This is a genomic window from Tenacibaculum sp. (genome assembly GCF_048269885.1).
Classification (GTDB): domain Bacteria; phylum Bacteroidota; class Bacteroidia; order Flavobacteriales; family Flavobacteriaceae; genus Polaribacter.
This window is the reverse complement of record NZ_JBLWTZ010000010.1, coordinates 57672-115342: the sequence shown is the minus strand read 5'-3', so window position 1 is coordinate 115342 and position 57671 is coordinate 57672. Positions and strand designations below refer to the sequence as shown.

The following is a 57671-nucleotide window of genomic DNA, read 5'->3' as shown; positions in this document are numbered from 1 at the left end:
AAAGCGCCTAACAATTGCGCTATGATATAGTTAGGTACTTCTTTCCATGAAAACTTTTTAGCATAGGCAAAAGCGATGGTTACGGCCGGATTAAAATGTGCTCCAGAAATTTCTCCAAAAGCATAAATCATAGCCATTACTATCAATCCCCAAGTAATTGCCACTCCAATATGTGTTAGATCTGCACCGTTGGTAACTTCATTTACTGTCATTGCTCCTGTTCCGCAGAAAATTAAAGCAAAGGTTCCTATACTTTCAGCTATGTATTTTTTCATTTTAGGAATTTCTATCTACTAATTTTTCTTTAAATAATTCTATTTGTCTTCTATGCCTTAGTATGTGTACGATAGCATGTTCAAAAAGTTGTTCTACATCATATTTCTGCCCCCACCTAACCTGTACTTTCTTGTGAGGTTCTAATTCTTCTAGTTGTATATTGGGATAATCATTAAAGAGTTGTTCATTATATGCAAACATTGTATCCAATGCCTCATTATACTCTAAAACAGAACTTAATATCTCTTTTTCTTTATACTTTACCTCTTCTCCTAACCATTTTCTTATTTCAATAACATAGGTATATCCAGCCCTAACTACATGCGTTATTATAGTTTGAATGGACCTACAATCTTCATCATTAGTTTCACTATCCACTATTTGAATTAGTGCATTTGAATTTACATCCTTAATAACTGCTTTAAACTCGGTTATTGATTTTTCATACTCATCTAACAAAGCCCCAATAGCTCCGTTATTTCTATGTGTTCCTTTTTTTGTCATTCGTAACTTTGGTTGCAAATATCTATTAAAAACAACTCTCAGGTATTTTAAGTTTTTGTTAACATTAATCCCAAGAATTCCTCGTAATTTTAACAAAACTAATTAAAAAACAAATCTATCAACATGAAAAAAATACTTTTAAGCTTGTTTGTTGTTGCTTTATCAACAAATATCAATGCACAATTAAAGACTCCAGCCCCTAGTCCTACTGCTAAGTTAGAGCAAACTGTAGGTTTAACAGATGTATCAATTGAATATTCTCGTCCGAGTATGAAAGGAAGAGCTATTTTTGGTGATTTAGTTCCTTATGGAAAAGTATGGAGAACTGGTGCAAACGCAAACACAAAAGTTACTTTTAGTGACGATGTTACTATTGACGGTAAAACCTTAAAAAAAGGAACCTACGCTTTATATACTAAACCAGGAAAAGATTCTTGGGAAGTACTATTTTATTCTGACGCTAACAACTGGGGAACTCCAAGAAAATGGGATGATGCTAAAGTTGCTGTATCTACTACTGCCAAAGTTGAAGCTATGCCTATGAAAATTGAAACGTTTACAATGAGTATTGACGACTTAACAAACGATTCTGCTGTGTTAGGAATTTTATGGGAGAATGCTTATGTAGGTGTAAAGTTTAATACTCCTACTGATAAAGCAGTAGAAAAAAGTATTGCGCAAGTGATGGGGGGACCTTCTGCTAATGATTATTTTTCTTCAGCGGTGTATTATTTACAAGAAGGAAAAGACATTAACAAAGCAAAAAACTGGATTAACAAAGCGGTTGACATGACTAAAGACCAACCTCGTTTTTGGTACTTACGTCAACAGTCGTTAATCTTAGCTAAAGCTGGTGACAAAAAAGGTGCTGTTAAAGCAGCTAAAGCTTCATTAGCTGGTGCTGAAAAAGCTGAAAATGCTGATTATGTAAAAATGAACAAAGAGTTTCTTGCTGAAATGAAGTAATTCTATATACTAAATTACAAGATAAAAAAACTCGCTATTTGCGAGTTTTTTTATTTTATACTTCCTCAAAGCTTTCTTTTTATGTAACAAATGATACTCTTTTTCTACCAATACCTTACCAAAGAATTATACTATGAAAAATTTATATCATAAAAAATCATTGATATTATTATCAATAGGAATTTTAACCATTGCCTCTTCACAAATACTTACTCGCTATGTAAAAGTATCAGACCTAACACATGGCTTGAGTATTGGTATTGGGATTGGTTTGCTGATTATGGCGATTGCCAATAGTAACCTACAAGCTAAAAAAGCAGGCGAATAAATAGTTTTGAATTAAAAACTAGTTATTTTATAATTCCTAAGTGAATAATACGTCCTCCTGATTGATTTACGGGGTTTACACTCTTCCCTACTACAATCCCTCTTTCTGGTGCATGGTATTTCTTAATTCTATTACCAAACACATCCCGTAATGTAGCGATATGATCTCCTTCTTCCACTATATCTCTTAAATCTACATGTACTGTAAGCAATCCTCCTTCTTGAGTATATAACCAATACGATTTTTTACAAACTACGGTATTTCTTTTCGAGGTTTCGTACTCATCATCGGTAATTCCTAAATATGCCAATACATTGTGCACGCCTGCTACTCCACTTTTAATAATTTTCTTTTGAAAGCTATGTGGATTACCAACTTCGATAGTTATAGATGGAATTCCTAGTTCTTCAGCAGCTCCACGTAAAGTACCATCAGATGGAGGGGTATGCACTATAATTTCAGCATCTTGTAATAAGGCTAATTTTTCGGTGACTTTATTGTTCATATCACTTCTGATGTAAAATGAATTCACTCTACCAAAACTAGCTGTATGTAGGTCTAACAAATAATCAAACTTCTTTACTACCAAATTCAAAAAACGATTGGCATATACTTCACTGGTATTTCCATTATCTTTTCCTGGCATTATTCTGTTAATGTCTACCCCATCGCTAAAAACTCTTGTTCCTCGAACAAACGAAGGTACATTCACCACAGGAATTCCTACAATTGTTCCTTTTAAATTTTCTGTATCCAAATCTTTAAACAATCGTTGAATAACTGATATTCCGTTTAATTCATTTCCATGAACTGCAGCTGTAAGCCCTAATACAATACCATCTTCTTTTCCTCTGGCTACCATAACAGGAATACACGTGGGAATTCCCATTGCGTTAGATGTTACTTTTAACCAGTAATTTTTAATAGAATTTTTTGGTGTTTGATTCACATCAAACTCGGTAATATATTCAATTTGGTGTCCCATACTCATTTTAATATAATTCGTTTAACAGCGTGCTATCGTTATTTAATGAGGTAAATAGTTTCTTTTTAAACTTTTTATTTGAATTTATTAAACTAATACACATTTTGTCGATAGCAATAGTAGAGAGTACGGTTTGAATAAACGTTTCTATTAAATCGTCTATTCCTAAACCTAGCTTGTTATAATCTCTTCTGTCCATAATTAACAAACGATTAGTATCTGAGGTCCATTCATTTTCACCTAACTTAACCGATAAGTTTGTTCCTAACATTTGCCAAGAATCTTTACTACTTTTTAAGTCGTTTTCCAATGGCAACAATGCTCTTCTCGAGTACATACACAATGGTTTTATTCCATCTTTTGTACTACTAATCATCATACGAATGTCTGACACAAATGTTTCTCCTTTAGCATTTGGCATTGTACCAACGTGATAATATTTGCCTTTTGTGCTTACTGAACTCCAATTATAGTTACCTATTAAACTCTGTACAATAAAACGTTCATATTCGATTTCTAACTTCATAAACTCTTCTAGTTCTTGTTCGTTAACAATCGTAAAAACTCCTTGTCCTGCATTACTATAAGGTATTTTTATAACTGCTTGCCCTCCCATTTTTTTTACCCACAATGGAATTTCATTCTTGCTAACATCCCAAATAGTATCTGGGATATTTATTTTCATTCCATATTCTTCTAATTCCGTGTTGTAAATATCATATGCTTTGGCAGCTACCATTTTATTTCTTCCTCCAGCCAAACAAGTAATAATCGGATTTAAAATCTTTGTTTTACTATTAATTGGGAATCTATTCCATGGCTTTTGAGTTACATATCTAAAAATACCTCGTAACGGAATCCATTCTTCTTCTTGTTTTAGATAAAAGATTTCATTTTCTATTTTTATATGATCGTTATCTTTGTTTGAATAATAAGGTACAAGAAAAACATCTTCTTTAAAAACATCAGCTATAACGGCTGCATAACCTGATGTTTCCATATAGTTTTTATCATAAAGTACCGCTAATCTACCATCTTTAACAAGTTTTCGCTTTTTCTCTAAAATAGGCTTAAACGTTCTTTCAATTAACAAGCGATATACTCCGTCTTCTTTATTATCATCTAACAAAGGCATTGATTTTTGGCCTGATGGACATGAATTATTTTCTATAATAACCATGTTTTTATCTCCATCTGCTGATGTTGAATTGATTAAATCTGCTCCTCCCCATAAAAAGTACTTACATTCATACGATAAAATTTCTCTAAGTTTATCCGCATTTACTTTTGGATGTAAGTGACAATACCTAGCAATAATTCGTTCCTTATCTAAATTTAAAAAAAAGTTTACCATTGGATGAATTGTGGCATTCAGCACCTTAGGATACCAATGATTCTCGTTGTTAAATGTATTAGGTTTTATAAGCTCTATTGTTTTCATTAGTCTTTTAAAAATTTATTATCTCTTGTAAATAGTTATTTATATACAATTAAAAATAACAAAAAAACAGACGATCTTGCTTTTACCCTCGTTAATTTATAAACATATTTTTTTTGGGGGTATTTAAGAGTAAAAAACGCTTACCAATGGTAAGCGTTTTTCTTCAAATGATATATGCCTTAATTTACTTTTTTTGTAAAAAATATAATTGCGCTAGTTCTCCTGTTATTTCTTTGCCTTCAATATCTAGTTTCTGTATAGCTCCTTCAATAACTTTTAACTTATATGATTCTTTTTCTTCATTTAGCAACGTAATAACAGTTCCTGCAATATCCCATTTAAAACGTCCTTCTACTGTCTCTTCTTCCCCTTCTCCTATATACTTTGTAGTCATGGTATAAGTTCCATTATCTTTTAACTGAATGGTGGTTTTAATTCCTTCGCAATCTGCACACGGTAATACTCCTTCATATTTTCCACTCCAGTCTAAAGAGTTTTTTGCATTATGCTCGTCAACAACCACCGTCTTTATTGGATTTGTATTTACATTACCCTCAGTTTTATTTGATACTATTATGATCAACACAGGTTGTGAAGTATACCTAGTTTCTCCACCTTCAGTAACAGAATAGTCAAAATTAATTTCTTCTCCTGCTTTGGTAAGAGATATTGGTTGAAGCTCAATTGATTTATTACTAGCTTTAACAGTAACAGCAATTACGTATTCTTTTTCAAAATCAATTGCTGTTGGCTTACCGTCTTTTCCCATAAGTGCTGCCGCTCCAAAATACTTTTCAAATTCCTCTCTACTATTTATTTTGTTAGGTAGTTCATCTACATCGTTTTTAATAAAATATTTTGACGCAACTTTATAAGTCACTGTTACAGGTTCTTTCATTTCATTAACTTCTTCTTTACTCTCCTTTAGTTTCTGATTCTTAAAATTGCATCCTACGAATAGATAAAGAACTAATAATAAGGTTCCTAAAAATTTTAATGCTCGCATTTTTTATCTTACTTTAACTTAACAATTAAAACACTTTGTTCTGTGCTGTTTTTAGTATACATACTGGATTTATTTATAAACAGACAAATATTGTACCAATAAATTGAGCTTCTTTCCTTTTTAAAATTTGTCTTAAGTTATTTCTAAATCAATTCAATTTTACTTGTGTTTTCTTAGAAATCAAACCTGTAATTTGCTTTTAAAGCTAGCCCCCAGTTTTTACGTGATATATCTTGATTATAATTATCTGAAACTACTAAGTATATATAAGATAATGGCTTATATTCCCATTGCAAACGGCTATTGATATTAAAATTATCAAACTGAGTATTGTACTGTACATAAGTAGTCCAATTTAATCGGTTAGAAAAGAATATTTCTCCAGTAAAACGGGCTAAGTGAAAGGTTTCTTTTCCTAACTCCTTTAAATTTATTCTGTTTCTTTCATATCGAACCTGCAAACGTGCTAAGGGCATTAATCTATATTCTGCATTCATACTAATACCGTTTTTATAACCATTATAATAACTCCCATAACTTATATTTCCTCCATATTGGAACTTTTTATTATAAGCTGAGGCATATCCAAAACCAGCATCGAAATACTTATACTTTCCTGCTGTAATGGCTTTTCCGTTATTTAAAGGATCAAATGCATATTTTAGATTTACATATTCATGACGAAATCCACCGTACAAAAACGATTGATCTTTAAACACCAAATCATTATTTAACACCGTAGTTGATTGACTAACATTTCCTTGATCATCCCAATAGGTATCATTAGACAAATTTAAATAACGATGGTGATCAAAGAATTTAGCATTTTTATAAAATTTGGTCAAACGAATGCGTCCACTGACTTGTGTATACCCTTCACGTATAACTTCATCTAAAACGGCGTCATAGTTATATAAACGAGGTACGAAACCAACATCAGTAATATAGTTTTTCTCAACTTTTCTGATTCCAGCATACGCAGAAACATTAATATTATTGTACCAAACTTCTGTATTGTAAAATTTATTTTTTCCAGAAACATTACTTGTTGAACTACTCGAAAAATTTGCTAATCCTGTCCATTTATTATTTTTCGATTGATAATTTACATTAATTCCAGTAATTCTATTATAATCATCCATAAAAGAAAAACCATCTGTCTCTTGTCTATTAACGTAATACCCTGTTGCTGTGAAAAATTTGGATAGTTGTTGTTGTACTACCAACGCTCCATAATTCTGAGCAGGATTATCGTCTTTGGCTTTGGTGGCAACATTCAGTATACCTAATCGTGTTTTTTTAGTCATATTTCCAGACAATTTTATTCCAAATGATAGTTCGCTATCCGCACCAATACGTCTTGAATAAAAAGGATTTACACCACTAACTCCTAAGCTTGTGAATAAATCACTATTTTCTAAAAAGAAGTTTCGTCGTTCAGGAAAAAATATAGAGAACCTACTTAAGTTTGTAACTTGCCTATCTACATCTATTTGTGAAAAATCAGGGTTTATAGTAGCATCTAACTTTAAAGAAGAACTTACATTAAATTGTACATCTACACTTGGTTTAACCATGGTATCTTCTACATTACCAATTACATCCTTTGAATAATTTGTAGTTACTGATGGTGTAACAACAAATCTGGATGATTTATTTTTCGACAACTTTTCTACTTCGAACACTTTGGTAAATCGTAAATCAAATTGCGTATAATTACGATCTATTAATGTGCTCGTTGTCCATTCATTTAATTTAATATTTCTCGTGTGAAACATGACTCCCCATTCGGCAGAATCAACCTTATAGCCTAGTGCCTTTAAAGGAATTTCTATTTCAACTATTTTTAACTTTCCTTTTACAGATGTTCTTGCATTCCAAACAGTATTCCAACTAGTACTTACTTTAAAACCATCACCATTTCTGGATACCAATGCATCTACTAAAGCACCTCCCATATTGACGATAAAAAAATAACCTGATTGTTGTTGATTGTAGGTATCTAAAAGTATCGCAAAAGAATCGCTATCAGCTCCTGATGTTCCAATATCATCCCGTTTTAAAGACCCAATTTGAACAACATCAGTTGTATCTTGATATACAGCACTTATATATAACTTTTTACCGTTATGAAACATTTTTACCTCAGTTTTGTTAGACGCTAAATCTCCATTATTAGGTATATAATTAAGAAATTCTCCCTCAGGAATTAATTTGTTCCATATAGGTTCATTTAATTTTCCGTCTAATTGAATACTACTATCACTAAAAATTATTTTGCTTGTTTTTACATCAGACTGGGCTTGAACATAAAACATTTTAAAAACTAACATTAAAAAAAACACAATTCTCTTCATTTACTTAAATTAAAAATTAACAGCGTGCTCCTTATTTTTAAGCACATTTAGCAAACAAAACTATTTTAGAGATCTACTTGTATTTTAAAAAGTAGACTAACAAGCTGCTTTTATTGTCGGAAAGTTATATTTAAAAGAAACCCAGTTTGGTCTATGATTTTTTTACTACTAACTACAAAAAACAAGCTTTGAGCTACTTTTTATCTGCCTTTTTTTTAAAATTGTATTTTAGCGCACACATGAGTATTTTAAAAAACATTCTACATTTTTTTAAGCTTCCGACAGTAAAACAGTTTTTGTTTTGGTTGGGAGTGTACCTCTATTTTATTGGTACTGTAAACATGAATTATTACAGTGGTTATCCTGAAGTTTTAGAACATTATGCTATTTATGTTTTATGTCAGTTTATTGTCGCTTACACTTGCCTTAACTTTTTAATTCCTAATTTTTTAGTCCCCAAAAAAAATATTCAATTTACAATATCTCTTTTGCTTTTATTAGTTGGTGTGTTTATCTTTTTTGTTGGGTTTCATGAATATTATCACATTCCTAAATATTTTAAGTCTAGTAATAACAACGTATATGATTCTAGTAAGATGTTTTGGGAAAAATTATTGGATCTCCGAGTATTTCTGGGAAAGTCTACAATCATTTTAACTCCTACTATACTACTGGTTATCGCTAAGTTTTACAAAGATCAACAAGCTTACTTACAACTTAATGAGCAAAAAATGTATACAGAACTATCTGTTTTAAAGCACCAATTGAATCCGCATTTTTTATTCAATACGTTAAATAATTTATATGCTTTATCAATAGAAAAATCAGATGAAGCTCCTGAGGTAATTGCTAAGCTTTCAGAAATGTTAGATTATATGTTGTATGGATGTAACGACAAATACGTTTCATTAAATAAAGAAATTGAACTAATAGAAAACTATCTCGCTTTGGAAAAAGTTAGGTATGATGAGCGTGTAGATATTAGTTTTAATAAAGAAGTAACATCCGATGTTACAATTGCTCCTTTGATTCTTTTAACATTTATAGAAAATGCTTTTAAACATGGGGTTTCTCAAGAATTAAAGAAAGCTTTTATACATATAAATATTTCTGTAAAAGAAGAGTTTATAAGGTTTCATATAGTAAATTCAAAAGCAAAAAATAATATCGCTGGAAATAAAAAGAGTATTGGACTAACCAACGTAAAAAAGCAATTGGAATTATTATACCTTACTAACTATTCTTTAGACATTAAGGAAGATGCTTATACCTTTAACTTGTTTTTAAAATTACCTGTAAAATGATGTACAAATGTTTGATTGTTGATGATGAAAAATTAGCGAGAGGTCTCATAAAGACACACTTATCTCAATTAGATGATTTTGTACTAGTTGCTTCTTGCAGTAGTGCTATTGAAGCCAGTAATATACTTCAAAAAGAAACTATCGATTTATTGTTTTTAGATATTGAAATGCCTGTTTTAAAAGGCACTGATTTTTTTAAAAACCTTGTGCACAAACCTAAAGTTATTTTTACCACAGCTTATAGAGATTATGCTGTTGAAGGGTTTGAATTAAATGCAATCGACTATATTTTAAAACCCATAACTTTTCAACGCTTCTTTAATGCCATACAAAAGTTTAAGGCTTCACAAAAAGAGCCAATTATTAGTCCTTCAACAGTTTCTATTCCCAAAAGTAAAAGCTCTTTTATTTATATAAGAAAAGACCGAAAGCAGGTAAAAGTTCATTTCGATTCTATTTTGTATATAGAAAGTCTAAAAGACTACATTCAAATACATTCAGAAAAAGAAAAGCATATTACCAAATTTAGTCTATCCGCTTTTGAAGAAAAGTTAGATCAGCGATTTATCAGGATACATCGCTCATACATTGTTAATATAGATAAAATTACTGCATATACTAAAAACGACATTGAAATAGAGAAAATTGAAATCCCTATTGGTGAAAACTTTCGAAACAATCTAACTTTTATGGATTCATAATTAATTACAGTTGTTAAAATTTCCTCAAAAAACAACCTCTAACATTCACAAATAATTTAGTAATTTCGGCTTTCTAATTTATGTAAATGAAAGTTTGTATCGCCGAAAAACCAAGTGTAGCCCGTGAGATTGCTAATATCTTAGGAGCCAATACCAAACGAGATGGATATTTCGAAGGGAATGGCTATGCTGTTACGTATACATTCGGTCATTTATGTACCCTTTTAGAGCCTAAAGATTACAAACCACACTGGAAAAGCTGGGACTTGAACAACCTTCCCATGCTTCCTGAACGTTTCGATACGAAAGTAACTAATGATAGTGGTATTCAGAAACAGTTCAAAATTGTTAAGTCTTTATTTGAAAAAGCCGATGTGGTTATCAACTGTGGGGATGCTGGACAAGAAGGAGAACTCATTCAACGATGGGTTATCAATCAAGCAAATTACAAAGGTAAAATCCAACGATTATGGATTTCCTCCCTAACGGAAGAAGCTATTAAAGAAGGGTTTGAAAACCTAAAAGACAACGACGATTATAACAATTTATATTATGCGGGGTTTTCTCGTGCTATAGGTGATTGGCTATTAGGCTTAAATGCTACTCGTTTGTACACTGTAAAATTTGGTGGTTACAAACAAGTGTTGTCTATTGGTAGAGTACAAACTCCTACTCTGGCTATGTTGGTGGATCGTTATAAAGAAATTCAAAACTTTAAACCTGAACCTTATTGGGAGTTACAAACTCAATATCGTGAAACCTTATTTAGTTGTGAAGAAGGTCGTTTTCTTAAAAAAGAAGAAGGGCAAGCTTTTGCTGATAAAGTAAAAGAAAGTGATTTTGAGATAACCTCGGTTACGAAGAAAAAAGGAAAAGAATACGCGCCAAAACTTTTCGACTTAACGGGCTTACAGGTGTACTGTAACAACAAATTTGGATTTTCAGCAGATGAAACCTTAAAAATTGTTCAGAAACTATATGAAATGAAAGTGGTTACCTACCCAAGAGTAGATACTACTTTTTTACCGAATGATATTTATCCTAAAGTCCCGAATATTTTAAAAGGGCTAAAACAATATGCTTCGTTAACACAACCTTTATTAGGAAAGAAAATACGTAAATCGAGTAAAGTTTTTAACGATAAAAAAGTGACCGATCACCATGCTATTATCCCTACAGGAATAGAAATTAACCTGCAATACAATCAGCAACAAGTATATGATATTATTGTAAAACGATTTATTGCCGTGTTTTATCCTGATAGTGATATTTCTAAAACAGAAGTTAAAGGAGAAGCTGATAAAGTGCCTTTTAGAACTTCAGGAAAGGAAATACTCACCAAAGGTTGGCGAGCTGTTTTTGACTATGGAAACGATTCTAAAAAAACAGAAGAAAAAGATGTACTTCCTACCTTTGAAAAGGGAGAAAAAGGTCCGCACGAACCTTCTTTTTTAGAAAAGGAAACTAAACCTCCTCGAAACTATACCGAAGCGAGTTTGCTACGTGCTATGGAAACTGCTGGAAAGCAAGTAGATGACGATGAGATGCGCGAATTGATGAAGGAAAATGGTATTGGACGACCATCTACACGTGCAAGTATTATTGAAACCTTATTTAGAAGAAAATATATTGAACGTCAAAAAAAATTAATTCTTCCTACCCAAACAGGTATCGATTTGATTGATTTAATTGACAATGAATTGTTAAAGTCTGCTGAATTAACAGGGCTTTGGGAAAAGCGTTTGAAAGAAATTGAACGTGGAGAATATCATGCAGCTACGTTTATCAATCAGATGAAAAGAATGGTGGACGATTTAGTCTACGAAGTTCGTTCGAGCTCTAAAACGAAACGAATTTCTCATGAGGTTCAAAAAACGAAACAACCACCTAAAAAAACAACTTCTAAAAAGAAAACTGTCGTTGGTAAAGAATGTCCAAAATGCAAAAAAGGGCATTTATTAAAAGGCAGTACTGCTTATGGGTGTTCTGCCTATAAAAACGGTTGTGATTTTACACTTCCTTTTGAGTTTATGGATAAAAAAATATCTGAAAACCAACTAATTCGTTTACTTGATAAAGGATGCACAACGAATTTAAAAGGCTTCAAACAAGAAAATAAAAAAGTAGAAGGCTTGGTTCGTTTTGACAATCATTTCAATTTAAAGTTTGAACCTAAAAAAACGAGTTCTAATACTATTTCAAGCGATAGCGAGAAACGTAAGTTCAACGAAGCTAAATCTCAACCAGACACTCTCGCTTGTCCTAAATGCAACAAAGGAATTGTTTTAAAAGGAAAGTCTGCCTATGGATGTTCTAATTACAAAAATGGTTGTGATTTTGTGTTTACTTTTGAAAACATCAAAAAAATGGCTAACGGACAACCGTTAACCAAAGAGTTAGTATCTAAAATATTGACTTCTAAGTAAAATTATCTTCTTTGTTTGTAGCAATAACCTGCTAATTGATTCTATTACTCTTTTTAACAAACAATACTCCAATAGCAATTAAAATAAAACTAATAATTATATTTTCCCAAGATTTATCAACATATCCTCCCCAACCATAAAATTCATCCTCTTTGTAAAAAAGAATTAAAATACCTGTTAAAATAATTAAAAGTCCAATTATTTTACTTCTTTTCATTTTGTTTTAAATGAGTTTACCCTATTTTATTCACAACAATATCTTTACTTAAAAATAGTTACCTAACAATTTCATTATAGTAATACTCTATTAATTTCTCTGGATTTTTAATCGTATTTTTTATCCATTTAACGTACAATACTTTCTTTTCTTCTTCTGAAAGTTGCCAATGTATATCTGTTCTTTTCAAGCGTGTAGTTACATCTTGTAGAGTTATAGCTGCTGCTACTGAGATATTTAAGCTTTCGGTAAAACCAACCATCGGAATTTTTAAAAATCCATCTGCTTCTTGTTTGATATAATCTGAAATCCCATCTTTTTCAGCTCCAAAAACAAATGCTGATTGTTTTGTCACATCAAAATCGGGCAAAATACAAGAATCAGTATGTGGAGTGGTTCCTATAATTTGATACCCATTTGCCCGTAAATCTTCTAAACAGGCTTTGGTATTGTCTCCATCTTCTTTATACCGATGAATGTCTAACCATTTCTGGCTTCCTTTTGCTACATGCCTTGATACTTTATTGGTAAATTTATTCTCAATTGCATATACATCTTGTATGCCAAAGATATCACAGCTTCTTACCACCGCACTGGCATTGTGTGGTTGGTAAATATCTTCTAACACTACCGTAAAATGACGCGTGCGTTCATTTAAAACCTTATAAAAGGTTTCTTTTCTTTTCTCAGTAATATAACCTTCTAAATAGGCTAATAATCCATCATCTATCATGCAACAAACATAGTGAATTTTCCTATTTTTAGTCGCAGGGCGACAGCCTAGTATTTATTTTCTTAAACTTGCAACAAAATTTATATTTATGAAAAAACGTTTGGTAGTATTAACAGGTGCTGGAATTAGTGCCGAAAGCGGTATTAAAACTTTTAGAGATGCTGATGGTTTGTGGGAAGGTCATGATATTTATGAAGTGGCTTCTCCACAAGGATTTCATGCAAACCCTGAATTGGTGTTAGATTTTTATAATCAACGAAGAAGACAACTTTTAGAAGTTTCTCCTAATAAAGCACATCATAACCTAGTTTCTTTAGAAAATAATTTTGAAGTTGATATTATTACGCAAAACGTAGATGATTTACACGAAAGAGCAGGAAACAAAAATGTAATACACCTACATGGCGAACTATTAAAAGCTCGCAGTACTAAAAACAAACATCTTGTTTATAATTGGAATAAAGATATTGTTATGGGTGATGTATGTGAAGAAAATGCTCAATTACGCCCGCATATTGTTTGGTTTGGTGAAGATGTTCCGTTATTGGAAAAAGCGGCTGAAATAACCTTACAAGCAGATATTTTAGTAATTATAGGAACCTCGATGCAGGTATATCCCGCAGCTAGTTTGATTAACTATGTACCACACAATACACCTATTTATTTTATAGATCCTAAGCCTGCTGTAAACAAAAACGCCTTCCATAACTTAACTATTATTGAAGACGTTGCTAGTTCTGGTACAGATACGTTAATTACGCTGCTAAAATAAGCTTGGTATCGAGCATTATACATTTGATGTTAATTGATTAAAATACTCGTACAGTTCTCCTTTAGAAATAGTACTTCCTTTTTCAATTAAATCAAAAATTTCAACATTTCTTTCTTCTTGATAGTTTTTTGAACCTCGTAAAAATTCAAGTGCTTCATCATTTGGGTTTTTTAGTAACCATTCAAACCCATCTTGCTCTAAAACATTGACCTCTTTATTAATTTTTATCACAATACGATGTATTATTTTTTCTTCGCATTTAAATAGGTTTACTAAATTTGGAGAAAAATGTTCTAAGTACTCTGTTTTCGTTAATACATCATCCCAAACAACATCGCTAAACACATTCATTTCATCTTCTGCTACATGTGGTTTCTCTTTTTTTAGTTCATCCCATTCTTTTTTATCAATGTTTTGTGATGCTAAAAAACGTGCAAATTCTTCGTGTAATCCTTCAAACTGCTCTTTTGTAAGTTGTCTATATTTCAAAAATCTAAATTTTAATAATTAATTAACCCTAGTTTTTTTCAGTCTCTTTACTTAGGGCGATTATCTTGTTTTACTTCATTCCTCTATAAGGTTTTCTTGAGGCAATTTTAATAATAAATTAGGATTAGGGCAATTTTGCTTGTAAAAATCTAAGGTCTTTTTTGAAGACACGCCTGGGTAATCTCCTTTATAATCTTCAATATCTATTATTAACTGAAAATGCAAATGCGGAGCGTAGTCTCCGTTTACAGTACTATCCCCTAGAGTTCCTATCTTTTCTCCTTGTTTGACTTTTTTACCAACAGATATGCCTGCTAAAGATGCTAATGATAAATGACCGTACAATGAATAAAACTCATTTCCTTCAATTGAATGTTTTATAATAATTGTAGGTCCGTAATCACCGTAGTTTACATTGTTTTTAAAACTATGAATTTCACCTTCTAATACTGCTAAAATACCTGTGCCTGCATCACACCATAAATCGATTCCCAAATGAATATTTCGTTGATTTTCTTCTGATAATTTATTGAAATGTTCACTTCTACTATAAATATCTCTTATTTCTAAGTAGCCTCCAAAAGCAACTGTTTTTTTATGTTTTAATAAATAACTTTCTAAATATGCTTCCCATTCTTTTGATGAAGCAACATCAAAGGTTAGCTCTTTATTAGAGGCTGCTATTGAAATTGGTTTGTATTCATTAAAAGATATACTTATGTCAACTACAGGTAATGGTTGCTGAGATATACTTCTTAAAAAATCTGTCATAAAATAGTTTATATAAAAATAAGAGTAATCAAAAATAGTTGATTACTCTTAAAATAAGGGGAATTAGAGGTATTAATTAAATTTTACCTCTGATGTAGTTTATTATCTTGAAACGGTTCCTGTGATGGTTATCAAAGGACCAGCTCCTAAATCAATAGCTACATGTTCTTGAGCATCATCAGCTACTGTTTTAGCTAATGGTTTTAATGTAAAGGGTGCTGGGCTATTGTCTGGATTCGGCTCAACTGTAATTACAATAGTTGCACCTCTTAAATCTGTTGGAAAGGTTAGCCCGTCTGGAGCATTCATAAGGAAATCTTCTCCTGGAAAGAATCCATCAGCTCCATTAGGTGCTGGCAAATCTATAGGTCCACTAAAACCATCAAACTCATCTGTTGCTGCAAGTTTTGTAAACTTACCTGTAGTTACTGGTACTCCATTGATTACAGCCCATCCTTCATATTTCCATCCTTCATCTAACTCTGGCAATCCTAAACCTACTTGTGGTGGCATTCCTGGATCTAAAAACCAAACACCACTTCTTTCATTTGTATTTTCTCCATCTGTTGGAGTTGCTAAAATAAATTTACCCCAAGAGCTACTAAAATCTCCAACAATATTAGAGTTTATTGAAGCTGTATTTCCTGAAAAATTTCCTGCTAAAATTTTAGTATCTGAAGGTGCTGGATCTGAATCGTTTGTCGGTTCAATAGTTAAAACAAAAGTAGATGCTACTGATAACATATCTGAATCAATCACAAAAGAATTTTGCGATAATGTCCCTGAATCATTTACATTAAACGTTCCTGTTGACACTGGCCTATCTCCTACGATTATCCAACCTTCATACACATAGTCTGCTCCTAAATTTTCTAACCCACTTACATTTAAACTTAAGTTTGATGTTTTTGGTGTATTGTCATCGTCATCGCTACAAGCCGTAAAAGTTAATGCGCTCACTGCCGCCAGTGTTAAAAATATTTTTTTCATTGTTTTTGTAATTTTGAATTTATACAAAAACAAAGTTACCTGCACATTTTCTATTAAAATGTTAGCTAGCTTACATTTATGCTACTTTTTTAAGTAATCGTATTTCTTTTCTGTTAAAATCAATCACTTTTTCTTGTTTTAGCTCGTTCATTAAGGTATTTAATGTAGGTCTTGAAGTTCCTATTAGAGTGGCAATATCTTTTTGTGTATAGGGATGTTCAATTACTTGATCTCCTGTTTTTTCACACTCATGTCCATATTCTTCACACAGTTCTTTAAAAAACTCTAACAAACGAGTACGTGTATCTTTAAATAATAATAATTGAAGTCTTCTTTCTAACTTTTTCATTCGCAACCCAATAAATTTGTATATCTTAAAACTTACAGATACATTATCTCGCATTAATGAATACATAGTATCTCTAGATACTGGGCAAATTTCTGTTGTATTATCTATCGATTGGGCAAATTCATTTCGTTTTTCGACTCCCAAAATGGCTTTTTCTCCAAATATTTCGCCTTTGGTTAATATGGCCTTAATTACCTCTTCTCCATCTTCTGTATAATAGCCAATTTTAACTTTCCCCCTATCTATTAGGTAAATTTTGTTTGCGGTGTCTTCCTCAAAATAGATATAGTCTTTCTTTTTATATCTATTTAAGGTGTGATTTTCCTTGAAAGCAGGATATTTATGCGGGCATAATATTTTAAACAAGTTAACATCCTCTAAATACCAAAGTGCACTCATCGTTTTGACTTTTAAGTTTTAGGTCGAAAAAACTAAAAAACATTACAAAAAAAGCTCTGGAAAATTCCAGAGCTTTCGAGTTTTATTATTAAAAATACCTCTTAGGCATTTTGTTTCTTTATTAAGTTTAAGGCTGAGCCTTCTTTAAACCATTTTATCTGCCCTTCGTTATAAGTATGATTTGCAATAATCGTATCTTTTGATCCATTTGCATGAACCACTTCAATAGTTAATGGTTTGTTTGGAGCAAACTCATGTAGGTCTAAAAAGTTGAATGTATCGTCTTCTTGAATTAAATCGTAATCTGCTTCGTTAGCAAATGTTAGCCCTAACATTCCTTGTTTTTTCAAGTTTGTTTCATGAATACGTGCAAATGATTTTACTAATACAGCAGCCACACCTAAATGACGAGGCTCCATAGCTGCATGCTCACGTGAAGAACCTTCTCCATAGTTATGATCACCTACTACAATTGTTTTAATTCCTTTCGCTTTATATTCGCGTTGTACTTTAGGCACTGCATCATACTCACCTGTTAATTGATTTTTAACAAAATTTGTTTGCATATTAAACGCATTTACTGCCCCAATTAACATGTTGTTAGAGATATTATCTAAGTGTCCACGGTAGCGTAACCAAGGACCTGCCATAGATATATGGTCTGTCGTACATTTTCCGTATGCTTTGATTAATAATTTAGCATCTTTAATAGTATCTCCTAGCGGTTCAAACGGTGTTAATAGTTCCAAACGTTCAGAATTAGGGCTTACTACTACTTCTATACCACTTCCGTCTTCTTCAGGTGCAATATATCCATTATCATCAACTTCAAATCCTTTTGGAGGCAATTCCCAACCTGTTGGTTCATCTAACATGACCTCTTCTCCATTCTCATTAATTAATTTATCTGTCAACGGATTAAAATCTAAACGTCCAGCAATTGCAATAGCAGCAGTCAATTCTGGTGAAGCTACGAAGGCATGTGTATTTGGATTTCCATCTGCACGCTTGGCAAAATTTCTATTAAATGAATGCACAATAGAATTTTTAGGAGCATTTTTAGGGTCTTCATAACGTCCCCACTGACCAATACATGGTCCGCATGCATTGGTAAATATCTTAGCGTCTAAATTTTCAAAAACTTGTAAAATTCCATCTCTTTCCGCGGTGTATCGTACTTGTTCTGACCCTGGGTTGATTCCAAACTCTGCTTTTGTTTTTAGCCCTTTATCTATAGCTTGTTGTGCTATAGAAGCTGCCCTAGATAAATCTTCATATGAAGAGTTTGTACAAGAACCGATTAATCCCCATTCAACTTGTAATGGCCAATCGTTTGCTTGTGCTTTCTCTGTCATTTCTTTTCCTACTGAAGTAGATAAATCTGGTGTAAAAGGTCCGTTTAATAATGGGCCTAATTCTGATAAATTAATCTCAATTACCTGATCAAAATATTGCTCAGGATTTGCATATACTTCAGCATCTGCCGTTAAATATTCTTTAATTTCGTTTGCAGCATCTGCCACATCGTTTCTATCTGTAGCACGTAAATAACGTTCCATAGAGGCATCGTAGCCAAAAGTAGAAGTTGTAGCTCCAATTTCTGCCCCCATATTACAAATAGTTCCTTTACCTGTACATGACATCGCCGTGGCTCCTGGTCCGAAATATTCAACAATCGCACCTGTTCCCCCTTTTACGGTTAAAATTTCTGCCACTTTTAAAATTACGTCTTTTGGTGCTGTCCAACCAGATAACTTCCCTGTTAACTTTACCCCTATTAATTTAGGAAATTTTAATTCCCAAGGCATCCCTGCCATAACATCTACTGCATCAGCACCACCAACACCGATGGCTACCATTCCTAATCCTCCTGCATTTACGGTATGAGAATCGGTACCAATCATCATTCCTCCAGGAAAGGCGTAATTTTCCAGAACTACTTGGTGAATAATACCAGCTCCTGGTTTCCAAAAACCAATTCCATATTTATTAGAAACTGATTCTAAGAAATTGAATACTTCATTTGAGTTATTTAACGCGGTTTGTAAATCTGTCGAGGCACCAACTTTTGCCTGAATTAAGTGATCACAATGTACTGTTGTAGGTACAGCCACTTTGTTTTTACCTGCTTGCATAAATTGTAACAACGCCATTTGAGCTGTTGCATCTTGACATGCTATACGGTCTGGAGCAAAATCTACATAATCCTTTCCTCTTTCAAATGCTTCCGTAGGTTTTCCATCCCAAAGGTGTGTGTATAAAATTTTCTCTGCTAATGTTAAAGGTTTACCTGTAATCTCGCGAGCAGCATCTACTCGTTCAACTACTTTACTGTATACCTCTTTTATCATATTAATATCAAAAGCCATATATGTAATTTTTTTGTTGCTCTACGAATTTACCAAAAAAAAACAGGATAGAAATGGAGTAACTATATAATTATGCTACGTTAAAATAAGTTTTTTCTATGATGGAGACTTGCTCTTGAATAAATGAAAAATAGTAAAGCCCGTGTTTTTATACACGGGCTTGTATTATAAGAGTAAAAAAATTACCATTTATGAAGTTACTAATTGCTTTTGAGACGGTTTAAACTTCGTTAAAACAATACCATCAACTGCTTTTTCATATTCTTCCATAGTAGGAGTTCTTCCTAAAATAGTAGATAGTACTACTACTGGGGTAGATGATAATAACGATTCTCCTTTTTTCTCTCCAGAATCTTTTACAACTCTTCCTTGGAATAAACGTGTTGATGTAGCCATTACTGTATCTCCTGGCTCAGCTTTTTCTTGGTTCCCCATACATAAGTTACATCCAGGGCGCTCTAAGTATAACATATTTTCATACTTTGTACGTGCCAATCCTTTAGGTGCATTATCGTCAAATTCAAATCCTGAATATTTCTGTAATACTTCCCAATCTCCTTCAGCCTTTAACTCATCTACAATATTGTATGTTGGTGGAGCTACTACTAATGGAGCGTTGAACGCTACTTTACCCTCTTGTGCTTCAATATTTTTTAACATTTGAGCTAAGATTTTCATATCTCCTTTATGCACCATACAAGAACCTACGAAACCTAAATCTACTTTTTTAGTTCCTCCATAGAATGATAAAGGACGAATGGTATCGTGAGTATAACGCTTAGAAACGTCTTCATTATTTACATCAGGGTCTGCAATCATTGGCTCAGCAATTTCATCTAAATCAATCACAACCTCTGCATGGTATTTTGCATCTGCATCTGGTTTTAATGCTGGTTTAATTCCTGTTTTAACCTCTTGAATTCTAGTATTCGCTTTATCAACTAATCCTTTTAATACTTGCTTTTCGTTATCCATTCCCTTATCAATCATGATTTGGATACGATCTCTAGCAATCTCTAATGATTCAATTAATGTTTCATCTTCAGAAATACAAATAGAAGCTTTTGCTTTCATTTCTGCTGTCCAGTCAGTAAATGTAAAGGCTTGATCGGCAGTTAAAGTACCAATATGTACTTCAATCACTCTTCCTTGGAACACATTCTCTCCATCAAACTGCTTTAACATTTGTTGTTGCGTTGCGTGAACAACATCACGGAAATCCATGAAGCTTCTCATGTTCCCTTTAAAGGTTACTTTAACTGACTGTGGAATAGGCATTGTTGCTTCACCTGTTGCTAACGCTAATGCTACGGTACCAGAATCGGCACCAAAGGCAACACCTTTTGACATACGGGTATGTGAATCTCCTCCAATAATAATATCCCAATCACTTACTGTAATGTCATTTAATACTTTATGAATTACATCGGTCATAGCTGGATATTGTCCTTTAGGATCACGACCTGTAATTAAGCCAAAGTCGTTCATAAACTTCATCAATCTAGGAATGTTTGCTTTTGACTTATCATCCCACACAGAAGCTGTATGACAACCAGATTGGTAAGCTCCATCAACTATTGGAGAAATAACGGTAGCAGCCATCATTTCTAATTCTTGAGAAGTCATTAATCCTGTCGTATCTTGTGATCCAACAATATTAACTTCTACACGGACATCAGAACCTGCATGTAATGTTTTACCTGGAGTAGTTCCTACTGCATTTTTATTGAATATTTTTTCAACCGCAGTTAAGCCTTGTCCTTCAACAGAAATTTCTTTAGAAGTCGCATATACTTGAGGTACTTCGATTCCTAATACTTTGGCTGCAAATGTTTGTAATTTCTTACCAAAAACAACTGCATAAGAACCTCCAGCTTTGATAAACTCCATTTTTTGCGGAGTTAATGCTGTAGAGATATCTTTTAATTCAGTAGCTCCGTTGTATAATTTTTTAGTCTTTGTATTAATTGTAAGAACTGTTCCTGTTTCTACGGAATATTCTTGCTTTAAAACTGGCTCTCCATCTTCATCGACTATTGTATTTCCTGCAGCATCTTTTTGTTTTACCCAGTTTTTAAGATCTATACCAATACCTCCAGTTACCCCAACTGTAGTTAAGAAAATTGGTGATATTCCGTTAGTTCCGGCTATTACTGGTGCAATATTGATAAAGGGAACGTATGGACTTGATTCAATACCTGTCCATAAAGCCACGTTATTAACACCTGACATTCTTGAAGAACCTACTCCCATAGTCCCTTTTTCAGCAACTAACATCACACGTTTATCTGGATGTTCTTCTTTCAATGCTAACAATTCTTGTTGCATGTCTTTATTATGCTCAAAAATTGACTGTCCGTGTAATTCACGATCAGATCTTGAGTGCGCATCGGCTCCTGGAGATAACAAATCTGTAGAAATATCTCCTACTCCAGCAATGTAAGTAACTACCTTAATTTCTTCTTCTACTTCTGGAAGTTTTGTAAAAAACTCTGCTTGCGCATAACTTTCAATTAGTTCTTTTGCAATTTCATTACCTTCTTTATATGCTTTTTCTAGACGTTCAGTGTCTGCTTCATATAAGAACACTTGTGTTTTTAACACTTTTGCTGCTGCTTCAGCAATTGCAGCATCGCTACCTAATGCTAAATCGAGTAAAACTTCTACAGAAGCTCCCCCTTTCATGTGTCCTAACTGCTCCAAAGCAAACGATGGACTTATTTCTTCTACTACAAATTCACCAAGAATAATTTCTTTTAAAAAGGTTGCTTTTACTCCTGCAGCACTTGTTGTACCTGGTAAAACATTATAAATAAAGAAATTAAGAGAATCTTTTCTGTGAGGGTTGTTTTCATCTTTAATTTGTGAGATGATTTCAGTTAACAATTCACTTCCATCGATTGGTTTTGGGTGAAGCCCTTGACCTTTTCTTACTTCAATTTCCTTTAGGTAATCTGAGTATGTGTTCATAAAAAGTTTTGTTTAAAATATTTTGAAGGAAATAGTAAAAATTTACTATCTATTAAAACTGGTTGTTACAGCTTTATCCCGTTAATTTTTGCCTAGCAAAAGTAATATTTTAACCTTAATTTTAAAAATAAACAACAAAACAGCCAAAAAACCAAATTAATTTAATTTGAAAGTCTACTTTTTAAAAATATCTCAAAAAAACAAGCGTAAAAACCCCTAAAAATTATCAAATTGATAATTTACCATTTTCGAAAGAATTTAAAAAAATGCTATAATGATTCTAAATAGGAAAAAAAGCAGACCCATAAGCTGGATTCTGTTCCTTAAAATAAGGTTCTTATCATTTATCTAGTTCTGAAATTACTCTCAGAATCAATCTGCCTACCCCTTAGAATCGCGCGAGTAGCGCTCGAGCTCTAATGTACATGGCATTGCACCGCATAGAGTTTACCTGGTTTCACTACAGCATTACCTGTACATTCTTTCTGTTGCACTTGTCCTCGGTTTACACCGGACGGATGTTATCCGCTATGCTACTCTATGGTGTCCAGACTTTCCTACTTATATTTTCTATAAGTCGATAAGATAGGTCTGCTATTATAGGTTATAACTAAAAGTTCACACCTCTATTCATAAAAAAACCCACTCAAAAGAATTGAGTGGGAAAATTGCTATGAAAAAGAAAAAGTGTCTAGAACGTCTCCTAGACACTGCAAATATATAACTGTTTTTCGTTTTAAAAAAATTTTATCTGAAAAAAATTATCATTTTTATGATTTTTTTAAGAAAACATATCTTTCACTTTCTCAAAGAAAGATTTGTCTGATTTCTGCGGATTTGGGCTAAAGTTCTCATCTTCTTGCATTTCCTCAAAAAACTTACGTTGATCTTTCGTTAACTCTTGTGGTGTCCATACATTTATATGAATTAAGAAATCTCCGTGACCATAACGTTCAATACTTGGTAATCCTTTCCCTTTTAATCGTAAAATCTTACCAGATTGGGTTCCTGGTTCTATTTTAATCTTTACTTTTCCAGTAACCGTTTCTATTTCTTTTGATACTCCTAAAACTGCTTCTGAAAAGTTGATATATAAATCATAGTGAATGTTGCTTCCTTCTCGCTTTAACCTTTCGTGTGGTACTTCTTCAATCAACACTAATAAATCGCCAGGAATTGAGTTTTTACCTGGAGCTTCATTTCCTTTACCTCCTACTTTTAATTGTACCCCTTCGGTTACTCCTTCTGGAATATTGATAGAAACCGTTTCTTCTTTTACTACCATTCCTTGTGCATCGGCACCATTAGGCTTTTTGTCTAGCATCTCTCCTGCTCCATGGCAAGTACTACAAGTAGTAGCCGTTTGCATTCTTCCTAAAATAGTATTGGTAACACGCATTTGTTGCCCACTACCGTTACATGTTGAACATGTTTTATAGCTTACTCCTTCGGCTTGAACTTTTCGACGAACTTTTACCTTCTTTTCAACACCTTTAGCAATTTCTTCTAAGGTTAATTTTACACGAATACGTAAGTTACTTCCTTTTACACGTGCTTGACGGTGACCGCCACCTCCGAAACCTCCAAAACCACCTCCGAAAGCTCCTCCGAAAATATCTCCGAACTGGCTAAATATGTCATCCATATTCATACCACCTCCTCCGAAGCCTCCATGACCTCCTTCAAAAGCAGCATGACCGTACTGATCGTAACGAGCTTTTTTATTGTCATCACTTAATACTTCATACGCTTCAGCGGCTAATTTAAATTTTTCTTCAGCTTCTTTATCATCAGGATTTTTATCTGGATGGTGTTTAATTGCCATCTTACGATATGCCTTTTTGATTTCAGCTTTTGAGGCCGATTTTGATATTCCTAATATTTCGTAATAATCTTGTTTTGCCATAACTTTCAATGTTCAATTATTAGTAAGTATTTGGTTTAAGAAACTAATAATTGTATTAATGATGATTGTTTTACGCTTGCCCCATTACTACTTTAGGGTGACGAATAATTTTATCTCCTAGCTTATATCCTTTCTCCACACAATCTATAATTTTTCCTTTTAAATCATCTGAAGGTGCTGGTATTTGTGTTATTGCATCGTGAACTTCTGCATCAAAATCATCTCCTGGTTTTACCTCTATTTCGGTTAATCCTTTTTGAGTTAAGGTATTTTTAAACTTATTATTAATAAGCTCCATTCCTTTTAATAACTCAGCGTCTTCTGTTTTTTTAATTTCTGCCAAACCTCTATCAAAATCATCCATAATTGGCAGTAAAGCTGTCATTAATTCTTGACTTGCAGTTTTAAAAAGTTCAATACGTTCTTTTGAAGTACGTTTTTTGTAGTTTTCAAACTCTGCAAATAATCGCAAGTACTTGTCCTTCTCTACTTGAATTAATTCTTCTGCTGTTGGCGCTTCCTTAGCCTCAAGCTCTTTATTTTCTTGAGTTTCTTCTTGATTCTCTCCTAAATCGCCATTTTTAATAGCGTCGTTAATTTCGTCTTCTTTTGTATATTGATCTTTACTCATTGTAAATCGTTTCATGTATTTAACACTTTTTGATTAGCAAGAATACTGCCAATAAAAAAAATGTGTCATAATGACACCGTAATGTAACTTTACCAAAAAACTTATAGTATGAGGGTAAAAAAACACATTTATCTTTTGTTCAAAGATTTCAAAATTATATATTTAAGAAATTTTTTATTAATTAATTTATAACACAAAAAAGTCCCTCATTATGAAACAGAATTTTTTAAACATTTCAGGAGTTAGTATTCTTTCAAAAAACCAACAAAAAAACTTAACTGGTGGTGCAGCAATTGACCTAAGTAAGTGTGGATGCGACTGCTCTGGAAGCGTTACTGGTCCTATTTATTGTGAGCAATATTTTGCTTGTACACAAGAGTATACTTGTAATGAAGAAATGTAGAAATTAAAACATAAGAAAAAGCTGTTATCGGACATTTCCGGTAACAGCTTTTTTATTTTTCTTCTACTTAACTAGTTTGGTAACGCCTTAACTATTTTAGCCTTGGTAGGTACAATAAATTCTGCTTCTTTAAGGAACTTTATATTAGCTAGTTTTGCCTCCCCAATTTGTTCTTCATAACCATTTTTTAACGACCACATATGAAATGTCCAATTTGTAGCAATTGGTATTGAATTTACTTGCTTAATTTGATTGTACTTAATAGCATGAGGTTCTTTTTCTGCTTTTTCTTTTCCTTTTCCAAAGGTTACAATATAGGCTGCTCCTTCCAGTACATTGGTTTCTGTATTTTTATATATTACATACCAATCGTCTGGAGCATCACCAGTTCCTGATGCAAAAGTTAATTTTCCTGTTGTTAATTTCTCTTTCCCCCATTTGTTCTTTTCAAAATCAGACCAAATAGTCCCTTGGTCATTTAATTTATATGGCAAACCTAAAAAATAGGCCCAAGTAAAAATATCGAAACGAGCTGTTCCCATATCTTTTTCCTCTACACCTAATGAATATACTTCTTCACCGTCAAAAATAATAAGTGAGCCATCTTCTTTTTCTATTTTTATTTTTCCTCCTCCTGGTTCTTGTGTGATAACTCCTTTTAAATGTTTTTTCCCTCCAAAAGTAATATCGATAGTATATTTAAGGTATTTCTGACTCATAAACGCGTCTTTTTTATGAGTCTTTTCTATTGAAGATGTAAACGTTTGAGAGTTTTCTTGTGCTGAGAAAATTGTTATTTGAAGTAATAACATTACAAGTATGATTCTTGTTTTCATAATATTGATTAAAATTAAACACCTTAGTCGAAACAAGTTTCTTTTAATTACACCATATTTTAAAACTTTTCACCATAAAAAAATCCCGAATCTAATGATTCGAGATTTCTATTTGTATTTTATTTTAACTAACTAACTATCAACTCTTTCAATCTTTGCTCCGATAGATTTTAAACGTGCTTCGATATCTTCATACCCACGATCTATCTGTTCTATATTATTAATAATACTTGTACCTTTAGCAGACAATGCTGCTATTAATAATGAGATCCCTGCTCGAATGTCTGGTGAAGTCATTTTGGTTGCCTTTAGCTGTGATTTAAAATCATGACCTATAACCGTGGCTCTATGTGGATCACATAATATTACTTTTGCTCCCATATCAATTAGCTTGTCGACGAAGAACAAACGACTTTCAAACATTTTTTGATGAATCAATACTGTTCCTTTAGCTTGTGTAGCCACTACTAAAACAATACTTAACAAATCGGGGGTAAACCCAGGCCATGGCGCATCTGCTACAGTTAGTACTGATCCATCAATATAACTTTGAATTTCGTAGCTTTCTTGCTCTGGTATGTATATGTCATCTCCTTTTCTTTCTAACTGAATCCCAAGTTTTCTAAACACATTAGGAATTTGTCCTAAATCGTCCCAACTTACATTTTTGATTGTCAATTCAGAACGTGTCATTGCAGCCATACCTATCCAACTACCAATCTCAATCATATCTGGCAATATCGTATGTTCACAGCCTTGTAAGGTTTCTACTCCTTCAATTGTAAGTAAATTAGAGCCTACTCCTGAAATTTTCGCTCCCATTGAGTTCAGCATTTTTGATAATTGCTGAATATAAGGCTCACAAGCTGCATTGTATATCGTAGTAGTTCCTTTAGCCAATACAGCAGCCATAATAATGTTTGCCGTACCGGTTACAGAGGCTTCATCTAGCAACATCTCCGCTCCTACTAAGCCTGTTTCTGTTTCTACACCGTAGAAGTATTCTTCACGATTATAACGGAATTTTGCTCCTAAATTGATAAATCCTTCAAAATGAGTATCTAAGCGACGACGCCCAATTTTGTCTCCTCCAGGACGCGGAATATATCCTTTTCCAAAGCGAGCTAATAACGGACCAACAATCATAATAGAACCTCGTAAAGAGCTACCATCTCTTTTAAAGTCTGACGATTCAAGGTATTGTAAATTAACAGCATCGGCTTGAAAGCTATACGAGTTTTTAGACAGTTTTTCTATTTTAACTCCTAATTCTCCTAAAATAAAAATCAGTTTATTAACATCAATAATATCAGGAACGTTATTTATGATTACTTTTTCTGACGTTAGTAGCACCGCACATATAACCTGTAATGCTTCATTTTTTGCTCCTTGTGGTGTTATTGTTCCTTTTAATTTGTGACCTCCTTCAATTTTAAATGATGCCATTTACTTTTTTCTGTATTTAGTATTTGTTTTCCCTTTTGATTTGTGTTGCCCTTGACCACTACGTTTTCTTAACAAGCTTTTGCTATCTGTTAAGTCTTCATCAATGTCTCGAATATCTATTTTTCCTTCAGACAGCTCATATAAATGATCAAAAATAACACTGTCTTCAACGGTATCTTTATTCCAATTTAAATAGCATTTTTTCATGTGATTAGCAATCGTAAACACGAGTGCTTCTTTCATATCTCCTTCTTCCCAAGTCAAGGCTACATCAATCATGGTTTGAATATTTGTACCATAAAAACGATACTTCGATGCTGATTTAGGGTATGGTAATCGCTCAGGAGATTCCTGTAGTTCTTCTTTTGATGGTGTTTCGTATGGAGAATCTACATCTAACTGAAAATCTGCCATTATATGTAACTGATCCCAAAGTTTGTGCTTAAAGTCTGGCACATCACGCAAGTGAGGTTGTAAATTTCCCATTACATCAATAATAGCTTTAGCCATTGTATTTCTTTCTTCTTTATCTTCTAAAGCGATGCAATGGTTCACTAACTTTTGTATATGCCTCCCATATTCTGGGATGATTAATTTGGATCTTTTCGAATTGTATTCTAAATCAAACGTCATTTCTCTATATTTTATCTATGCAAAATAGGTAATTATTATGAATTAACTACCCGATTACTTTCAATTTTGCAAATTGTAACAATAATTTCTTTTTACCTACGGTACTAAACTCTATTTCTGCTTTTTTATTGGGGCCTTTCCCTTCTATAGCTAGTACTTTTCCTGTACCAAAACGGTTATGCTCTACTACATTTCCTACGGTGATTTCTCCATCAAACAAATTCATTTTCGGACTCATTTCTGAGACTTTTTTCATTTTACTTTTTGGAGGAACACTAGTTGGCTTTTCCTTCTTCGCTAAAAATTCTTTTCTCTTTTTTTGAATTGGTTTTTGAAAACGTATTTTCCTTGGTGAATCCTCTTCAAACAAGCTAGCATCTATAAACCTGTTTACCGAAGGTTCAGGTACTTTTGGTGTTAAATACTCTAAATACTGCTCATCTATTTCTTCTAAAAACCTACTTGGTTCACCATCGGTTAATTTCCCCCAGCGATAACGTGTTTGCGCGTACGTTAAGTACGCTCCTTTTTCAGCTCTTGTTAAAGCTACATAAAACAAACGACGTTCTTCTTCTAGCTCACTACGAGTATTCATACTCATTGCCGATGGAAATAAGCTTTCTTCCAATCCAACAATGTACACGTACGGAAACTCTAATCCTTTGGATAAGTGGATTGTCATTAACGAAACTCGGGGTTCTTCATCTTGTTTGTCTGAATCAAAATCTGTAGCTAGTGCTACATCTTCTAAAAATGACGTTAACGATGCATCCTCTCCTGTTTCAATTTTATCGGTAATAAAATCTTTTATTCCGTTTAAAAGTTCTTGAACATTTTCAACTTTATTAACTCCTTCTGGAGTTCCATCTTTTTGTAAATCTTTTACTAATTGGGTTTGTTTAACTACCAAATCAGCAATTTCAAAAGCGTTTTTTGTTTGTGCTTCAATTTGAAAACGCTGAATCATGTTTACAAAATTCTGCAACTTTGTTTTGGTTCCAGAGTTAAGATTGATATCTACTGTGCTGATATTTTTTAAAATATCAAACATTGATTTTTTATAATGATTCGCTGCAATGGTTAATTTATCTAACGTTGTAGCTCCAATTCCTCTGGCTGGGTAATTAATGATACGTTTTAATGCTTCCTCGTCATTCGGGTTGATTAAAATTCGTAAATACGATAGCAAGTCTTTAATTTCTTTACGTTGGTAGAATGAAATACCTCCGTAAATTTTATACTTAATATCTTTTTTTCGCAGTGCATCTTCTATGGCTCTTGATTGTGCATTGGTACGGTATAAAATAGCAAATTGATCGCTTGTTAACTGATGATTCATTTGGTTTTCCCAAATAGATTGTGCTACGAAGCGCCCTTCTTCTCCATCAGAAATTGTACGCATTACCTTTACACTATCTCCCGCGTCGTTGGCTGTCCAAATTTCTTTATCTAGCTTCGTTTTATTCTTATCAATTACACTATTTGCAGCGCGTACGATGTTACTTGTTGAACGATAATTTTGTTCTAACTTGAATGTTTTCACATCTGGATAATCCTTCTGGAAGTTCAAGATGTTTTGAATATTCGCCCCACGGAATCCGTAAATACTTTGCGAATCATCTCCTACCACACAAATATTCTGAAATCGATCTGCTAATGCACGTACAATTAAATACTGCGAATGGTTCGTATCTTGGTACTCATCTACCAAAATATATCGGAAACGATCTTGATACTTTGCCAACACATCTGGAAAACGTGCTAATAATTCATTAGTACGCAATAGCAAATCGTCAAAATCCATAGCTCCTGACTTAAAACATCTATCTACATATTCTTTATAGATATCACCTGTTCTTGGTCTGCTTGCTTCTAAGTCGGCTTGTTGTAAATCGGAGTTATTAAAATAGGCCCTAACCGTAATTAAACTGTTTTTAAAAGACGATATTCTACTTAAGATTTGCTTTGGCTTATATCGGTCTTTATCTAAATTCATTTCTTTGATAATCGCCGTTATCAACCGAACAGAATCTTGTGTATCGTAAATGGTAAAATTTGACGGATAGCCTAATCGATCAGCTTCAGATCGTAAAATACGTGCAAAAACCGAGTGAAATGTTCCCATCCAAAGATTTTTAGCTTCGCTATACCCTACTACTTTACCAATACGATCTTTCATTTCACGGGCAGCTTTGTTGGTAAACGTTAACGATAAAATGTTAAATGCATCTACACCTTGCTCCATTAAATAAGCAATTTTATAGGTCAACACTCTCGTTTTACCCGATCCTGCTCCTGCTATAATTATCATTGGACCGTCTTTTTGTAAAACAGCCGCTCTCTGTGGTTCGTTAAGTTGCTCTAAATAAGTACTCAATGGAAATTAAATTGAAAGTATTTTAAAAATGGAAAATTAACCAATCTTTTAGGTTTTTTAAAGATTCTCCCCTTTTTTTTATTCACTAATTTTTAGTGCTATAAATTCAAGTTTAAACCCGAATTAACAAATATTCGCCTTAAAACCCTTATTTTTAAATATTCGTTTTAAAACCCGAATTATTTGGAGTTTTCAATTTGAAAGCTTATTTTTACTAAAAATTAAATACATGACAAGTGTAATTACTGGTGATATTGTTAATTCTCGTGGTGTTTCTGCTGAAACATGGCTCCCTTTACTGAAAAAATCTTTCAATACTGTTGGAGAAACTCCAAAAACATGGGAGCTTTTTCGTGGAGATAGTTTTCAAATTGAAATTGAAAACATTGCGGATGCGCTACTTTTCGTCATTGAATTAAAAACTAACATTAAGAAAATAAAAGATTTAGACATTCGTTTAGCTATTGGCATAGGTGATAAAAGTTTTGATAGCGAAAAAATTACCGAAGCCAATGGTGACGCTTTTGTAAATTCTGGTTATGCATTTGATCATTTACTAAAAAAGCAGAATTTAGCCTTGAATACTCCATGGAAAGATATTAATGAAGAATTTGAAGTTTCTTTAGGGTTAAGCTTGTTAATAATGGACAATTGGACAACTAACTCTGCTGCTTTTGTAAATATGTCTATACAAAACCCCGAGTGTACTCAAAAAGTAATTGCTAAAAAGTTAGCTATTTCAGAAAGTAGTGCTAGCGAACGAAGAAAACGTGCTGGTTATGATGAGATTATGAAGTTAGAAAAGCGCTATAGAAAACTCATGAATCAGAAAATAAATAATCTATGATACTGTTTTTAAAACTACTTATTGCTCATTTATTGGGTGATTTTGTCTTCCAACCTAAAAATTGGGTAAAAGATAAAGAGAAAAAGAAAATACAGTCTACCAAACTTTATGCTCATATAGGTATTCATGCTGTGTTATTATTTTTATTCCTACAGTTTAACCCTATTTATTGGAGTGTGTTTTTACTGGTAGTTATTTCTCATTACTTAGTTGATCTTGGAAAATTATACCTTCAAAAAAAGAAAAGCAAGCGTTTATTTTTCTTTTTAGATCAGATGCTACATATATTCTTCTTAGGCTTAGCCACGTACATGTACGCTCCTTTTAACATTAGTATCAACGCTATTTTAACTCAACAAAACTTATTACTTTTTGCTTGTTTAATTTTTGTTACTTATACCTCTTCGATTATTATAAATACCTTAATTTCTAAATGGAATCCTGAAAAGGGTAATAAATCAACAGAACAATCGTTAGCCAATGCAGGTAGGTACATTGGTTTTTTAGAACGTATATTAATTTTTGTTTTTATCGCAATTAACCAGTGGGCAGGTGTTGGTTTTTTACTTGCAGCCAAATCTATATTTAGGTTTGGAGATTTAACGGCATCCAAAGATAGAAAGCTTACTGAATATGTACTGATTGGAACTTTACTAAGTTTTGGATTGGCAATTTTAACAGGACTCGTATATTCGCATTATGGAAGATAAAATTATTGAAGGGCTTGCGTATGCCCTACCTGCATTAGTAACTGGCGGTGTAGCTTACTTAATTTTAGGCCGCTTTATTGAACAAAACAATAAAGAAAAAACCTTTAAAGCTTTGGTTGAAAAAAAACGTGAAAGTTTGCCTACTAAACTACAAGCTTATGAACGCATGTTGTTATTTTGTGAGCGTATCAATCCCTCAAAATTATTATTAAGAGTAAACCCAATAGGAAATGATACCGATAACTATTTACAACTTTTAATTGGTAATATAGAACAAGAGTTTGAACATAATTTAGTACAGCAGTTATATATTTCTGATGATAGTTGGAAAGCTGTTTTAGCTGCTAAATTAGCTATTATAGCTAAACTTCGAAATACAGCAGAGAGTTCTGAAACTGCTAAAGATTTACGTGAAAATGTATTAATTGACTACTCGCAACAGGAAAGTCCAGCAAACACAGCTATTTCCTTTTTAAAACAGGAAGTTAAAAAACTTATATGATAAAAAAAGCCTCTAATTAGAGGCTTTTTTAATTTGTAACATATGTTCTTTTATATTGGGTTCTTGATCCTTTTATATAATTAGGAATATCGCTTCTACTTATCTTCCTCATACTCAAAGGCTTACCGTTTATCACCAGATAACCATTATCTTTTCCTAAAAGATTAGAAAATGTTAGGTAATTTTTATCAGACCAACCTCCATATTGTTTTTGTAATTTATACGTTTCTGAGTTTTTCTTTTTATTCGCATAAATTAACACAGCCCTATTATTATTAGTACTGTACATTCTTATATGCAAGCCATGATTTTTATCATTCTTAATTAAAGCTAAATAAATTTTTGAACCACTTTTAAATTCTCCTAACCAATAGGTTCTTTGAGAAAAGCTAATTGTACTTATAAATACAAATAAAAATAAAAGAATCGTTTTTTTCATCATTAATCAGTTTAAGTTACTAACTTAAACATTTTATTCAAGCAAACTAAAAAACATAACTTATTTAGTTAAAAAAACTTACACTCCTATTTACTCCTTTTTTTATCTTTTTTCACTATTTTTCTTCAGGTAATTCTAACCTACTTGCCCACTCTGTCCAAGAACCGTCGTAAACACTATAATTCGTATTTCCTGCTTCTTCAGCTCCCAAAGCAAGTATGCATGCCGTAATTCCTGATCCACAAGAAAAAATCATTGCTTCTTTACTTGGAGTTATTTCAGAAAATATAATCTGAAGTTCTTCTTTCGATTTCATTTTACCTGCCACTTGTAACTCTGTATAAGGCAAACTTTTAGAATTTGGAATATGCCCCCCTCTTAAGTCTTGTCTTGGTTCTGGTACTGTCGCGTAAAATCTTCCTTTGGAACGAGCATCTAGTATAATTTGTTTATCACGAGAAGCTTTCAATACTTCCTCTGTTACACTAATTTTACTTCTATTAATCGTGGCTTTGAAATTTCCTACAGACAATGTTCTTTCTTTTTTAGACTCAACCATATAACCTGCCTCTTTCCAAGCAGGCAATCCTCCATTTAAAACTGTAATATTTTCAAACCCAAATGTTCTAAACAACCACCAAACTCTTGGAGACGAATACACTCCCAAATCGTCGTAAACAACAATACAACTATCATTATTAATTCCTAGTTTTTGAACCTCCTTTTCAAAATATTTTTCTGACGGAATCGTATTAGGATATTCCGCTTCTCCATCTAAGAAAACATTCTTTAAATCAAAGAAAACAGCATTTTGAATCTGCTGTTTCTCTTTTTTATCATTTGCTTGAGTTCCTACTTTCTGAATCGTTGCATCAAGAACTATTAAGTTACCTGCCTTCAAGTTTTCACATAACCATTCAACCGAAACTATGGGAGTATTTACTGTAAGCATATAACTTTATTTAACTTCATTGTAATGTTCATCCCAGTTATGCGGATGTGGTTTTCCTAACTTCCCTACGGACTTCGCTACCAAAGTTGATACGGTTGCATCACCTGTTACATTGATAACCGTTCTACACATATCTAATGGTCTATCTACTGCAAATATTAATGCTAAACCTATGGCTAATTTGTCTGCTGGAAAACCAACAGATTCTAATACGATTACTAACATTACCATTCCTGCTCCGGGCACAGCTGCTGAACCAATTGAGGCTAACAAAGCTGTTAAAATAATGGTCAGCTGATCTCCAAAGGTTAAATCGAATCCTAAAGCCTGCGATATAAAAACGGCAGCTACTGCTTGATACAAACTTGTACCATCCATATTAATAGTAGCTCCTACAGGCAATACAAAACTCGACACTTCTTTGTCTACTCCAATATGTTCTTCAACTCTTTCCATCGTAACAGGTAAGGTAGCTGCACTAGAACTCGTTGAAAATGCTAATAACTGTGCTGGACTAATTTGTTGTAAAAACCACAGTGGGTTTTTCTTTGTAAATACGCTTATTAAAATCATGTAAAGTGCTATCATTAACAACAATCCTCCTATAACAGTTAATCCGTATTTTAACAATGCTAGTAATAAATCTGGATCATTAGAAGACACTACTACATTTGCTAACAATGCGAATACAGCATAAGGAGCGGTTAACATAATAAGATCTACCATTTTCAATACAACTTCGTTTAATGAATCAAAGAAGTTTTTTAATGGTTTTGCATTTTTCTCTCCTACTAATAACATTGAAATTCCTAAGAAAATAGTAAAGAAAATTACTTGCAACATTGCTTTATTATTACTCATAGCCTGCATAGCATTATCAGGAACCATATCTTCTAAAAACTGTAGCGGTCCGCTTTCTTTTTGTTTGCTGGCTTCTGCAATTTTTGCTTGAACCCCTTCACTATTTGCATAGTCTGCTGTTAGTTTCGCTATCGTATCTTCTGATATTCCTTCTCCAGGTTGTACAATATTAACTAGCATTAACCCTATTGTTATCGCTATTACAGTGGTACCTATATAAATTAATATAGTACGCAAACCAATATTCTTAAACTTTGAAATATCTTTTAAATCAGAGATTCCTTTTACCAAAGAAGCAATAATTAATGGTACAGCTATTAGTTTTAATAGTTTTACGAAAATAGTTCCCAAAGGTTTTATCCAGTCAGATACGAACGATACTCCTCCATCTATAAAAGTCATTCCTAACCCAAATAAAATACCTAAAACCATTCCTATTAAAATTTGCCAGTGTAATGCAAGTTTCTTCATACAATATATTAATCTATTAGTTTTTTTTACTGGCCGTAAGGTATAAAGAATTATTTAAAAAAAAAGTGACCTTGAGTTTGTATCTTGTGTCCCATTAATTAGAAACTTAGTACTAACCTTATAAAATAAAAAAATGACGGGAATTTTAGATTTATTAAATAGCGATACTGGTAAAGCAATTATATCTGGTGTTGCTGGCTCTACAGGACAAGACACTAACAAAACTAGTAGTGTTTTAACAATGGCATTACCTGTTTTAATGAAAGCAATGCAGCGAAATGCTGCTACACCTCAAGGTGCTGAAAGTTTAAAAAGCGCATTAAATAAGCATGATGGTGGAATCTTAGATAATTTGGGGGACTTATTTAATGGTGGTGTTAACTCTGATGTTTTACAAGATGGGGGTAAAATTTTAGGTCATGTTTTAGGAAGTAAACAACAAGGAGTAGAAAAAGTTATTGGTCAGAAAGCCGGTATGGACACCAGTGCTGTTGCTGATATTTTAAAAACGGCTGCTCCCATTTTAATGGGATTACTGGGGAAGCAGTCTCGACAAGAAAACATAAATAATGCTGGTGATTTGAATGGCCTTTTAGGCGGTTTACTTGGCGGTAATTCAGCTCAAAAAGAACAGAGCTTCTTAGAACAAATATTAGATGCTGATGGTGATGGTAGTATTGTTGATGATGTAGCGGGAATGATTTTAGGAAATGCTGGTAACAGCCAACAAAAGTCTGGAGGACTCTTAGGAGGGCTTTTAGGCGGAGTATTTGGGAAAAAATAACTTTGTTGATTTATATAATGTAATGAAGGGGCAAACATTTGTTTGCCCTTTTTCTTTTAATTACTTTTGCCTCCATATTAGGATTTATGGAGAAACTTAAACAACGTTGGGGTATAGAAAGTAATTGGGCATTAGCTGCTATTTTTATTGTTTTTGCTATAAATGGTTCTTTTGCTGCTTGGGTTGCCAAACCTGTTACCAATTTATTAGGATTATCTCCTGATACCATGACTCCTTGGCTATATTATCCTTTAAGAATTTTACTTATATTTCCCATATACCAAACTACTTTACCTCTAGTTGGATGGCTTTTTGGTCAATTTAAGTTCTTTTGGGAATTTGAAAAAAAGTTCTTAAGCCGTTTAGGACTGAGTTTTTTATTTAAAAAAGCCAACTAATCTTCACTATCCTTAAAACCAGTTATTTACCTGTTTTTTTTCTCTAAAGTATTTTTTATTTTTACATTATTATTCCTTGGCTAAATAATAAATAATTCCTCTCTTTTACTTCCCTAGTTTTAAAATAGAATTACCAACTAAACTTTTTTCTATATGAAAACTTTATGTAAAGAGATATTGGCTCTCACAATTATATGTTATGTATTTTTAATTTTTCAATCGTGTAAAAAAGATAAAAAGCAAACTCATAGTACCACCCAAACAAAAAAAGAAGTTCTAAAAAAGAAACAAGTAATTGAAATTGTTACAGAAAGTATGGATTTTCAAATGTCCGATACCATAGCTTCTGGATGGAATACATTTCGTTATATTAACAAATCTCCGCAAACCCATTTTTTTCTAATTGATAAGTATCCTGAGGGGAAAAACTTAGAAAATTGGATGAATTGGGCTTAATCCTAAAGGGCTAATTGAACCTGCGCCTTCTGATGTCACTTTTTTAGGTGGAGTTAACGATATGCCTACGGGTAATAAAGCTTATTTTACTGCTATCTTAAATAAAGGTATCTACGGATTAATTGCTGAAGTTCCCAATCCTTCCGAAAAAAACTTATTTATAACTTTTGTTGACGTATATTAAAAAAAGCACCCTTAATTTACTCTTTTTATTATTTCATTAATATTGATTGGTATCGGCAAGTGTACACCTTCTTCAAGAAAACGTTTATGAACCGCTTCTTTTAAAGCACATTTCGTCTTAAATTCTTGGAATGGTTCATTTAACCACACATAAGCACGCATGTGAATATGGTCTGGATATACATCAATAACACGAACATCTACTTGATGCACATCACTCATTACTTGATCTGGTGTACGATAGTCAATAACTGTTGGTAACTTTACAGCTTCTTCTTGTATAATTCTTCGTGCTAAATCAATGTCTGCTTTTAACCCTATTTTAAAGTTGTTAAAACTTAATACATGAGAGTCTTCTATAGTATGGTTTAAAATAGAATCGGTACTAATTACCGAGTTGGGTATTATTAACCGTTTGTTTTCAAAGTTATTTATTACGGTATGCCTCAATGTTATGTCTTCAACAATACCAACTCTTGTATCATCTAACTTAATATAATCTCCTACTCTAAATGGGCGGAATATGACTATGAAAGCTCCAGCTATTAAGTTCGATAGTGCTGCTTGTGCAGCAAAACCTATAATAGCGGCTAAAATACCGGCTCCAGAAAAAATTAAGGTTGCTTTACTTCTAAAAGCAGGTACCGTCATAATTACATAAATGACACTTAAGAGCCCAATTACAAACGATACGGAATTACGCAAAAACTGGATACTCGTTCTCCCAAAACGATCTTCTTTCTTACTTTTAATCAGTTGCCAAATAATAGCTCTAACCAATCTTGAAATAGCCCAAGATACTAAGAACACAACTATAATGTATCCTAAAGCTCCAAAAAAGGTATTTAAGTTAAACCGGTATGGAAAAAATTTATCCATTAAAACAATGCTGTTTGGCTTTCGTCATCTTTATCTTTTTTCTTTTTTTGAAGTGCCCGTTCTAATGCCCTTTTTGCTTTGTCTTCTTTAGACTCTACAAATTCTTTAGGCTTTGCTTCTTCTACTTCTAAAGCTAATGCTTCTTCTTTAATTTCTTCTTCATCGTTTACCTCAATATCCTCTACTTTTTCTTCTTCTGGCTCTTCATAAGGCAACGATTCTAACAAATTAACTGTTCTTATTTTATCGGTGGTTAATTGGTTTCCTTGAGCCTTAATTCCTTTAACTGCTATAAAGTCTTCAAAATTAACCACTATGGTGTCTAAACTTCTTTTTGAAAAAATTACCTCTGCCATAGGACGGTAATCTGTAGCTATGATTTCTAGCTTTGATTTTTCGTCTTCTGATATAAAAAGTTCTTCTTTATCGGGTGTTTCTACTAAGAATCGTTTTACGAAATAACGTTCTTTAATTCCGTCGAAATAAATTGCTGAAATAGGCTTGTTAGGTTTCCATTTTTCTAACACAATCATATCGTTTTCAAAGTGCATCGCTAAATCTGGTGATACTGCTTTAATTTTTCCTGACTGTGTAGCTATTAAAATTTTATCTTCTGCTTTAAACTCACCTAACAATTCTCCTCTACCATCAACATTTAAACGTTGTACTGTATCGTCAAACCAAATTTTTCTAGGCTTTAAAGTTGAAACTCCCGCTTCTTTAAACTCTACTTTTTTAATCGAGTACTTGGTTACTAAGTTACCTCTAACACTACGTCCTTTTATCGCTAAATCGGCAAAATCAATGTCCCATTTTAGTTTTTTCACGCTTCCTACTGCTCGGAGTAAAATAGTAACTACCTCAGCTTCTCCATTAGAGTTTGCTGTAAAATACAATACTTTTGATTTGGCATCACCGTTGGCTAAGTTATACTCTTTATCACGAGTTACTGATGTAACGTTAAAACGCTTCATATATGAAGGTCCTTTAGCACCATCACGATATATCATGTTGTAAACGGTACGTTTATCTTTTTTCTTGAATATAGCAACATGAATAATTCCTTTTCCTACAAAGGTTTTAGAGTCTACTTTAGTTACCAACATTGAGCCATCTTCTCTAAACACTATTACATCATCAATATCTGCACAGTCGGTAACATATTCGTCTTTTCGTAACGAGGTTCCTATAAATCCTTCTTCTCTATTTACATAGAGTTTTGAGTTACGCATTACCACTTTGGTTGCCACGATATCATCAAAAATTCGGATTTCGGTTTTACGTTCTTTGCCTTTTCCGTATTTTACTTTTAGCTCTTTAAAATAGTCTATTGCAAAATCGATTAAATTGTCTAAATGATGCTTAACCTCCGCTATTTTTTCTTCTAAGCCTTCAATAAATTGTTTTGCTTTATCGATATCGAACTTCGATATTTTCTTTATCCTTATTTCAGTTAAACGAACAATATCTTCTTCTGTTACTTCTCTTTTTAGATGTTTTGTATGGGGTTTTAACCCTATATCAATTGCTTCAATTACTCCTTCCCAAGTTTCTACTTCTTCAATATCACGGTAAATTCTGTTTTCTATAAAAATACGTTCTAAAGAAGCAAAATGCCATTGTTCTTCTAATTCGTATAATTGTATTTCTAATTCACGCTTTAATAATTCTACTGTAAAATCTGTTGATTTTTTCAATACCTCGTTTACACCAACAAATACTGGCTTGTTGTCTTCAATAATACAACATAGAGGAGAAATTGAATTTTCACAACTGGTAAAAGCATATAAAGCATCAATTGTTTTGTCTGGTGATACATTAGCTGGTAAATGTACTAAGATTTCAACATTGGCTGCTGTGTTATCTTCAATACGTTTAATCTTAATTTTTCCCTTTTCATTAGCTTTTAAAATACTATCAATTAACGATGATGTAGTAGTACCAAAAGGCACTTCAGTAATTACTAATGTTTTCTTATCGAGAGCCGATATTTTTGCTCTTACTCTTACTTTTCCACCTCGTTTCCCTTCGTTATAGTTGGTAACATCGGCTATTCCACCTGTTAAAAAATCGGGCACAAGTGTAAAACTCCTTCCTTTTAAATATTTTACAGAGGCATCGATTAACTCGTTAAAGTTATGGGGTAATATTTTAGTAGACAATCCTACCGCAATACCTTCTGCTCCTTGTGCTAATAGTAAAGGGAACTTTACAGGTAAGTTAATAGGTTCTTTTTTTCGTCCATCATACGAGGCTTGCCATTCGGTAGTTTTAGCATTGAAAACAACATCTAACGCAAATTTAGACAACCGTGCTTCGATATAACGCGAGGCAGCTGCACGGTCTCCTGTTAAAATATTTCCCCAGTTACCTTGCATGTCGATTAACAGTTCTTTTTGCCCCATTTGCACCATAGCATCGGCAATCGAAGCATCTCCATGAGGGTGATACTGCATTGTATGTCCAACAATGTTTGCTACTTTGTTGTAGCGTCCATCATCTAAATCTTTCATTGAATGCATGATACGGCGCTGCACAGGCTTAAACCCATCTTCCATTGAGGGTACTGCACGTTCTAAAATTACATACGAAGCATAATCTAAAAACCACTCTTTATACATTCCTGTAACCTTGGTTATGGTCTCTGTATTTTCAAGGGGTTGGTTTAGTTCTTCGTCGTGTTCGTAATTGTTATTTTCTTCACTCATGTATGAATGTTTAAACGTTTATTCGTTAAACAATTTATTATTAATTCTAATTAAAAACTTACTCTGTTAGGTAATACTTTACAGTTACAAGTTCTAGTGAACTTGGAAAGCCAACAGCCCTATTTTCTTCTAAGTCTAAAGTTACTGTACAACTTGAATTTGCGTTTAAAGTAGTACACGGTACCTTCAATAGGTTAGCGTAATTCGTTGTATACACTACATCGTCGCTTGATAAAGTAAAATAAGGAATCCCTTGTACAGAGTAATTGTTTGGATTATTTAATTTTATCTCAAACTCTAATCTTGAGGTGTTGTTTCCTGTATCTGAAGTATATTCAAAGCGTAATACTTCATACGTAAATCCTTCTAGTAAAGGTGGTTCTATATTTACAGGTTCTGTAATTAACACAGCATCACATGGCACCTCCTGCTCTACATCATAACGATATGTATGGTCTCCTACTGTATAAAACTGCGGGATGGTAACTGTTTTCATACACTCTTCTTCTTCTTTGTTAGAGGAACAACTAATAAAAAATATAATCCCTATTATAATATACAATTGATATAACTTCGATGCTTTCATATAATTTCTTTTTAAACCTCTTCTACAATATCTAACTCAACCTTTAAGTTGTTAATGATAAACTTTTGTCTGTTCGGTGTATTTTTACCCATATAGAATTCTAACATTTGTTCTATCGACATTTCTTTGTCTAACATTACAGGGTCTAAACGAATATCATCTCCAATAAAATGGACAAATTCGTTAGGAGAAATTTCTCCTAACCCCTTAAATCGAGTAATTTCCGGTTTTCCTCTTAGTTTGTTTATCGCAGCTTGCTTTTCTTCTTCTGAATAACAATAAATGGTTTCTTTTTTATTTCGTACTCTAAATAACGGAGTTTCTAAAATATACAGGTGTCCTTCTTTAATTACTTCTGGGAAGAATTGTAAAAAAAAGGTTATTAATAACAAGCGAATATGCATACCATCAACATCGGCATCGGTAGCAATTACGATATTGTTATAACGTAAATCTTCCAGTCCGTCTTCAATGTTTAAGGCTGCTTGTAATAGGTTAAACTCTTCATTCTCGTACACTATCTTTTTAGACAACCCATATGAGTTTAGTGGCTTTCCTTTTAAACTAAATACTGCTTGTGTGTTTACATTACGTGATTTAGTGATGGATCCACTTGCCGAATCTCCCTCTGTAATAAACAAGGTCGTATCTAAATATCCATCTTTTTTAGTGTCTCCAAAATGTATACGACAATCGCGTAGTTTTTTGTTGTGCAAACTTGCTTTTTTTGCACGTTCACGAGCTAATTTTCGTATTCCTGATAATTCTTTACGCTCTTTTTCTGCCTGTAGTATCTTCTTTTGAAGTTTGTCGGCTACTTCAGTGTTTTTATGTAAGTAATTATCTAACTGTGTTTTTACAAAGTCGTTGATGTAGGTTCTAACAGTTGGTAGGTCTCCTCCCATTTCTGTAGAACCTAATTTCGTTTTTGTTTGACTTTCAAAAACAGGCTCCATTACCTTGATAGAGATTGCACCAATAATTGATTTACGCACATCGGAAGCATCGAAATTTTTCCCAAAAAATTCTCGAACTGTTTTTACTACTGCTTCTCTAAACGCGTTTAAGTGCGTTCCTCCTTGGGTGGTATTTTGTCCGTTTACAAATGAATGGTATTCTTCTGAATACTGTGTTCTACTGTGTGTTATTGCGACTTCAATATCATTGCCTCGTAAATGGATTATTGGATACAACATATCTTCTTTGTTGTTGTTATCTTCCAATAAGTCTTTTAACCCGTTTTCTGAATAAAATTTTTCTCCATTAAAAACGATGGTTAACCCTGGATTTAGGTACACATAGTTTTTTAATAGTTTAGAAATATACTCAGGACGATACTTATAATTTTTAAAGATGGTTTCATCTGCAATAAAGGTTACTTTGGTTCCTCTACGACGTGATGTTTCATCTAGTATTTCTTGATTGGTTAAGTTTCCTTTTTCAAATTCGGCAGAAGCCGATTTACCATCCCGATTCGATTCTACTCTAAAATAGGTTGACAACGCATTTACTGCTTTGGTACCTACTCCGTTTAAACCAACTGATTTTTTAAAGGCTTTAGAATCGTATTTTCCTCCTGTGTTCATCTTCGAAACTACGTCCACTACTTTCCCTAGCGGAATACCACGTCCGTAATCTCGCACAATTACTTTATTTCCTTGTACAGAAACTTCTATGGTTTTACCTCCTCCCATGACAAATTCGTCAATGGAGTTATCTAAAACCTCTTTTACCAAAATGTAAATTCCGTCATCTGGTGATGATCCGTCCCCCAGTTTACCAATATACATCCCTGGTCGCATACGGATATGTTCTTTCCAATCGAGCGAGCGTATATTGTCTTCGGTATATTGTGTTTCTTGCGTCATAAAAAAATCATGTGAATTGAAGTCCGTGCTAAAATAGTACTTCGCCCGAAAAAATAAAAAACTCTGTTAATATAGTTATCAACAGAGTTCGTTTTATTTCTTTTTTAATGCTTTCTTCTCCCATTTACAGAGCAATCTGCCAAATCTCCTCACTTTTTTCTCTGTACTTTCTTTTATCGTTGCTTTGCATTGTGATAATCCTCTACAGTTTTTTTTAAAGTGGTATTTGGTGCTTGCTACACTACTACAGATATACACTTTTTTGTCTTCTACTTTTTGAAATGCCACTAACACACCTACTGATAGTAGCATTATTATGACTTTTTTCATTTGTTATTTAGTTTGGTTGTTTTCTATATTGCCAGGGTGTCGTTACATTGGGTAATGACCACATACCTATTTTAAGTTGTTTTGCTTTGTTTTCTAACAGGGCATATTCTTTACTTTTTGAATATTTTTTAAAGTGCATTGCCAACCCTTTTTTAATTAAGCTTTTATTAATGTTTTGATGGTTATCAAAATATATTTCGGCGATTAAACGGTTCCAATGCCACTTCCCTTTGTTAACTATTTTAACTGTTTTTCCAAATATTTTGTTGGATACAAATTGTTTTGCTTTGGTGCTATAAGCTTGTCCTTTTTCTGGACAATCAATATGTTCTAGTCTTATGTGTATTGGTTTGTTTTGATATAACACCTTTACGGTATCTCCGTCTACTACCCCAATTACTCTTGCACTAAATTCTTTCGGTACTTTTGCCCCTATTATAGTTATTAATAAAAATAATAGTATTGTTTTTAGGTACATAGTTTACTTGGTAAGAATAAAATCGTTGATAACATCATTTATATGAATAGGTAAATCGGCTCTTTTTATTTGAAACTTCTTTACATTCATTTCTTTTAACCATTTTTTCCAATACTCTTTTATTACATCTTCTTCGTAAGGGTTCTTTTTATCCGGGTTTACTCCCAAAACTAATACTTCTACATTTTGTAAATTTTTATGTAAAGGTAAAAAACCATAATCTTTTGATTGAAACTTCTCTTTCCAATTACCTTTATTTAGTTTGAAACTTCTTATTGTTTTTGGTACTAAGTACGATGTTCTGTTTTGTTCTCTTGTAAGGTTATCTTTATGGTACACATACCCATCTGTTAAAACCACTACCACATTCTTATATCCTTCTTCCACACAATAATCTTGGATCTTATTTTTAAAGAAACCTCTTATATCTGACCCAACATATTTATCATCTGTAATAGCGGTTTCATAAATATTATTACATATTTCTGTATACTTCTTTGCGGTTTTTAGAATTTCGTCTTTGGTTGCATTGGTTTTATCAAACTGTGTTTTGAGTGTTGCTATTTTCTGATTTAATTCACTATCTGATGGTGCCGGCTCAACAAACAGTTGTATTTTATCATTAATTTTATTTGTTCTCTTTCCTCTAATATGGTTTTCAAAAGTCTTCGCGACAGACTCTATGTAACCTAAATCTCTTTGATAAAACTCCATTGAAGGTTCTGGATACTTCTTTGGATTTATTCTATCTGACAAATCTAATACGATACTAATATTTAAATTTTCTTTGCTCTTTTTTTTACTTGTACTACTTATTTCTTTTGATACTTCTGCTACTGGGTCTTTTTCTTTTTTATTTGAACAAGAGTATGTAAGTATTATATATAGAGTTACTATTATAAGTTTATATGCTTTCATTTTTCGTTATTTTAATTGAGATTTATAAATTATTCCTTCCGTGTTTTCATCTGTTAAATCATATTTTGTCAGATGTTCTTTTTCTACTTCATCACATTTAGAAAGTAATTCATCTCTTCTTTTTAAATCTAAAAAATTGTCTGTTATAGCTAAATACCATCCTTTTACATATTCTGCATGGTAGGTTAAGTAACGTTTATTAGGGAATACAAAGCCATCAATTGTTCTTTGTAAATTAGCTATTCTTGCTTCTATTCCTGAGATTTCTTCTTTTACACCGTTTAATTTTTCTATGGCTTCAGCTATTGATTTTTGTAGGTTAACAATCGTTTCTCTTTTACTTCTTATAAAGGCTTTTATTTTATCAATGTTCTCATATTCCTTCATAATAAAATCAAACACCAGTCCCCAAATTATATATACGACAAAGCCTGCAAAGATGATTCCCCAAAACTCTACTTTACTAAAGGCTATTGACAAATCGAACTCTGGTGAATCTGGTGTTTTATTATAATCATAAATCTTCATTTCTATCTGATACGCTAGTATGGCATCGAATATAAAAGTGATAATAAATAATGCTCCTATTTTTACATATGACAACCAATTTTTATGTTTTTGAAACATATGTATTAAATATCCTAAACCCATAAAAGCGAATGGTATGGTAGCTATAAAAATCGCTTCTAACACTCCATGTTCTAAAGCTTTAGAAAATGATTTTCCATCAAAAATTGCCGCTGATAACTCGCTATTTTCAAAGTTTTTAAAAAAAGCTGAATATGAGGCTGATATGTAAAAAACTAACAGGTAAAATGTTATTGGAATAAGTACTATTAACCCTAAATAAAACTGGGCTTTTGGCTTTTTATCTACTTCTTCTACATACTTTTCTGGATTTTCTCTAACTTCAACTATTTGATGTTCACACTCTTCAATCTTTTCTTCATCTGTTTTAATGTTTTCTTCTAAGATTGCTTTGGCTGTTTGTCTTTTTTTAAGCTCTATTCCTTCTCTTCCTTTTTCTTGTATATGAGGATCTTTTAGTTTTTTTTGTAGCTCTTCATCTTCTGCGCATTTTCTCTTGTAATCCATATACACATTATTTAAACAAGCTCTAAAGACTTTGTGATTTCCTGAGGCTTGCTTAGATGATCCATAACCACTTTCGAAAAAAGTTAGTTTGACATCTTTTTTTTCTTCCTTTACTACTACTTTTTCTACTGGGTCTTTCTCCCTTGTAGTAAATATTTTTTTTAAGGCTTCCATATTTGTTAGTTGATTAGGTTAGTTGTTTTAACAATGTTGTTTTAGGTGTATGAATTTTTGCATTTTCTATCAAAAAACTAGTCAATTCTTCTAGATTCTCTTCCAAAAACCCGAACTTTAAACAATACTTTTTTAGAGTTATCATTTCATCTTCTGTTACTTTTCCATCTGCCCAAATCATTACTGCTAAATCGTATAAGTATTCAACTTTAAGCTCCAAGCTTTCGGGTACTAAGCTTTCTTGTTGGCTTGATAGTAAAATATTATCTAACTCTTGTTTAGATATATTTCTCTCTTCTGCAAATTTGTATAGCATTTGTGTTTCTAACACATCAAAATCATTATCAGCAAAAGCCATTTCATATAGTCTTAAAAAGTGACTTTTAAGTTCGGTAGTTATTTCATTCATTTTTTTAATATTTAACGTTATACATGTCTTTATTTTTAGACACTTGTTTTTTTATTGTTCGTTGTTTTTTTATGCTTGAGCTATACCCATAAAATATGAGCAGTAGAAATAAGATTCCGCAGAGAACATCTAAAAGAACCCAATATGATTTTACATAAAAATAGATGGGAAATATGGGGTTAAATAATAATGTTATTGGTATAAATAATAACCTCCAATGCTTCTTTATTTTCTGATTAAAAACTACCAATAAGCCTCCTATAAAAACAATTATTCTTAAAACATTGTAATATTCAATTGGTAGTGCTGTTACTGCTAAAAACAATGCTATGGCACAAATAATATTTACTGTTTTTTGTATTCCTACTTTCATTTGATTATAGTTTAACTACGAGTATATTTACTTTCTTTTTATTAACAGTGCTACAAAAACACTAACTATAGCAAAGACAATTCCTAGGCAGCCTATTCCTTCTTTTTTAGCGTGTCTTTTTCTATACTGCAACCCTTTTATACCCGTTCTTATAGAGTACCCTTTGGAGCTTACTGCTCCTATTTTAGTTCGTAAGCTTGGAGAAATGCCCGATTTACTAATATTCAGTCCAAAACCTTTTCCTAGTTTTATTCGTCTGTAAAATTGAAATCCCATTAGTTCTTATCTATTCTTACCCCACAATTAGGGCAGTTACTACAATTACTCTTTTCTTCTTTTACTTTATCTATTAAAGCTGAACTTATAATTCCTGTAGGTAATGCCACAAAGCCAATCCCTATAACTCCTATTAAAGCGCTAAAGAATTTTCCTAAGGGAGTTACAGGATACATATCTGCTACTCCTACAGTGGTAAGCGTTCCTAACGACCACCAAAAGGCTTCTATAATACTTGAAAACTTATCGGGTTGTGCTTCGTTTTCTGCATAAAAGATTAAAGTAGACGAGAGCATTACTAATATTAATGCTATAAAGGCTGTTATTAAGAGTTCTGGCTTGGTTTCTTTTAGTATTAAATTAATTGTTTTAAAGGATTTTGAATACCTACCAAGTTTAAATATTCGTACCAACCTTAACAGCCTCAACACTCTTAAAACTCGTAAATCAAACGGAAAAATTAGTGGTAAATAAAAAGGTAATATTGACAGTAAGTCTAAAATCCCGTAACCAGAGAAAACGTAAGAACTCCACCCTTTATTACTTTGCTTTTCTGCAATTACAATTCTTGTTATAAATTCTATTGAAAAAACCAGAATAGAGAATCCTTCTATAAACTGAAAAAACTGTGTATAATTAACTCTTAACGTTTTAAAAGACTCTAGTACTAAACAGATTATATTTATAATGATTAAACCATAAATAAACCTTGATAAAAACAGGTTGCAATTGAATACTTTTAATGCTCTTGTACTCATAGCTCATTTAACAATTACATTCCGATCTGTCTACATATGTTTTATTTCCATTGCTATTCTTATAATAGCATCCTCCTTTGGGTCCTGTCCATAATTGCTTTCCATTATGAACCCCACACTTCCATTCAGTTTTTGTTTCTTGCTCTTCTATTCCATCCGTATCGGTAGAACATTCTGTTAATAATACTGAAATAAAAATGAGACCTACAATTTGTATTTTTTTTATCATTATGTTTTAGTTTGGTTATACCCCAAAGCTAAACCTACTAAAAAACAAAACCTTACGGATATCCGTAAGGTTTCTAACTACTACAATATAGAATTTTAATCTCCTATAAATAATTATTTATGTTAAATCAACTGTGTCAGCAGATGGAGCATTATTTTGTACCGATTTAATTCCTTTATCTCTTGCTGAAGTTGTGGTATACATTTCACTTTTACCTATGACTTCTCCATTTTGTGCTTTTAGTGTAAAGTAGTATTGCTCATTTGAAGCTACTTTTCTTTCATAGTTATCATCATCAGGTGCATTCGTTTTTACAGAACTTATACCGTTTTTACATCCTTGTTTACTAGCGTAGCCTTCACTGGTTAAAATAATTTCTCCATTTCCTGCTTTCAGGTTAAACATGAATTCATTATCCTTTCTCTTTTTGATTTCAAATTTTGGGTTTCCCATTTTCTATGTTTTTAATTAGTATTACATCAAAACTATACTTTCTAATACAGAAAACTCTACGGAAACCCACATCTAAGCTTTTTTTATTCTACCAAAAGTACACCGTTCACATGAACAAACCCTATTACTTTTGTTCGCTTTACCTTCACTTTAATCCATTTTGCTTGAGTGGCTAATATGGTTAGTTTTTCTCCAAAGTCTAATTGTTGAATTACATAATAAGAAGTACTTGGGCCACTTCTTAAATTTAAAAGGTTTTTGTTTACCAATAATGTTTTTAGATAATATGGCTCTTCTTTTAACAATGTATTATTGGTCTTACGTCCGTCAAAAATAGTTTGCTTAGTTTTTGGTTTACTTGAATAGCCTTTATAAGGGTTGGTATAACTTTTTGTACTATTTCTCTTTCCGCAAACACCGCAAGAACCTCCGCTGTTACAGTATTTGCAATACTTACAGTTTTTACATGCTCTACAGTTTACAGAGCCAGTACACCTAGCTTTAGGTGGAACATAACAGCCTACTAAAGCTTTGTTATATAAATTTTCTTTAGAATTGTTTTTCTTTGTTACAACTACCGTAGCAACTATTACTATTAATAATGATGTAATTAGGAATACTTTTTCATATTTCTGATTCATAATATTGAAGGGATTAAGTTTATTATATCAAATCTAATTTCTATAAAACATAAAACCCTACGGAAATCCGTAGGGTTTTATCTTCATTCTCTTCACTAAAATCGATTCCTTCTCATTAAATCTTTTCTAAAGTATCCTCTAGCTATTAAAGTTACTTATTGCTGATACTTAAATAGGCCTCTGCTCTCTTCCCTTCTAGTTCAGCTAATTTATTGTGGGCATTTTTCAATGTATTTCTTCTTTTATTTTCCTTCGAATATGTAAACACTCCTTTAAAAAAAAGATATGTTCTTGTAAAGGGGAATGTAAATGTTACCAAATCTGCTATGTTAGCTAATACAGTGTTAAGAATGGATTTTTCTTTACCTCTCGCATAATTCCCCATCCATATAATGTTAAACCCCAAATACTCTAAAAAAGTAATGTTTTCTACATTTTTTGCTTCTATTTTATGTTCTTTTTCCCTTTCCTTACAGCCTATAGCAGATATACTTAAAACTTCATTAAATAAATTATTCATTTTATCTACTAATGCTTTTAATTGATTTATCTCTTTTTTATAACTTACTTCATCTATATCGAGAATATCACAGATGTCATCAACTTTATTATTAAATTGATTCATCATATAAAATAATTCATTTGACTCGGATGTATCTAAATAACCATCAGAAATATACTTATTTGCTTCATTTTTAATTACAATATATACTCCTGATATTTTAGAAATTAGTGTACTTGGTCTATGCCCTGTTTGGAAGTTAATCGCTTTTTCAAAATCTGTTTGAAATGTAGCTCTTGTTCTTGTATAGGTATTATTTGACAAAACTCTACGATAAGGTGTTGAGTGACTAGAATCAAATATTTGATTACTAATAACCTTTCCCATATCTCTACCTACTTGATTTACTGTACTCTTTAAAAAACTCATCTCAATAGCTATTAATTTTTACAACCATTTTTATCACAAGTAACTCTATCACTAGTACTTACCCAATGTTCTGGGTGCTCTGTTGTATCAAAACCGCATCCTGTCGTTCCTCCCTTACTTCCTTTATGAACCTCATTTGTTGGTGTATGCTTTACAGCCATATCTATATTTTTTTGGTTAATATCATTACAAACCTACCTTGATAAAAACACAAAACCCTACGGTTTCCCGTAAGGTTAGTGAGTTACTCTAAAGTTGTTCCGTCTTCAAAAATTATTTTCTCAGGTTTCCACTTTACTTTCATGTCCTTTAGCTCTTTGTTTTTAAGAGCTTTATCACTATCACTAAACTGATTGTAATCTGTTTGTGCTTCGTAATTAACCGTAGTGTCTGCTGTAAGCACTTTATCATAAACCAAGTTTATCGTTTTTATTTCTTCATCAAATAAATTTGAAAAAATAAGACTCCCTTTCACTGCTCTTATATTTTTGCTCGATTTATTTTGAATTACAAACTTATACGTAATATAATCTTCATATTTGTACTTATAAAATCCCTTTTCAAAACAAGAAATCACTACACTTTCTGATAACCTATTAATCCTTTCTAACTCTTCTTTTTTTGCTTTCTCTGCTAAGAGTTTCTGCTCTTTCTCTAGTTCTTCTTCTTTTTCTTTCCATCTTTTCCCTTTTTCTAAAATTTCTCTGTAGGTTAAGCCTTCTACTTTTTCTCCTTCTAGTTTTAACCTTAACATTGACCCCACCAACATTCCAAATTCAGTTGAATCAATTTCTGTTTGAACCGCCTTGATGTCTTCTGCTGCTCTTTCTTCATTAAATTTTTTATCAAGAGGGGAAGAACACGAAACAATACCTAATAGTATTACCGATACAATAAATACTTTTCTCATTTTTTATTTTTTTTATTAATATTACTGCAAACTTATCCTCCTTAAAGCACAAAACTTTGAGGGTTTCCGTAGGCTTTGCTATTATGTTAGGGGCTATACAAAATGGCTTCCATAATTAGAGCTTTGTTAGAGGTTATATTGATTTTCTTAACTTTTAAAAGAGTAATAAGAAGATTATTGGTCAAGCTCCTGCCCTTGCTGCTGGTAACTATTGTGTTAGGGTTAAAACACAGGCAACAGGAAACTCTGAACGCTTTTTAAAGGATATTATGGTAGGTGATTCTACCTTTAGTCTTACTGTTGCTTAAGTAACAACAGTACTGTTATGTAACAGACAACAGTAGTGTTTGATGTTTCAAACAAAATTTTATAACGTAAAAAGTACGAGCTATATGCTCGTACTTTTTTATGTTATATACTCTTTTTGTTATGTTTTTTAATGGGTATGAAGTATTTACTAGTATAACTAACAAAATTCTCAATGTTTTATACGGTGTTTTTATTGTTCTTCGTTATGACGCCATTGCGAGCCTTTCGACTTAAGTTTATCTTGCGCGAAGTCGAAAAGCTCAAGGCAGGCTAAAGCGAAGCAATCTTTGCCTTTGGAGTTCTCTACAGAGAGATTACTTACTCATATCCATCTTGTAATGACGATAAAAAAAGTCTTATATTCTTTTTCTTGATAAAAAGAAACAAAAATCAAGACTTACAATAAAATCGTAAGAAAATACTACGACACCTACCTCTGATAAAAAGAAACTCGCTATCGCTCAAACAACTTTTTATCTTACATCCATCGCTGCTGTCTTGATTTTCAAAAATTTTCTTGAAGGTCATAAAACATATACTCATCATTATAAATGAAACGTGGCAATTTTTATGTTTGTCGAATAGTTCTCGATAGCTCTGCTGAGCGTAGCCGAAGTACAATTTTCACTTCGTTATCACTCGAACTGACAGTGATTACAATAAAAGAATAAGTGTAACTCTTTTGAGATTCCTCCTCGTACCTCGTTCGGAATGACGGTTTACTGTTTGTTAACGTCATTTCGACCAAAGGGAGAAACCGTAAGGTTCAGCGTAGCTAAACCTTAAGAGTATTTGTTTCTCTTTATATTGAGACTCCTCTCTATCGCTCGGAATGACATTTATTTTAGATAAGTCCAAAATCTTTGGTAATAGCTATCAATTGTGTAGGGTTATTGGCGTTAAAGTTTTCTTTTAATAGTTTTAAGCGTTTTTCTACCGAACTAACACTACTGGGTTTTATGTCTTTGTTTTTTAATGCTTCGCTAATTTCTTTTTGATCTAAGCCTTCTGCTAAATGTTTTAATAAAAACACGTCGTAGTCTGTAACTTCAAAAGCTTCTTTATCTCGTAAGGCATGTGCTAATTGTGGGGTGATAAAAAACTCACCGTTAAACACACTTTGTACTGCTTTTTTTAGCTCTCTTTGTCCATGGTTAGATTTCCATACATACGCATTTACCTCTAACTCATTACATAATTGCTGAATTCTGTAGGGTTTGTCTTCTACAGAAAATACGACTGTTTTTAAAGTTGGCTGTAGTTTTTTTGCCTCGGCTATAAGTGCTTCACCTGATTCTAATCGTTGCTCATGTATGTTATCTTTAAATGATAAATCGCTTACTAATAAATCAAATGGTTCTTTATCTAACCATGCTTTTTTTAGTTTTAAAAAAGCCTCATCGCAATATTGTGCATATTCAACATTAGGAATTTGCATGTTTTCTAAGGCTACTTTTATTCCGCTTGACATAAAATCAGCATCTTCTGCTATCAATACTTTTTTGAACATAACTACTTTTTAAAGTGAAACTTTGCTTGAAATCCTTTTTCTTGCTTTGATTCAAAAGTAATAAACCCTCCTACTGATTTAATACGGATTTCCATATTTTGTAAACCATTTTTTACAGAGAGGTTTTCTACACCTATTCCATTGTCTTGATACGCTATTGATAATTTGTTTTTTTCTACTGAAAAAGTGATAAGCACCAAAGTTGCTTCGCTGTATTTTTTCATGTTTACCAAGAGCTCTTGTAAGGCTCTATATACTACTATTTGTTTTTCTTTAGCTAACTGGTTTATGTTTGCTTCTTGTAATCCTTTATGGATTACTTTACAACGATCGTTCGTAAAATCTAAAAACAGTTGTTTTAAGAAACTCTCAAAGTGCTCTCCTGTGAGTACAGGACTGTTTTCGTGAGAAATATCTCTGGTTTGTGCATATATTTTCTCTACTCTCGTGAGCAACCTTTCATCTGTTATTGATATATTTTGTAGTGTATTCATTACCGCGTATACATCGTTTGCCAATTCATCGTGTATTTTTTTAGCTAAGCGAGTTTCTGTGTTGTAGACTTCTATGGCTTTTTCTTTTTTATTTTTTTCTCTTTTATAAAAGAAATAGACTATTGAGGATAGAATGGTAAGAATAACTGTAAAAATCCAGAGTTGTTTTTGTGATTTTTGTTGTTCTAAACTAAGGTTTGATTCAGCAAGGTCAGCTCTAGCTTCAAGTTTTTGTTTTTTTTCTTCTTCATAGCTATACATATAGGTTACAAACTTATTTCTTAATTTTCTTTTTGATACAATAATACTGTCTTGTAGTTTTATTCTTTCTAAAGCTAATTTCTGGAGTTTTGTTGGTTTTGATGATAATAAAATTTTATCTATACCTAAAATGATATACTGTGGCATTTCATATTTTGAAGCTAAATCATACATCAAGTATGCATATTTTTGAGCTTTGTCGGGTCTATTCATTTTTTCATAATAGACATATAAATAAAAAAAGTTACTCGCCAATGCTCTAAAATCTTTAGATTGTTTTTTAAGCTTTTGTGTTTTTAAAAAATCATCTTCATTTACTTCATCTCCATTTAATAATCTAGCATAATTATAATTATCAAGTGCTTTTGTTTTTAAGTTAAGTTCAATGCTATTATCTGTATAAAATTCTAACGATAACAGTAAATTTTCATATATTTTTATAGCTGATTTATAATCTTTTAAAGAAATATAATTGTTTGCTATATTACTTTTATAACGATACTTTTTTATTGAGTCTTTTGCAAATTCCATTGCCTTAGTATACCAATAAATAGCATTCTTATAGTTTTCTTTTGAGTTTGCGTTAATTCCTAATGTGTTGTATAAAGAAGTGGTTAAAGAGTATTTACCTTTATTGTTGCCTAAGTACTTAAGAGCTTTTATAGCCGTAGAATCACTTTTAAAAAATAGTTCTATTTCAGATTCTATTTTTGCTAAACTGAATAATTTTTCTGCTATTTTTATGCTATCTCCCAACACTTCATACTCTTTTTTTGAAGCGTCAAAATATTTATAAGCACTATCTATATTATTATCCTTTTTATAATAATAACCTAATTGATAGTATTTTTTTGCTAATTTTTCTTTTTGTAGATTTAATATCTCTTGTCTGATATTTAATATTTTCTCTTTTAATTCTTTTTCTTGACTATTACCTAAAATACTACTAAATAATAAATAAAATAGGAGAACTACTTTTTTTGTTTTCATTCTCCTAAATTATTAAATTAACTTATAATAAAATAATTAATCTTCTGGTTCTGGATCTGGATCATGATCGTTTCCTCCACTATTTCCCCCACCAGTATCACTTGTCGTTGTTTCTGTAGAGTCTGTTTGTGGTACTACAGTGGTTGAGTTTGTATTTATAGTATAGATTCCATTTGTTACTAAAAATGTTATAATTAATAAAACCTTGTTCATTTTGTTACTTTTAAAAATTGATAATATTTATCCTGTCCAAGCACTTTGCTTAGCTACAGTTACACCGAGTTTGGGTGTAGAATTTTTAAAAGAGTCGCGCGCCTCTTTCGCGGGAAGTAGAGATGAACATCGGTATTATTAAGTAGCTTCCCCCTAAGAAATTCTACCGATATTTCATCTTTTAATTAGAACCAATCAATTTGTTTTCTTTTTAATTTCTCGATCAGTGCCACTGCAAAGATTCTGAAAATCCAAGTTTTACCATTTATCAAAACTTGATCAATCGGCTTTTGTCTAGTTTATGGATAACCGTAATCAATTTTTGTACAACAGCTTTACTTTTGACCGCAACTTGTCTAATAATTGATTAACCATGATTGAAAAACTAATTGTTGATTTTTTTAAAAAGATTGAGACAGATGAAGGAATTGATAGTCGAAATGGAAAAGCTGTGTTTTTCGTACAAGAACTACTAGAAAGAAGGCATGATATATTTAATCATGTGAGTGTACAAACAGTTAGTAGGTTGCATAAAAAGTATGTAGAAAGAGAAGAGAATATCCCCGTTGGAGTTCCCGATCTTTTTGTAAAAGATGTAATGGCTGAATATTTGGGCTTTGAGGACTTTGAAAACTATAAGGAAAGTATTACTATAGATTCTGTAAAGCCTTTTTCAATAAGTGAAGAAAATAACTTAACTGGTAAAAAAGTAAAAGGAAAAAATAAATTAGGAGTTTCAACTATTCTCTTAAAAAAGAAAGCACCAATTTTAATTGGTACCATTCTTTTAGTTTCTGTATTTATTTTTTATAAAGATATTTTGTTTGAAAAAAGTAATTGCATTGTTTGGGAAAAAGACCATTATAAAGAAGTCCCATGTTATTATCTAAATTCAATAGATAATACAACTTACCATATAGATATTGATCGTTTTAAAAAAGTAACACTTACCAAGGGTATGGAGTTTTTCACTAACGGGAAACCTAATTTTTGGTATGGAAGTAATACAGAAAGGAAGCGAGAATTCTTTACGGCTAGGGGGGTACATCCTGAAACGTTGAAAGAATTAGATCCTATTACACCTTATATTTTAGAAGCAGAAGGTTTTAAACCATAAAAAAAGCCGTTAATTTAATAATTAACGGCTTTTATTTTTAATCATATTCTACCTGAATTAAGGGAGATAGTTTTATAGTTTATCGTCTACTATAATTAGGTGCTTCTTTCGTAATTGCTACATCGTGTGGGTGGCTTTCGTTAATTCCACTTGCTGTAATACGGACAAATTTCCCTGTATTTTTTAAGGTCTCAATATCTTTTGCTCCACAGTATCCCATACCTGCACGTAAACCACCTACAAATTGGTGAATACTTTCTTGCAGCTCTCCTTTGTAAGCAACACGTCCTACAATTCCTTCTGGAACTAACTTTTTAATATCGTCTTCTACATCTTGGAAGTAGCGATCTTTTGACCCTTGCTTCATCGCTTCAACAGATCCCATTCCACGATACGATTTGAATTTTCTTCCTTCGTAAATAATCGTTTCTCCTGGTGATTCTTTGGTTCCTGCTAATAATGATCCTAACATTACACAGTCTGCTCCTGCTGCAACCGCTTTTGGGATATCGCCTGTATAACGGATACCTCCATCGGCAATTACGGGAACTCCACTTCCTTTTATAGCAGCTGCTACTTCTAATACTGCTGAAAATTGTGGGAATCCTACACCTGCTACCACACGAGTTGTACAAATAGACCCTGGTCCTATTCCTACTTTTACTGCGTCAGCTCCAGCTTCTACTAAATATTTAGCTGCTTCTGGTGTTGCAATGTTTCCTACTACAACATCTAATTCAGGAAATTTTGCTTTTACTTCTTTTAATACAGAAACCACGCCTTTGGTATGTCCGTGAGCCGTATCAATAATTACAGCATCTACTCCTGCTTTTACTAATGCTTCTGCTCTATCTACTGCATCGTGCGTTACGCCTAATGCTGCAGCTACGCGTAAGCGTCCATAAGAGTCTTTATTCGCTATTGGTTTTTGTGTAAGTTTTGTAATATCTCTAAAAGTAATTAACCCTACTAATTTGTCATCATCATTAACAACAGGCAACTTTTCAATTTTATTTTCTTGTAAGATAACTTCAGCATCTTTTAAAGAAGTTCCTTCTGCAACTGTTACTAAGTTTTCAGCGGTCATAACTTCAACAATAGGGCGCTCGTTATTTTTTTCGAAACGTAAATCACGATTTGTTACAATTCCTACTAATTTCCCTCCTTCATTAACAATGGGGATTCCTCCAATTTTATGCTCACGCATTGCTTGTTTAGCATCTAAAACAATTGCGCTTAACGATAAGGTAATCGGGTCGATTATCATTCCGCTTTCTGCACGCTTTACCTTACGAACTTCTTGAGCTTGTTGCTCAATTGTCATATTTTTATGTAACACTCCTATTCCTCCTTCTCTTGCAATAGCAATTGCCATAGCAGATTCGGTTACCGTATCCATAGCTGCAGATACTATTGGAACATTGATTGTTATGTTTCTTGTAAATTTTGTTTGGATTGAAACTTCTCTTGGAAGTACTTCTGAATAGGCAGGAACTAATAAAACGTCGTCATACGTTAATCCTTCCCCTAATATTTTAGCTTGATGAGCTTGCATATGCAATCAATTTAGTGT

60 protein-coding genes and 1 other RNA gene (1 of these 61 only partly in view) are annotated in these 57671 nt (G+C 32.5%); 15 read left to right on the top strand and 46 right to left on the bottom strand.

Features of this window, described 5'->3' with window-relative positions:
- Both ACN0WY_RS09515 and ACN0WY_RS09510 read right to left on the bottom strand, forming a co-directional pair.
- Positions 1 to 275: the 5' end (the start) of an MIP family channel protein gene (locus ACN0WY_RS09515; RefSeq protein ID WP_417800209.1), read on the bottom strand. The gene continues 391 nt to the left of window position 1, outside the view; 275 of the gene's 666 nt are visible here — the first part of the coding sequence; its start codon is at positions 273 to 275; the stop codon falls past the left edge of the window.
- Position 276: 1 nt separating this feature from the next.
- Positions 277 to 780 (bottom strand): DinB family protein, encoded by a 504-nt coding sequence (locus tag ACN0WY_RS09510; protein WP_417800208.1) that lies wholly within the window; start codon positions 778 to 780, stop codon positions 277 to 279.
- A 123-nt stretch (positions 781 to 903) separates the two neighbouring features.
- Here ACN0WY_RS09510 and ACN0WY_RS09505 point away from each other — a divergent pair, with 123 nt between their 5' ends.
- Positions 904 to 1746, top strand: coding sequence for a DUF2911 domain-containing protein (locus ACN0WY_RS09505; protein ID WP_330489147.1), 843 nt, complete (start codon positions 904 to 906; stop codon positions 1744 to 1746).
- Positions 1747 to 1906: 160 nt separating this feature from the next.
- On the top strand, positions 1907 to 2074 hold the full coding sequence (locus tag ACN0WY_RS09500) for a hypothetical protein (RefSeq protein ID WP_417800207.1): 168 nt from the start codon (positions 1907 to 1909) through the stop codon (positions 2072 to 2074).
- A gap of 22 nt (positions 2075 to 2096) precedes the next feature.
- On the opposite strand, the gene ACN0WY_RS09495 is transcribed toward ACN0WY_RS09500, so the two are convergent.
- The 4 genes from ACN0WY_RS09495 to ACN0WY_RS09480 form a co-directional block, all read right to left on the bottom strand.
- Positions 2097 to 3065, bottom strand: a complete 969-nt coding sequence (locus tag ACN0WY_RS09495; protein WP_417800206.1) for a succinylglutamate desuccinylase/aspartoacylase family protein — start codon at positions 3063 to 3065, stop codon at positions 2097 to 2099.
- A 1-nt stretch (position 3066) separates the two neighbouring features.
- Positions 3067 to 4500 carry a hypothetical protein gene (locus tag ACN0WY_RS09490; RefSeq protein ID WP_330489150.1) on the bottom strand — a complete coding sequence of 478 codons (1434 nt, stop codon included), beginning with the start codon at positions 4498 to 4500 and terminating at the stop codon, positions 3067 to 3069.
- Between the two features lie 184 nt (positions 4501 to 4684).
- A complete protein-coding gene (locus ACN0WY_RS09485) occupies positions 4685 to 5506 on the bottom strand; it encodes a copper resistance protein NlpE (protein ID WP_417800205.1) in 822 nt (273 codons plus the stop codon).
- A 173-nt stretch (positions 5507 to 5679) separates the two neighbouring features.
- A complete protein-coding gene (locus ACN0WY_RS09480) occupies positions 5680 to 7863 on the bottom strand; it encodes a DUF5916 domain-containing protein (protein WP_417800204.1) in 2184 nt (727 codons plus the stop codon).
- Between the two features lie 341 nt (positions 7864 to 8204).
- On the opposite strand from ACN0WY_RS09480, the gene ACN0WY_RS09475 reads away from it, so the two are divergent.
- From ACN0WY_RS09475 to ACN0WY_RS09465, 3 genes are all read left to right on the top strand, one after another.
- Positions 8205 to 9167, top strand: a complete 963-nt coding sequence (locus ACN0WY_RS09475) for a sensor histidine kinase (RefSeq protein WP_417800203.1) — start codon at positions 8205 to 8207, stop codon at positions 9165 to 9167.
- Positions 9164 to 9868, top strand: coding sequence for a LytTR family DNA-binding domain-containing protein (locus ACN0WY_RS09470; protein ID WP_330489154.1), 705 nt, complete (start codon positions 9164 to 9166; stop codon positions 9866 to 9868). The genes ACN0WY_RS09475 and ACN0WY_RS09470 overlap by 4 nt, the downstream gene beginning before the upstream one ends.
- 86 nt (positions 9869 to 9954) lie before the next feature.
- On the top strand, positions 9955 to 12294 hold the full coding sequence (locus tag ACN0WY_RS09465) for a DNA topoisomerase 3 (protein ID WP_417800202.1): 2340 nt from the start codon (positions 9955 to 9957) through the stop codon (positions 12292 to 12294).
- A gap of 31 nt (positions 12295 to 12325) precedes the next feature.
- Here ACN0WY_RS09465 and ACN0WY_RS09460 read toward each other — a convergent pair whose 3' ends face one another.
- The gene (locus ACN0WY_RS09460) at positions 12326 to 12511 is read right to left on the bottom strand and encodes a hypothetical protein (RefSeq protein ID WP_417800201.1); all 186 of its coding nucleotides are present in this window, start codon (positions 12509 to 12511) and stop codon (positions 12326 to 12328) included.
- A 58-nt stretch (positions 12512 to 12569) separates the two neighbouring features.
- Positions 12570 to 13244, bottom strand: a complete 675-nt coding sequence (locus ACN0WY_RS09455; RefSeq protein WP_417800200.1) for a TrmH family RNA methyltransferase — start codon at positions 13242 to 13244, stop codon at positions 12570 to 12572.
- Positions 13245 to 13332: 88 nt separating this feature from the next.
- Here ACN0WY_RS09455 and ACN0WY_RS09450 point away from each other — a divergent pair, with 88 nt between their 5' ends.
- Positions 13333 to 14016 carry an NAD-dependent deacylase gene (locus tag ACN0WY_RS09450; RefSeq protein WP_330489157.1) on the top strand — a complete coding sequence of 228 codons (684 nt, stop codon included), beginning with the start codon at positions 13333 to 13335 and terminating at the stop codon, positions 14014 to 14016.
- A 15-nt stretch (positions 14017 to 14031) separates the two neighbouring features.
- Here ACN0WY_RS09450 and ACN0WY_RS09445 read toward each other — a convergent pair whose 3' ends face one another.
- The 9 genes from ACN0WY_RS09445 to ACN0WY_RS09405 all read right to left on the bottom strand — a co-directional run bounded on the left by ACN0WY_RS09445 (position 14032) and on the right by ACN0WY_RS09405 (position 24905).
- A complete protein-coding gene (locus tag ACN0WY_RS09445) occupies positions 14032 to 14505 on the bottom strand; it encodes a DUF6495 family protein (protein ID WP_330489158.1) in 474 nt (157 codons plus the stop codon).
- 75 nt (positions 14506 to 14580) lie between these two features.
- The gene (locus ACN0WY_RS09440) at positions 14581 to 15276 is read right to left on the bottom strand and encodes a peptidoglycan DD-metalloendopeptidase family protein (RefSeq protein ID WP_417800199.1); all 696 of its coding nucleotides are present in this window, start codon (positions 15274 to 15276) and stop codon (positions 14581 to 14583) included.
- Positions 15277 to 15378: 102 nt separating this feature from the next.
- Positions 15379 to 16266, bottom strand: coding sequence for an anti-sigma factor domain-containing protein (locus ACN0WY_RS09435; RefSeq protein ID WP_417800198.1), 888 nt, complete (start codon positions 16264 to 16266; stop codon positions 15379 to 15381).
- 76 nt (positions 16267 to 16342) lie between these two features.
- A complete protein-coding gene (locus ACN0WY_RS09430) occupies positions 16343 to 17014 on the bottom strand; it encodes a Crp/Fnr family transcriptional regulator (RefSeq protein ID WP_330489161.1) in 672 nt (223 codons plus the stop codon).
- A 101-nt stretch (positions 17015 to 17115) separates the two neighbouring features.
- A complete protein-coding gene (locus tag ACN0WY_RS09425) occupies positions 17116 to 19383 on the bottom strand; it encodes an aconitate hydratase (protein WP_417800197.1) in 2268 nt (755 codons plus the stop codon).
- Between the two features lie 189 nt (positions 19384 to 19572).
- On the bottom strand, positions 19573 to 22353 hold the full coding sequence (locus ACN0WY_RS09420) for a bifunctional aconitate hydratase 2/2-methylisocitrate dehydratase (protein ID WP_417800196.1): 2781 nt from the start codon (positions 22351 to 22353) through the stop codon (positions 19573 to 19575).
- Positions 22354 to 22642: 289 nt separating this feature from the next.
- Positions 22643 to 22951, bottom strand: an RNA gene (rnpB, locus tag ACN0WY_RS09415) — RNase P RNA component class A.
- Between the two features lie 183 nt (positions 22952 to 23134).
- Positions 23135 to 24259, bottom strand: a complete 1125-nt coding sequence (gene dnaJ / locus ACN0WY_RS09410; protein ID WP_330489164.1) for a molecular chaperone DnaJ — start codon at positions 24257 to 24259, stop codon at positions 23135 to 23137.
- 70 nt (positions 24260 to 24329) lie between these two features.
- On the bottom strand, positions 24330 to 24905 hold the full coding sequence (locus ACN0WY_RS09405; protein WP_417800195.1) for a nucleotide exchange factor GrpE: 576 nt from the start codon (positions 24903 to 24905) through the stop codon (positions 24330 to 24332).
- A gap of 196 nt (positions 24906 to 25101) precedes the next feature.
- Here ACN0WY_RS09405 and ACN0WY_RS09400 point away from each other — a divergent pair, with 196 nt between their 5' ends.
- Positions 25102 to 25293, top strand: a complete 192-nt coding sequence (locus ACN0WY_RS09400; protein WP_330489165.1) for a hypothetical protein — start codon at positions 25102 to 25104, stop codon at positions 25291 to 25293.
- Positions 25294 to 25364: 71 nt separating this feature from the next.
- On the opposite strand, the gene ACN0WY_RS09395 is transcribed toward ACN0WY_RS09400, so the two are convergent.
- The 4 genes from ACN0WY_RS09395 to ACN0WY_RS09380 form a co-directional block, all read right to left on the bottom strand.
- The gene (locus ACN0WY_RS09395; protein WP_330489166.1) at positions 25365 to 26129 is read right to left on the bottom strand and encodes a heat-shock protein Hsp90; all 765 of its coding nucleotides are present in this window, start codon (positions 26127 to 26129) and stop codon (positions 25365 to 25367) included.
- 132 nt (positions 26130 to 26261) lie between these two features.
- A complete protein-coding gene (murA, locus tag ACN0WY_RS09390) occupies positions 26262 to 27575 on the bottom strand; it encodes a UDP-N-acetylglucosamine 1-carboxyvinyltransferase (RefSeq protein WP_330489167.1) in 1314 nt (437 codons plus the stop codon).
- Complete coding sequence (locus ACN0WY_RS09385) at positions 27576 to 28208, bottom strand: DUF4290 domain-containing protein (protein WP_073183666.1); 633 nt, start codon at positions 28206 to 28208, stop codon at positions 27576 to 27578.
- Between the two features lie 46 nt (positions 28209 to 28254).
- Complete coding sequence (locus tag ACN0WY_RS09380; protein WP_417800194.1) at positions 28255 to 30585, bottom strand: ATP-dependent helicase; 2331 nt, start codon at positions 30583 to 30585, stop codon at positions 28255 to 28257.
- A 229-nt stretch (positions 30586 to 30814) separates the two neighbouring features.
- Between ACN0WY_RS09380 and ACN0WY_RS09375 the strand changes: the two genes are divergently transcribed.
- Genes ACN0WY_RS09375 through ACN0WY_RS09365 form a run of 3 tightly spaced genes read left to right on the top strand, consistent with a single transcriptional unit; the run spans position 30815 to position 32644 of the window.
- Positions 30815 to 31432: a SatD family protein gene (locus ACN0WY_RS09375; protein ID WP_330489169.1), complete on the top strand. Its 618-nt coding sequence runs from the start codon at positions 30815 to 30817 to the stop codon at positions 31430 to 31432.
- Entirely contained in the window at positions 31429 to 32142 is a 714-nt protein-coding gene (locus ACN0WY_RS09370; RefSeq protein ID WP_417800193.1) for a DUF3307 domain-containing protein, read from the top strand. The genes ACN0WY_RS09375 and ACN0WY_RS09370 overlap by 4 nt, the downstream gene beginning before the upstream one ends.
- A complete protein-coding gene (locus tag ACN0WY_RS09365) occupies positions 32132 to 32644 on the top strand; it encodes a hypothetical protein (RefSeq protein ID WP_159615756.1) in 513 nt (170 codons plus the stop codon). Before ACN0WY_RS09370 ends, ACN0WY_RS09365 begins: the two co-directional genes overlap by 11 nt.
- Before the next feature lie 28 nt (positions 32645 to 32672).
- Here ACN0WY_RS09365 and ACN0WY_RS09360 read toward each other — a convergent pair whose 3' ends face one another.
- The 3 genes from ACN0WY_RS09360 to ACN0WY_RS09350 all read right to left on the bottom strand — a co-directional run bounded on the left by ACN0WY_RS09360 (position 32673) and on the right by ACN0WY_RS09350 (position 35367).
- Positions 32673 to 33083 carry a hypothetical protein gene (locus ACN0WY_RS09360; RefSeq protein ID WP_417800192.1) on the bottom strand — a complete coding sequence of 137 codons (411 nt, stop codon included), beginning with the start codon at positions 33081 to 33083 and terminating at the stop codon, positions 32673 to 32675.
- 115 nt (positions 33084 to 33198) lie between these two features.
- The gene (locus ACN0WY_RS09355; RefSeq protein WP_417800191.1) at positions 33199 to 34035 is read right to left on the bottom strand and encodes a sulfurtransferase; all 837 of its coding nucleotides are present in this window, start codon (positions 34033 to 34035) and stop codon (positions 33199 to 33201) included.
- Positions 34036 to 34041: 6 nt separating this feature from the next.
- Entirely contained in the window at positions 34042 to 35367 is a 1326-nt protein-coding gene (locus ACN0WY_RS09350; RefSeq protein WP_330489173.1) for a dicarboxylate/amino acid:cation symporter, read from the bottom strand.
- A 133-nt stretch (positions 35368 to 35500) separates the two neighbouring features.
- On the opposite strand from ACN0WY_RS09350, the gene ACN0WY_RS09345 reads away from it, so the two are divergent.
- The 4 genes from ACN0WY_RS09345 (at position 35501) to ACN0WY_RS09330 (ending at position 37189) form a co-directional block, all read left to right on the top strand.
- Complete coding sequence (locus tag ACN0WY_RS09345) at positions 35501 to 36151, top strand: DUF937 domain-containing protein (RefSeq protein WP_330489174.1); 651 nt, start codon at positions 35501 to 35503, stop codon at positions 36149 to 36151.
- 86 nt (positions 36152 to 36237) lie between these two features.
- Positions 36238 to 36549 carry a DUF6787 family protein gene (locus tag ACN0WY_RS09340; protein WP_330489175.1) on the top strand — a complete coding sequence of 104 codons (312 nt, stop codon included), beginning with the start codon at positions 36238 to 36240 and terminating at the stop codon, positions 36547 to 36549.
- A gap of 153 nt (positions 36550 to 36702) precedes the next feature.
- Positions 36703 to 37005 (top strand): hypothetical protein, encoded by a 303-nt coding sequence (locus ACN0WY_RS09335; protein ID WP_417800190.1) that lies wholly within the window; start codon positions 36703 to 36705, stop codon positions 37003 to 37005.
- A gap of 61 nt (positions 37006 to 37066) precedes the next feature.
- Entirely contained in the window at positions 37067 to 37189 is a 123-nt protein-coding gene (locus tag ACN0WY_RS09330; RefSeq protein ID WP_417800189.1) for a hypothetical protein, read from the top strand.
- An 11-nt stretch (positions 37190 to 37200) separates the two neighbouring features.
- On the opposite strand, the gene ACN0WY_RS09325 is transcribed toward ACN0WY_RS09330, so the two are convergent.
- The 21 genes from ACN0WY_RS09325 to ACN0WY_RS09225 all read right to left on the bottom strand — a co-directional run bounded on the left by ACN0WY_RS09325 (position 37201) and on the right by ACN0WY_RS09225 (position 54981).
- Entirely contained in the window at positions 37201 to 38067 is an 867-nt protein-coding gene (locus tag ACN0WY_RS09325; RefSeq protein ID WP_330489177.1) for a mechanosensitive ion channel family protein, read from the bottom strand.
- On the bottom strand, positions 38067 to 40775 hold the full coding sequence (locus ACN0WY_RS09320) for a DNA gyrase/topoisomerase IV subunit A (RefSeq protein WP_330489178.1): 2709 nt from the start codon (positions 40773 to 40775) through the stop codon (positions 38067 to 38069). Before ACN0WY_RS09320 ends, ACN0WY_RS09325 begins: the two co-directional genes overlap by 1 nt.
- 58 nt (positions 40776 to 40833) lie before the next feature.
- Complete coding sequence (locus ACN0WY_RS09315) at positions 40834 to 41361, bottom strand: hypothetical protein (RefSeq protein WP_417800188.1); 528 nt, start codon at positions 41359 to 41361, stop codon at positions 40834 to 40836.
- 11 nt (positions 41362 to 41372) lie between these two features.
- On the bottom strand, positions 41373 to 43229 hold the full coding sequence (locus ACN0WY_RS09310) for a DNA topoisomerase IV subunit B (RefSeq protein WP_417800187.1): 1857 nt from the start codon (positions 43227 to 43229) through the stop codon (positions 41373 to 41375).
- 93 nt (positions 43230 to 43322) lie between these two features.
- Positions 43323 to 43559 (bottom strand): hypothetical protein, encoded by a 237-nt coding sequence (locus tag ACN0WY_RS09305; RefSeq protein ID WP_330489181.1) that lies wholly within the window; start codon positions 43557 to 43559, stop codon positions 43323 to 43325.
- 7 nt (positions 43560 to 43566) lie between these two features.
- Complete coding sequence (locus tag ACN0WY_RS09300; protein ID WP_417800186.1) at positions 43567 to 44037, bottom strand: thermonuclease family protein; 471 nt, start codon at positions 44035 to 44037, stop codon at positions 43567 to 43569.
- Positions 44038 to 44040: 3 nt separating this feature from the next.
- Positions 44041 to 44955: a hypothetical protein gene (locus tag ACN0WY_RS09295; RefSeq protein ID WP_330489183.1), complete on the bottom strand. Its 915-nt coding sequence runs from the start codon at positions 44953 to 44955 to the stop codon at positions 44041 to 44043.
- Positions 44956 to 44961: 6 nt separating this feature from the next.
- Positions 44962 to 46224, bottom strand: a complete 1263-nt coding sequence (locus ACN0WY_RS09290) for an ABC transporter permease (protein WP_417800185.1) — start codon at positions 46222 to 46224, stop codon at positions 44962 to 44964.
- A gap of 13 nt (positions 46225 to 46237) precedes the next feature.
- Positions 46238 to 46633: a hypothetical protein gene (locus tag ACN0WY_RS09285; RefSeq protein WP_417800184.1), complete on the bottom strand. Its 396-nt coding sequence runs from the start codon at positions 46631 to 46633 to the stop codon at positions 46238 to 46240.
- A gap of 4 nt (positions 46634 to 46637) precedes the next feature.
- On the bottom strand, positions 46638 to 47006 hold the full coding sequence (locus ACN0WY_RS09280) for a DUF6804 family protein (RefSeq protein WP_330489186.1): 369 nt from the start codon (positions 47004 to 47006) through the stop codon (positions 46638 to 46640).
- Positions 47007 to 47033: 27 nt separating this feature from the next.
- On the bottom strand, positions 47034 to 47282 hold the full coding sequence (locus ACN0WY_RS09275) for a DUF4236 domain-containing protein (protein ID WP_417800183.1): 249 nt from the start codon (positions 47280 to 47282) through the stop codon (positions 47034 to 47036).
- Entirely contained in the window at positions 47282 to 48040 is a 759-nt protein-coding gene (locus tag ACN0WY_RS09270) for an ion transporter (RefSeq protein WP_417800182.1), read from the bottom strand. The genes ACN0WY_RS09275 and ACN0WY_RS09270 overlap by 1 nt, the downstream gene beginning before the upstream one ends.
- 7 nt (positions 48041 to 48047) lie before the next feature.
- The gene (locus ACN0WY_RS09265) at positions 48048 to 48269 is read right to left on the bottom strand and encodes a hypothetical protein (protein ID WP_330489189.1); all 222 of its coding nucleotides are present in this window, start codon (positions 48267 to 48269) and stop codon (positions 48048 to 48050) included.
- A 117-nt stretch (positions 48270 to 48386) separates the two neighbouring features.
- Positions 48387 to 48722 (bottom strand): YegP family protein, encoded by a 336-nt coding sequence (locus ACN0WY_RS09260; RefSeq protein ID WP_417800181.1) that lies wholly within the window; start codon positions 48720 to 48722, stop codon positions 48387 to 48389.
- Positions 48723 to 48805: 83 nt separating this feature from the next.
- Positions 48806 to 49363: an SH3 domain-containing protein gene (locus ACN0WY_RS09255; RefSeq protein WP_417800180.1), complete on the bottom strand. Its 558-nt coding sequence runs from the start codon at positions 49361 to 49363 to the stop codon at positions 48806 to 48808.
- A gap of 151 nt (positions 49364 to 49514) precedes the next feature.
- Positions 49515 to 50294: a hypothetical protein gene (locus tag ACN0WY_RS09250; RefSeq protein WP_417800179.1), complete on the bottom strand. Its 780-nt coding sequence runs from the start codon at positions 50292 to 50294 to the stop codon at positions 49515 to 49517.
- 11 nt (positions 50295 to 50305) lie between these two features.
- Positions 50306 to 50455 carry a hypothetical protein gene (locus ACN0WY_RS09245; protein WP_417800178.1) on the bottom strand — a complete coding sequence of 50 codons (150 nt, stop codon included), beginning with the start codon at positions 50453 to 50455 and terminating at the stop codon, positions 50306 to 50308.
- An 83-nt stretch (positions 50456 to 50538) separates the two neighbouring features.
- Positions 50539 to 51204: a hypothetical protein gene (locus tag ACN0WY_RS09240; RefSeq protein ID WP_417800177.1), complete on the bottom strand. Its 666-nt coding sequence runs from the start codon at positions 51202 to 51204 to the stop codon at positions 50539 to 50541.
- Between the two features lie 1153 nt (positions 51205 to 52357).
- Positions 52358 to 53023 (bottom strand): response regulator, encoded by a 666-nt coding sequence (locus ACN0WY_RS09235; RefSeq protein ID WP_330489194.1) that lies wholly within the window; start codon positions 53021 to 53023, stop codon positions 52358 to 52360.
- Positions 53024 to 53025: 2 nt separating this feature from the next.
- Positions 53026 to 54768 (bottom strand): hypothetical protein, encoded by a 1743-nt coding sequence (locus tag ACN0WY_RS09230; protein WP_417800176.1) that lies wholly within the window; start codon positions 54766 to 54768, stop codon positions 53026 to 53028.
- A 36-nt stretch (positions 54769 to 54804) separates the two neighbouring features.
- Entirely contained in the window at positions 54805 to 54981 is a 177-nt protein-coding gene (locus ACN0WY_RS09225) for a hypothetical protein (protein WP_417800175.1), read from the bottom strand.
- 373 nt (positions 54982 to 55354) lie between these two features.
- Here ACN0WY_RS09225 and ACN0WY_RS09220 point away from each other — a divergent pair, with 373 nt between their 5' ends.
- Positions 55355 to 56098: a hypothetical protein gene (locus ACN0WY_RS09220; RefSeq protein ID WP_417800174.1), complete on the top strand. Its 744-nt coding sequence runs from the start codon at positions 55355 to 55357 to the stop codon at positions 56096 to 56098.
- A gap of 79 nt (positions 56099 to 56177) precedes the next feature.
- On the opposite strand, the gene guaB is transcribed toward ACN0WY_RS09220, so the two are convergent.
- Positions 56178 to 57653, bottom strand: coding sequence for an IMP dehydrogenase (gene guaB / locus ACN0WY_RS09215; protein ID WP_330489198.1), 1476 nt, complete (start codon positions 57651 to 57653; stop codon positions 56178 to 56180).
- Positions 57654 to 57671 lie beyond the last annotated feature (18 nt).

Bases quoted from the DNA above. Each gene is read 5' to 3' on its own strand.
- guaB (WP_330489198.1), bottom strand. From the start codon at position 57,653: ATGCAAGCTCATCAAGCTAAAATATTAGGGGAAGGATTAACGTATGAC.
- ACN0WY_RS09465 (WP_417800202.1), top strand. From the start codon at position 9,955: ATGAAAGTTTGTATCGCCGAAAAACCAAGTGTAGCCCGTGAGATTGCT.
- ACN0WY_RS09440 (WP_417800199.1), bottom strand. From the start codon at position 15,276: ATGACAGATTTTTTAAGAAGTATATCTCAGCAACCATTACCTGTAGTT.
- ACN0WY_RS09350 (WP_330489173.1), bottom strand. From the start codon at position 35,367: ATGAAGAAACTTGCATTACACTGGCAAATTTTAATAGGAATGGTTTTA.
- ACN0WY_RS09385 (WP_073183666.1), bottom strand. From the start codon at position 28,208: ATGACGTTTGATTTAGAATACAATTCGAAAAGATCCAAATTAATCATC.
- dnaJ (WP_330489164.1), bottom strand. From the start codon at position 24,259: ATGGCAAAACAAGATTATTACGAAATATTAGGAATATCAAAATCGGCC.
- ACN0WY_RS09370 (WP_417800193.1), top strand. From the start codon at position 31,429: ATGATACTGTTTTTAAAACTACTTATTGCTCATTTATTGGGTGATTTT.
- ACN0WY_RS09290 (WP_417800185.1), bottom strand. From the start codon at position 46,224: ATGGAAGCCTTAAAAAAAATATTTACTACAAGGGAGAAAGACCCAGTA.
- ACN0WY_RS09330 (WP_417800189.1), top strand. From the start codon at position 37,067: ATGCCTACGGGTAATAAAGCTTATTTTACTGCTATCTTAAATAAAGGT.
- ACN0WY_RS09310 (WP_417800187.1), bottom strand. From the start codon at position 43,229: ATGACGCAAGAAACACAATATACCGAAGACAATATACGCTCGCTCGAT.
- ACN0WY_RS09235 (WP_330489194.1), bottom strand. From the start codon at position 53,023: ATGTTCAAAAAAGTATTGATAGCAGAAGATGCTGATTTTATGTCAAGC.
- ACN0WY_RS09420 (WP_417800196.1), bottom strand. From the start codon at position 22,353: ATGAACACATACTCAGATTACCTAAAGGAAATTGAAGTAAGAAAAGGT.
- ACN0WY_RS09460 (WP_417800201.1), bottom strand. From the start codon at position 12,511: ATGAAAAGAAGTAAAATAATTGGACTTTTAATTATTTTAACAGGTATT.
- ACN0WY_RS09400 (WP_330489165.1), top strand. From the start codon at position 25,102: ATGAAACAGAATTTTTTAAACATTTCAGGAGTTAGTATTCTTTCAAAA.
- ACN0WY_RS09365 (WP_159615756.1), top strand. From the start codon at position 32,132: ATGGAAGATAAAATTATTGAAGGGCTTGCGTATGCCCTACCTGCATTA.
- ACN0WY_RS09450 (WP_330489157.1), top strand. From the start codon at position 13,333: ATGAAAAAACGTTTGGTAGTATTAACAGGTGCTGGAATTAGTGCCGAA.
- ACN0WY_RS09295 (WP_330489183.1), bottom strand. From the start codon at position 44,955: ATGAAAGCATATAAACTTATAATAGTAACTCTATATATAATACTTACA.
- ACN0WY_RS09250 (WP_417800179.1), bottom strand. From the start codon at position 50,294: ATGAGTTTTTTAAAGAGTACAGTAAATCAAGTAGGTAGAGATATGGGA.
- ACN0WY_RS09345 (WP_330489174.1), top strand. From the start codon at position 35,501: ATGACGGGAATTTTAGATTTATTAAATAGCGATACTGGTAAAGCAATT.
- ACN0WY_RS09220 (WP_417800174.1), top strand. From the start codon at position 55,355: ATGATTGAAAAACTAATTGTTGATTTTTTTAAAAAGATTGAGACAGAT.
- murA (WP_330489167.1), bottom strand. From the start codon at position 27,575: ATGGCATCATTTAAAATTGAAGGAGGTCACAAATTAAAAGGAACAATA.
- ACN0WY_RS09325 (WP_330489177.1), bottom strand. From the start codon at position 38,067: ATGGATAAATTTTTTCCATACCGGTTTAACTTAAATACCTTTTTTGGA.
- ACN0WY_RS09495 (WP_417800206.1), bottom strand. From the start codon at position 3,065: ATGAGTATGGGACACCAAATTGAATATATTACCGAGTTTGATGTGAAT.
- ACN0WY_RS09505 (WP_330489147.1), top strand. From the start codon at position 904: ATGAAAAAAATACTTTTAAGCTTGTTTGTTGTTGCTTTATCAACAAAT.
- ACN0WY_RS09395 (WP_330489166.1), bottom strand. From the start codon at position 26,129: ATGAAAACAAGAATCATACTTGTAATGTTATTACTTCAAATAACAATT.
- ACN0WY_RS09455 (WP_417800200.1), bottom strand. From the start codon at position 13,244: ATGATAGATGATGGATTATTAGCCTATTTAGAAGGTTATATTACTGAG.
- ACN0WY_RS09425 (WP_417800197.1), bottom strand. From the start codon at position 19,383: ATGGCTTTTGATATTAATATGATAAAAGAGGTATACAGTAAAGTAGTT.
- ACN0WY_RS09475 (WP_417800203.1), top strand. From the start codon at position 8,205: ATGAATTATTACAGTGGTTATCCTGAAGTTTTAGAACATTATGCTATT.
- ACN0WY_RS09230 (WP_417800176.1), bottom strand. From the start codon at position 54,768: ATGAAAACAAAAAAAGTAGTTCTCCTATTTTATTTATTATTTAGTAGT.
- ACN0WY_RS09335 (WP_417800190.1), top strand. From the start codon at position 36,703: ATGAAAACTTTATGTAAAGAGATATTGGCTCTCACAATTATATGTTAT.
- ACN0WY_RS09360 (WP_417800192.1), bottom strand. From the start codon at position 33,083: ATGAAAAAAACGATTCTTTTATTTTTATTTGTATTTATAAGTACAATT.
- ACN0WY_RS09280 (WP_330489186.1), bottom strand. From the start codon at position 47,006: ATGAAAGTAGGAATACAAAAAACAGTAAATATTATTTGTGCCATAGCA.
- ACN0WY_RS09240 (WP_417800177.1), bottom strand. From the start codon at position 51,204: ATGAGAAAAGTATTTATTGTATCGGTAATACTATTAGGTATTGTTTCG.
- ACN0WY_RS09305 (WP_330489181.1), bottom strand. From the start codon at position 43,559: ATGAAAAAAGTCATAATAATGCTACTATCAGTAGGTGTGTTAGTGGCA.
- ACN0WY_RS09480 (WP_417800204.1), bottom strand. From the start codon at position 7,863: ATGAAGAGAATTGTGTTTTTTTTAATGTTAGTTTTTAAAATGTTTTAT.
- ACN0WY_RS09315 (WP_417800188.1), bottom strand. From the start codon at position 41,361: ATGAAAGCATCGAAGTTATATCAATTGTATATTATAATAGGGATTATA.
- ACN0WY_RS09275 (WP_417800183.1), bottom strand. From the start codon at position 47,282: ATGGGATTTCAATTTTACAGACGAATAAAACTAGGAAAAGGTTTTGGA.
- ACN0WY_RS09265 (WP_330489189.1), bottom strand. From the start codon at position 48,269: ATGATAAAAAAAATACAAATTGTAGGTCTCATTTTTATTTCAGTATTA.
- ACN0WY_RS09470 (WP_330489154.1), top strand. From the start codon at position 9,164: ATGATGTACAAATGTTTGATTGTTGATGATGAAAAATTAGCGAGAGGT.
- ACN0WY_RS09320 (WP_330489178.1), bottom strand. From the start codon at position 40,775: ATGAGTGAAGAAAATAACAATTACGAACACGACGAAGAACTAAACCAA.
- ACN0WY_RS09355 (WP_417800191.1), bottom strand. From the start codon at position 34,035: ATGCTTACAGTAAATACTCCCATAGTTTCGGTTGAATGGTTATGTGAA.
- ACN0WY_RS09510 (WP_417800208.1), bottom strand. From the start codon at position 780: ATGACAAAAAAAGGAACACATAGAAATAACGGAGCTATTGGGGCTTTG.
- ACN0WY_RS09430 (WP_330489161.1), bottom strand. From the start codon at position 17,014: ATGAGTGCACTTTGGTATTTAGAGGATGTTAACTTGTTTAAAATATTA.
- ACN0WY_RS09485 (WP_417800205.1), bottom strand. From the start codon at position 5,506: ATGCGAGCATTAAAATTTTTAGGAACCTTATTATTAGTTCTTTATCTA.
- ACN0WY_RS09405 (WP_417800195.1), bottom strand. From the start codon at position 24,905: ATGAAACGATTTACAATGAGTAAAGATCAATATACAAAAGAAGACGAA.
- ACN0WY_RS09225 (WP_417800175.1), bottom strand. From the start codon at position 54,981: ATGAACAAGGTTTTATTAATTATAACATTTTTAGTAACAAATGGAATC.
- ACN0WY_RS09245 (WP_417800178.1), bottom strand. From the start codon at position 50,455: ATGGCTGTAAAGCATACACCAACAAATGAGGTTCATAAAGGAAGTAAG.
- ACN0WY_RS09270 (WP_417800182.1), bottom strand. From the start codon at position 48,040: ATGAGTACAAGAGCATTAAAAGTATTCAATTGCAACCTGTTTTTATCA.
- ACN0WY_RS09300 (WP_417800186.1), bottom strand. From the start codon at position 44,037: ATGTACCTAAAAACAATACTATTATTTTTATTAATAACTATAATAGGG.
- ACN0WY_RS09375 (WP_330489169.1), top strand. From the start codon at position 30,815: ATGACAAGTGTAATTACTGGTGATATTGTTAATTCTCGTGGTGTTTCT.
- ACN0WY_RS09260 (WP_417800181.1), bottom strand. From the start codon at position 48,722: ATGGGAAACCCAAAATTTGAAATCAAAAAGAGAAAGGATAATGAATTC.
- ACN0WY_RS09490 (WP_330489150.1), bottom strand. From the start codon at position 4,500: ATGAAAACAATAGAGCTTATAAAACCTAATACATTTAACAACGAGAAT.
- ACN0WY_RS09435 (WP_417800198.1), bottom strand. From the start codon at position 16,266: ATGAAAAAAATATTTTTAACACTGGCGGCAGTGAGCGCATTAACTTTT.
- ACN0WY_RS09255 (WP_417800180.1), bottom strand. From the start codon at position 49,363: ATGAATCAGAAATATGAAAAAGTATTCCTAATTACATCATTATTAATA.
- ACN0WY_RS09340 (WP_330489175.1), top strand. From the start codon at position 36,238: ATGGAGAAACTTAAACAACGTTGGGGTATAGAAAGTAATTGGGCATTA.
- ACN0WY_RS09285 (WP_417800184.1), bottom strand. From the start codon at position 46,633: ATGAATGAAATAACTACCGAACTTAAAAGTCACTTTTTAAGACTATAT.